The organism is Kribbella pittospori (assembly GCF_004331465.1).
GTDB classification, from domain to species: domain Bacteria; phylum Actinomycetota; class Actinomycetes; order Propionibacteriales; family Kribbellaceae; genus Kribbella; species Kribbella pittospori.
This window is the reverse complement of the sequence record NZ_SJKB01000023.1, coordinates 1-56,790: the sequence shown is the minus strand read 5'-3', so window position 1 is coordinate 56,790 and position 56,790 is coordinate 1. Positions and strand designations below refer to the sequence as shown.

The following is a 56,790-nucleotide window of genomic DNA, read 5'->3' as shown; positions in this document are numbered from 1 at the left end:
TGGCAGGACGTGGACCCGGTGAACTTCCTGCTCGACTTCTCTGACCGGATCTACCACGTCGACTGCAAGGACACGAAGGTTCGGGTGGGTGACGGGCGGCGCGGCCGGCTTTCCTCCCACTTGCCCTGGGCGAACCTGCGCCGTGGGTGGGACTTCGTGTCGATCGGCCACGGTGACGTGCCTTGGGAGGATTGCTTCCGGGCGTTAAACAGCATCGGGTACGACGGCCCGATCTCGGTGGAATGGGAGGACGCCGGAATGGATCGGCTGCTCGGCGCGGCCGAGGCGGTCCAGTTCGTACGCCGGCTGGCGTTCGACGCCCCGGTCGCGGCGTTCGACAGTGCGTTCGGGGGCGAATAAGTGGCCACCCCGCGCGTGAGGGTCAAGTAGTTCCCAAATACGAAGACGCAGTTCCCTGTCAGAACTACGAGCGGAGGTCGGCAGTGTTTCGTCCCCGAATCGGGATCATCGGGACCGGATGGTGGGCCACCCGGCACCACATCCCCAGCCTGCTGGCCAGCGGCCAGTGCGACGTCGCAGCGCTCGCGGATTCCGACCCGCAGCGCCTCGCCGTCGCCGCTCAGCACTTCGGACTCGCAAAGACGTACGCGACGGCCGACGAGATGTTCGCCGGCACGGAGCTCGACGGGGTCATCGTTGCCGTGCCGCATTGCGACCACTATCCCGTGGTCCGAACCGCCTTGGTGCACGACGTGCATGTGCTCGTCGAGAAGCCGATGACGTTGTTGTCCGTAGACGCATGGGATCTGGTACGCCTCGCCGGCGACCGAGGCCTGCACCTCCTGGTCGGATTCACCTATCAGTACACGAAGTCCGCGCGCCGATGCCGGGATGCTCTCCAGGACGGACAGATCGGCGACCTCATGCTTGTCTCGGGCTTTTATTCGTCGTCGGCCGGCATCCACTACCGCGGCGCTGCCGGTGCCGAGGGCGCGGATGCGAAGTACCCCCTGATGAAGCCGCAGGCCGCCACCTACCGGGACCCGGCCGTCGCGGGCGGCGGGCAAGGGCAGACACAACTCAGTCATACCGCGGCGATGGTCAGCTGGGCGACCGGTCAACGTCCTGCCGACGTGGCCGCGTACATGTCCGACTGCGACCTCCCGGTCGATCTTGTCGACGCGGTTTCGTTCCGGCTCGAATCGGGCGCAGTGGGCTCGGTGGCGTCGACCGGCTCCCTTCCCGAAGGGGAGGTCGGCCACCACGAGCTGCGGTATCACGGCACGGCTGGTCACGTGATCCAGAACCTGCGTCTCGGGCGGGTGGAAGTCCATCGGTACGGCGCAGGCGTTGAGGTGATCGACGCTGCCGACGAGGGGGCGTACCCCAGCCAAGAGCCCGCCCGCACCCTCGTCCGGCTCATCCTGGGTAGCGGAGACAATCCGGCCCCTGGCGCCGCGGCGGCGCACGCGACCGAGTTCGTCGAAGCCGCCTACCGCTCGCGTGACCTCGGTCGTCCAGTCGCGATTACCGAACTCGATGGACAGCCACAGACCACGCGTCAGCAGGATCGTTCCTGACGCCTGGACGACTGAGCCTTTCGGCATAGAACACATCAGGCTGGTGGGTCGACTCGCGGCGGCCATCCGTGGCGACGAGGGTGGCCACTACGGACGCGGCTGGCGCAGGGATCCTCGGCAGGGCCGCGAGCCATTAGATGATCGTGACGCCGGTGCTGATCGGCGTGCCAGGAGCCGCCCCGACGAGCGACGTGGTCGTCAGCAACGGAAGAAGCAGCAGTCCAGATACACGTTGCATTCTCGAAACGCGACATGGTCGAGGACCAGGGAATGATCAGTGCGAAGGGCAACTGCACGAACATTCCGAACAACACGAAACCGAGGCCGACGAACTCCGACACCGGGCCGTGCGTAGAACTCGATTGGCGATCATCGGCCAGGCCATGAAGGCCAGGAACAACCCGATCATCGAAGTGAGGAACAGCTAGTGTCCTGCTTCTGAGGTTCGTTGCATAAGTTGGTCGCGGGCGGTTTGCCCGGTGACGCGTTGGAGGTAGCGACTGAGGGAGTCGAGGATTTCCTCGGCGGTCTTCTTCCAGATGAACGGTTTCGGGTCGTCGTTCCAGGACTTCACCCAGGCGCGGGTGTCAGCTTCCAGTGCCTGAACGCTTTTGTAGGCTCCGCGGCGGATCTTCTGGTCGGTGAGGTAGGCGAACCAGCGCTCGACCTGGTTGAGCCACGACGATCCGGTCGGGGTGAAGTGCATGTGGAAGCGGGGGTGTTTGGCCAGCCAGGCCTTGATCGCCGGGGTTTTGTGGGTGCCGTAGTTGTCGGCCACGATGTAGACGTCCAGGCTCTCTGGCACCGTCTTGTCGATCGCGGTCAGGAACTTCTTGAACTCGGTCGCGCGGTGCTGGCGATGCCGTTCGGTGATCACGGTGCCGTCGGCAACGTTGAACGCCGCGAACAGCGACGTGATCCCGTTACGCCGGTAGTCGTGTGTGCGCCGCTGCGGCATGCCCAGCATCATCGGCAGTACCGGCTGCGACCGATCCAGCGCCTGGATCTGCGACTTCTCATCCACGCACAGCACCACCGCGCACTCCGGCGGATTGTGGTAGAGCCCGACGACATCGACGACCCGCTCCACGAACAACGGATCGGCCGACACCTTGAACCCGTCCACCCGGTGCGGCTTGAGACCGAAATCGCGCCAGATCCGCCCGATCGTCGACCGCGACAAACCAGTCCGCTTCGCCATTGACGACTGCGACCAATGCGTGGCATCGGCCGGCCTCGACTCCAGCGTCGCCACGATCACGTCCTCGACCTGATCCAGGCTCACCGACGACGGCCGCCCCGGCCGATCCTCATCCACCAGACCATCAAGACGCCGCTGCAGAAACCGGCGACGCCACTTACCGACCGTCGACTCCGAACACCCCAGCGCCGCCGCGACCTCCTTGCTCACTGCACCAGGCTCGGCACAGGCAAGAACGATCCGCGACCGCAACGCCAGCACCTGCGACGACTTCGCCCGCCGAGCCCAACGCCCCAACTGCGCACGCTCAGCATCGGTCAACCTCAACTCGGCCTTCGGCCGCCCAGTCCTAGGCATACACCAACCCTAGACTTATGTAGCGAACTTCAGAAGCAGGACACTAGTGGGTGCGCCCGTTAGTTCGTCGGTGGTTACGCGGCCAGCGGCGGTGGCGTGTGGGAGTCGTACTTGCCGAGCCGTGTGGGGAGGCCGTTGAGGTCGGTGCGGGTGAAGGTCCAGTCGAAGGGTTGGGCGGTGTGGGTGTAGCGGTCCTGGAAGGCCAGCAGCCGTTCGGTCACGGCGTCGAGTCGGTGAAGTTGTCGGGGGTGAGTGCTTTGCGTTGCACGACGGAGAAGTAGATCTCGACCTGGTTCAGCCAGGACGCGTGCACGGGCAGATGGATCATGTGCGCGTTGGGGTAGGCGTCGTTGAGTCGTTGCGCCGCGGCCCAGTTGCGGTGGGAGGCGCCGTTGTCGACGACCCAGAACTCCCGGCGGGCGCTGGCGTAGGGCTCGCCGGTCATGACCTCGTCCACCAGTCTGGTGAAGGGGGCAATGCCGGTGGTGGGCTCGCACCGGCCGATGACGTGGGCGCGGTGCACGTCGTAGGCGGCGAAGTAGGCCAGTGTGCCGTTGCGTGTGTACTCGGCTTCTACCCGCATCGACCGGTGTGCGGCCGGTTCGAGGCTGGGATGTTTGCGGTGCCGGGCCTGGACGCCGGGTTTCTCATCCGCGCTCAACACGAAATCGCCCTTGCCGAGTGGCTCACCGTCGAAGGTGCGAGCGTAGAGATCGAGCACCCGAGCGGCTTTGGACGCGAAATATCGGTCGCGGGGAAAGATCCAGGATCGGTGCTGCCAGGGTTTGATCGCGTCGTCGGCCAGCCACCGGCGCACCGTCGAGGCCGAGATCTGCCCGACCACACCGCGCGTCACTACTTCACGCGCCAGCTCGGGACAGCTCCACCGGGTCATCGCCACCCCTGCCGTGGTGGGCAGTTCACAGGCCAAGGCCTTGACCCCGGCAACCACCTCGGCGGTGAACTTGCACGGCCGCCCGCTGCGCGGCAGATCGATCAATCCTTCGATTCCGCTGCGGCAGAATCGCCTGCGCCACTTGCCGGCGGCGTCGGCATCGATCGCGAGGCGGCGCCCGATGGCGGCGTTGGACTCCCCGTCGGCGGCGGCCAGCACAATCCGGGCTCGGACTACTTGACGATGCTCTGCGCAGGCCCTGCGCGTGATCGCTTCCAGTTCCGACCGCTGCGCAACGGTCAAACACACGACATACGCACTGCGCATCGACACCGCGAACTTTCCTTGTCCCCTTGGCCATCACTGCGGACTGGGAACTCTGCCCGACGATCTCGGCGCAGTCGGGCAGCCACGCCGCTCGAGGTCATGACAGCTATGGCAGGCTGGGCGCCATGGCAACACCGCCGGAGTCGACCAAGACCTCGCTGCGTCAACGTCTGCACAGCCGCGCGGCCGAACGCTGGCCCCAACTGGCCGATCTACACATACGCCACCACGGAGCATTCGCCTACGTCGACGGCGAACTGCCCGACGGCGCCACAATGCCGCTACTCCGGCTCCGGTACAACGGTTCGGCCACCACCTGGGGATTCGCCATCTACCAGGCCAGCAACAACACCTACCAAGACTCCATCCTGCCCAGCGGACTCCCCGTCGGCACACCAACCGAAGCCCTCGACTGCGCCTGCGGCCTCTACCTCAACGACCCCACCGCCTGGCAACCACCGACGAACTAACGGGCGCACCCACTAGTGCCATCGGTGTTCCATAGGCGGTCCCACAACCCTTGGGGCACGCGACGCCGTTCCGAGAACGGCGCTGTTGCCTGTCCGCCCAAGAGCCACGATGACTTCCTCTCGCTGTCGGATGTTCCTGGCCTGCTGCCGACGGATCAGCAGCTCTGAACGGGGCCGCCGTTGATGATCACGGTATTGTTTCCGGTTCCGGTGCACCCGACGACTCCGTCGGGCACGTCGTCGTCGATGTCCATGTCGGTTCCGGTCCCGAGTCTCAGATCGCCGTCGCTGTACGTTCCTCGAATGGCATGGCCGGAACCTGCGCAGCGAACCGCATCGGCGCTGACAGTGCCGGTGAAGTCGCCATCCACGCTGCAGTTCTCGAGCAGGCCGCCGTCGTCGGTGAACGCGACGAACCGGGTCAGGGACGAACTGCCGGTGAAGCTCAGGACAGACACGGACATGTCGCGCGTCGCAGGCTGCGTCGAGCCCGGGTCGTCGACCAGGCCGTTCGCGAACGTGACGGCGGTCCCCAGCGCGCTGGGCTCACGCAAGTACTCCTCGCTGAGCACCGTCTCCAGACACCCCGTTGCGCCGCACGCGCAGGTGCGGCCCTTCTCGACCGCACGGAGGTGGCCAAGCTCGGTCACGCCGTACCGGCTGGGATGGAACGGTGCGCCTTCGAGCACGAACCCGGCACCGAGACCTGTACGCAGATAGACAAAAAGAGCGTAGTGGCTGCCTTGCGAGCCGCGCCATAGTGCGCTTCGTCGACAGCCATGGCTCGCACGTTGTGCTCAACTACCGTGGGCAGCCGCACGGCCGCCTCCAACCGATCGGCGAAGGCCACGTCTCGCCAGCCAAGTGATCGACAGCAGGTTCCTTCGAAGTGCCCGATCCACCGGTCCCGGCGCGGCCACACCTACACCGAGCCCCCGGTCGTTGTCGCCGATCAGCCGGCCCGCGTGGTCTGCGATGGCCCCCACAACCTGCTCTGCTGGCGTCGTCGCCAGGTCAAACGAGAAGCCGACCGAAGCACCCGGCCGGGCCAGCAGGTCGCACCATCCGAGTTGGACTGAGCCGGCGCCGACCTGCACACCCAGGACCTGGTACGCCGCAGGCACGAGCGCGACGGCTATGGCCGCTCGACCGATCCGCGCCATTCGCGCGCTGTCGATCTCGGCGAGGCTGTCCTCCGCGATCAGCTCGGCCACCACTTTCGCCACCGTCGTGGCGGACAGACCGATCAGTCGTGCCAGCTCTGCCCGGGGGGCAGGGGACCGGCATCTCGTATCAGCCGCAGAATCGCACCACGGTTGATGAGTCGAAGGTCCTGTGCGGTGGAAGCCCTATTGCTCATGTTGAGCAATAAAGTCCGACGGATTTCGGCGTCAACCTTTCGGCGACGGCACATTTGACGTTCGGTCGATCAGGACGAAGCGCGCGCGCCGGCCGTTGGCGGTATCGCCGCGGCGATACCGCCAACCCCTCGAGCATGACGGTGTCCATGGCCCGGTCGGGTTGCGCATCAGGTCGGACGAGATGACGCCTTCGTCCGGAAGCATCATCTTCTGCGTGCTGGCATACAGATCATTGCCCTAAGCAAACGCACTCGCGGGCAGGGCCGTGCCCGAAATGTCGGCACGCCGACACGATGTCGCCGGCCGCGAACGCACGCCAGGGTCGGCGGAGCCTCCGCCTTGATTCCTGCGATCGCGCTGAACAGGCCGCGCTCAAGTGCCACTGTCCGGTCACCCGGTCACTGAACCCAACGAGGGCCGAGCAGACACGATGGGCGACGCGTGGAAACGAGCCGCGCATTCAAGACCTCGCTCGGCGATCGATGGGCACCGGCTCCGCTACCGGAGGCCCGATCGAATGCCGCCGCATCCTACGCTTGCTTGTAGTCGGTGAGCGGGTCCCAGTCGTGGAAGGTGAATGCGGACATGTCATGGAGTCCACTCGTGGGCAGCTGCTTCGCGATGGCCGCGGCGAGTTTCTCGTCGTACTGCGCCGCCATGTCCCGGACGTTGCTGCCTTTGGTGATCGCTTCGAGGTAGCGCTGTGGCGGTATCGGGCGAGGGGCGTTGGTGACGAGGTCCTGGTAGAACTTCGCGGCTTTCTGGTCCTTCTTGTAGGGATCGGGGTGGACGCGGACGATCTGCGACGCGATCTCGCGGATCCGTTTGGTGTCCGCGTCGATCTCAATGCCTTCGTAGACCTTGTCCATGACCGAGATCTGCTTCTGCTTCTGGAAGGCTTCCCGTTGGTAGTCGACCGATCCCAGGAAGTCGAGCACCCGCCAAGCTGCCTCGGGGTTGCGGACCTCGGCGCTCATCATCCACCAGCCCAGGACGTCGTCCGCGGGAGCCCTTGAGCCGCGGCGACCAGAGTCCGGAACGGGTGGCGGGGCGATGCCCAGTTTGAGCTTCGGATTGGCCCGGCGCAGCTGCTTGACGTGGAAGAGGGGGCCCAGATACATGCCGAGCCGCCCGGCCGCCATCTGTTGGAAGACCTGGGTACTCCAGGTCTGCCAACCAGGCGCGAAGACGTTGTCGGAGTGCATGCCCTGCAACAGTTCGATGGTCTCGATGACAGACGGTTCGGACATCGCCGGCTTGCCGGTGAGCAGGCTGATCGGCGGTTGAGCGTCCTCCTTGTACGACTGCGGACCGGCCAGATTCTGGAGAACCAGAACAATCGGCAGGGATGTGCCGATCAGCGCCATGCCGTAGACCTTGCCGCCGCCGTCCCGGGTGATTTTCGAAGCCATCTCCCGCATCTGAGACCAGGTGCCAGGCGGCTCGCCGAACCCAAAGCGCTCCAGCACGTCGACGTTGTAGTAAAGCATGCGGACCGCCTGCACCGCAGGATCAACCTGCGGAACCGCGTAGGCTTCCTTGTCGATGAAGAGCGCGCTGTGCTTCGCGTCATAAACCCAGTCGGGAAAACGCGACTTGAAGTCATCGGTGACGAACTCGGTGATCGGCCGGATCCAGCCGCGCTGCTTTACACTCCGCAAGCCGACGCCCGAGGCGGTATTGCCGCGAAAGATGTCAGGAGCGTCGCGGCCACCGGTGAACGCGAGCTGCATGGCGTTGCCGTACTGCTCCGCCGACGGGAAGAACTGGGCCTCCACTGTCACATCAGGGTTGCGCTTCATGAAGCCGTCGATCTGCTGGCGCTGGAAGGTCGCGTCATCGGGCCCTTCCGGAATCGTCCAGAAGCGCACTGTTCCCTTGCCCTTGCCTGCGCCGCTTCCCGTCGGCGGCGTGTCCCCCGCCGAGCAGGCTGCCATCAGGCCGGGTAAGCCGACTGCGCCGGCCAGCAACCCACCGGCACGCAGGAACTCGCGCCTGCTGGGCCCTTTCGTCAACGGCCTGGTCACCGACGCGCCACCCTGCGCGGATACGTCACCCATGGATCCTCCAGCCTGGCTCGGCATTCGCCTGTTCACACTGGCGAAACGGTATCCTCATATCAGATTCATCGTGTGTATCGTGATCCGGCCGCGTCGCCCTTGTCAAGGCCCTGCCGTCGAACCTTGACAAGGTTCCAACTGCCACGCCACTGTATTTTCTTGTAGACGTCAGTTCTTTGTCGTGAAGCACCATGGCGTGTGTGCGCGTCCGACAGGAAGGAGCGCTGATGGCCGTGCGGTGGCTCGGCGCGGCCGCGGTCGTTGCCGATGACGACGGCTGGCAGCACTTCTATCGCGTCGATCCGGAAGATCGGCCCTTCTCGGCCGACGCTGATTTGTGGGCCAAGCTGAGAATGCCCGTCGGCATCCGGGCCGTGTTCCGGACCAGCGCCGGCTTGCTGGAGCTCGCGGTCCTGGCCGGCCAGGACTGTTCGCCGGTGGATGTCGTCGTCGACGGTACGCTCGCGCACAGGCTGCCGGTGTCCCCCGGCGAAAGCACTCTCCGTGCGCCCCTGCCGGGTCGACCTGTCCAGGTCGAAGTGTGGTTGCCGCAGTACGGCGCCTTCAGCATCCAGGAGCCGGTGTTGATCGGGGGTGACGCGACGCCCGCCGTCGAGACCGGGTTGACCTGGATCACCTACGGCAGTTCCATCAGCCAATGCCGTGGCGCCGCCGGACCGTCGGAGACCTGGCCGGCCCTCGTCGCGCGGCGGCGCGGGTGGCAGCTGACCTGCCTTGGCATAGCCGGTCAGTGTCACCTCGATCCCGTCATTGCCCGTACGATCCGGCATACACCGGCCGACTTGATCTCGCTGTGCCTCGGCATCAACATCTACACCGATGTCACGTTCAACCGCCGCAGCCTTCAGCCGCACGTGGCCGGATTCGTCCAAACCATTCGGGATCAGCAGACGGAGCCGCCGATCGCGGTCGTCACGGCGATCCGGTGCCCGAGGTTCGAAGGTGTCCGCAACGCCGCCGGTATGACACCTGACGATGTGCGCCACGAGGTCGCCGAGGCAGTAGCGGCACTGACCGCCGTCGGGGACAAAAATCTTCACCTGGTGGACGGCCTGACGCTGTTCGGCCCGGAGGAAGCCGAGCGATTCCTGCCGGACGGGCTACACCCGTCCGCGGACGGCTACCGCGTACTTGCGGAGCGGATGGCGACTGCGCTGTCCGGAGTGAGGTAATGGATCAGGCAGCGCGACCATCGCCGGAGTACCCGAGCTCGGTCGACATCCGGCTGGCGTGATTACTGAGCACCTCGATCATGGCTGACCGAAGCTGGTCGGTGATCCGCACGTCCGGCACGGATGAGCTGATCGCCGCGATGACCGCGCCGGAGGCATCCCTGATGGGAACCGCGACACAGAAGACGCCGGCCGTGTACTCGCCGTCGTCGGTGCCGTAACCCTGTTCGCGAATGTGATCAAGTCTGGCGCGCAGTTGTTCTTTGTCCACGATGGTGCTCTTGGTGAACCGTTGCAGCTTGACCTTCGCCAGCCGACGGTCCAGCTCGGCGGTGTCGAGCCCGGCGAGCAGGACCTTGCCGAGGCCGGTCGCGTAGGCAGGCAGCCGGCTTCCGATCTCGGACACCAGCTTGAGTGGATGCTTCGACTCGACCTTGGCGATATAGATGTTCTCCATGTCGTCGAGAATGGCGAGCTGCACCGTCTCGTTGATAGCGGTCTGAGCGCTGTGCAGGTAGGGCTGCGCGAGGCGGGCCAGATCACGACCTCGCACGTAGGCCTGGCCCGCTTCCCATAGGCGGAGCCCGATTCGATACTTGCGATCGACCTCATCGAAAGCGAGATATCCCGCCTCGACCATGGTCCGGAGCAGGTTGTATGTGCTGCTGCGCGGCCACTGCAGCCGCTCCTGGATGTCGACATAGGCGAGGCCGTCGACGTTCTTGGTGAGCAGGTCGACGATATTGAGTGTGCGAATTGCCGACTTCACCGGCAGGAAATCATCCGTCATCGAACCTCCACCACTTACCTTTCACCTTGCAGTTTCTACCTGAGAAGTGTACTCCCCATGAGAGAAACTACGGTGACCGGTGGGGTCCGTCAAGACCCACCCGGCCGAGCGAGCCGCCGAGGACCAGGGCTCGTTCGGCGTCGGTCCACCAAGGGGTGTGGTCGCGCACCATCGCCAGTGACTGCGCGTACGAGACGTGCTGCCTGGCGACCGGGAAGTCCGATCCCCAGGCCAGTCGGTGCGGACCGAAGGCATGGGCGATCGGCCGCAGCACGCGTTCACAGACGTCGGGATACGGAAATCCCCACGACGGCGTCGTCAGATAGTGGAAGCCGGATACCTTGACCATCACGTTCGGCCGGTCGGCGAGGGCCAGCAATCCTGCTCTCGCGGCGCCGAAGGCGGGGTCGTCCAACCGGAGATGTCCCAAGTGGTGCAGCAGGATCGGCAGCGTCGGGTTGCCTGCGGCCACGGCCCCGACAGCCGGGAACCAACTGGGAGAAACCGACAGCGAGGCGACGAGACCCAGGTCAGCAGCTGTGCCGAAGAACTCCGCGCCGTCGTCGCTGCCGAACCAACCGTCGTCCTCGTCGTGAACGTAATGCGTGAACGCGGTCAACTCGTAGCGCTCGGCCGCCCCGCGCAGCCGATCGGCGGCACCGGGTGTGTGGTGCTCTGGCAGCCACCGGCTGTCGACGTCCGCCATGACCACAAGACGGTCCGGATGACGACATGCCGCCGCCGCGACGTAGTCGTTGTTGTCGTCATTGGCGAGGCTCCCTGCACCGATCCGGGCGCAGACGACGGCGGCTCGATCGACCCCGGCCGCATCGAGTTCGTACAACAGCCCCCCGATCGAGCCCCGATGGTTCGGGTCGGGAACACGGGCGTCGTACGGCCAGCGCCGCCAGGCGTGGCAGTGGCTGTCGAAGATCACGGCGCCATCAGGTTTCGCAGCCGGCAGAGCGCGGTCATGCAGACGTCACTGAGGTGAACTGACGAACGCGTCGGTCTGGTCCATGGCGACCAGGATCTTCCCCGGCCCGTTCCGGCCGCCGGCCGCGTCGGCGAAGGTGGCGCCGGCCTCAGTCAGGCCGACGGTCTTCTCGACAAGCAGCTCGAGGTCGGCCGGAGCGGTGCTGACCCAGGCCGCGGTCTCCGCGAACTCGCGCGCGCTGTAAACGAAACTGCCGACGACGGACCGCTCGCCGGTGCTGATGGCGAAGGCGGGAATCTCCGGCGTCGGCTCGTTCATGCCCACGAGCACCACCCGGCTGCCGGTCGCGGTGGCGGCCAGGCAGGCGGCCAGCGACTGGGAGGAGCCCACGGCATCGATGGCCATGTCTGCCGGACGGCCCAGCGCGGCTGCCGTCGCGCTGGCAACGTCGTCGACCGTGGGGTCGATGGTCGCTGCCCCGAGAGCCGCCACCAACTGTCGGCGCTGGTGGTCGATCTCCGACACGACGACAGTTGCCCCCGCACGCCGCGCGGCCAGTGTGCAGGCCTGCCCGATCGGACCACCGCCGACGATCAGAACGCCGTCCGCGGCGGCAGATCCACCACGTGCTACCGCATGCTGGCCGACAGCCAGGGGCTCGACCAAGGCGCCGTACTGCACCGGAATCGCGTCGGAGAGGGGCACGACATTGCGAGTCGGCACCACGACGTAGTCGGCGAAGGCAGAACGGATGTCCGGTGTCACGCCGATGATCCTGCGCTCGGCACAATGCTGTTCGCGTCCGGCCTCGCAGGCCGCACACGCCATGCACGAGATGACCGGGTTGACGGTGACCAGTGAACCGTCACCGAAGTCTGACTCGGCGCCGACGACCCGGCCGACGGTCTCGTGGCCCATGATCTGCCCGGGTACGCGCCGCCCGTTCTCGCCGGTGAATCCGTGGACATCCGTCCCGCAGATCCCGGTGTAGAGAACACGGACGAGCGTCTCACCTTCACCGGGGACCGGATCCGGCTCGACGGTGACGACCAGCTCGAGAAAGTCGCGTAGGACGAGTGCTCGCATGTTTCCTCCCAGAGAGGTGCTCAGCGGCACCACCCGTGTGCCTGGATGCGACGCCCCGCCCACCGGCAGGCGTCGCTGTTCGCTCCACTATGACCGCCTTCCTTCCTTATTTCAAATATACGATCATGGGTTCATGTTTGAGAACTCCCAGCGGGTCGCCCATCACGGTGTGGGCAGGCTTGACAAGCGCACCGCGCACGGACCACGATGACGATCCAATATGAAGACGCAGCTTCATCATGGAGAACCATGCGGCGGTCGATGCGACAGTGATCAGGAGCAGTCGCCGCCCGCAGAGGAGGTCCTGTGACTGACGGAACCATGAACGCTGCCGTGAAGCGTGAACCGGACAGCCGGGGCCGTCAATGCTGATCGGCGCAGGTGTCTCGGTCCGTTCCCGGCAGGGCCCGACTCTTGCGCGGCGCATGTGGCGGCATCGGTGGCATTACCTGTTCGTGCTGCCGATGATCGTGCTGTACCTGCTGTTCACGGCCTGGCCGATGGTGGCCAGCTGGGTCTACTCGGTGTTCAACTGGTCCGGCTACGGGCCGATGACCGACTTCGTCGGCCTGGCGAACTTCCGGGACGCCTTCTCGGATCCCTTGTTCTGGAGGGCTTTTCGCAACACCGGGATCTTCGCGCTGTTCGCGATCTTCATCCAGATGCCGCTGTCGCTGCTGATCGCGATCGTACTGAACAACAGCGCGCTGCGGGGACGCAACATCTACCGGGTACTGCTGTTCCTGCCCGTTGTGACGACCACCGCCGTCGTCGGTGTCGTGTTCGCCGTTCTGCTCGACCCTTCCGGCGGGCCGATCAACGAGTTTCTGCTCAGCCACACGTTCCTGGATCGTCCGGTGAATTTCCTCGGTAGCGACCATCTGGCGCTGCCGACGGTGCTGGTGATCGACATGTGGAAGGGCATGGGCGTCACGATCGTGTACTGGCTGGCCGCCCTGCAGACGGTGCCGGCGGAGATGTACGAGGCGGCGCGGATCGACGGCGCCGGCCGGCGGCAGGTCTTCTTCCGCATCACGGTTCCGCTGCTGGCGCCGCTGGGACTGGTGATTCTGCTGCTGACGTTCGTCACCAGCCTCAACGCGTTCGACATCGTGAAGGTGATGACCGACGGTGGTCCGAACGGTTCGACCGAAATCATGCAGACCTATATCTACCGCTATGCCTTCCAGCCCGAAGGAACACCGCGGTTCGGGTTCGCCGCAGCAGTGGGAATCCTGTTCGGAGTTGCGGTGATGCTGATGAGTCTGATCCCGGTGTTGATGCGGCGATGGCAGCAGCACCGGTCGGAGGGAGCAGATCGATGACGCTCACTTACGCAGAGAAGACCGAACGCAGCGAACAGTCCGGGCCACGCAACGACGGCGGAAACAGCGTGGCCTGGCGCCGACTCCGAATCATCCGGCAGGTTCGCACCCACGTGATCCTGATCGTGATCTGCCTCGCCTGGATCTACCCGTTCATCTGGATGGTGTCGACGGCGTTCAAAGGCACCGGCGAACTGTTCACCAACAGTCTGGGCCTGCTGCCCAGCGAGCCGACCTTCGACAACTTCGCACGGGCGTGGACGTCGGCCAGCTTCGGCCGCTACACGATCAACTCGGTCGTCGTGTCGATCGGGGTTGCCCTGCTCATCCTGGGTGTCTCGTCGCTGGCCGGATACGCGCTGGGCCGCGGCAACATGCCGGGCAAGAAACTCATCGTCGGCGTCCTCGTCGTGACCATGTTCCTGCCCAAGGGCTACACCATCCTGCCGATCTTCGTACTGATCAACGCGATCGGGCTGAACAACACTCTCTTCGGTGTCATCCTCGCCGAGGCCGGACCCTCGCACGTCGTCGGGATCTTGTTGTTCATGGGCTACTTCGCGAAGGTTCCGAACGAACTCGAAGAGGCTGCCCTGGTCGACGGCGCCGGGTACTGGCGCGTCTATCTGCGGATCATGCTGCCGATTGCCAAGCCGGTGTCGGCGACCGTGTTCGTCTTCTCCTTCATCCAGGCCTGGCAGGCGTTCCTGATCCCGCTGGTGTTCACCCTCGGGGCCCCGGACCTGCGGACCACCGGGGTGGGCATGTACTCGTTCTTCGGCGAGTACGGCATCGACTGGACCGGCTTGGCCGCCGGCGCGGTCATCTCGGTGCTGCCGATCATCGTCGTCTTCCTTTTCCTGCAGCGCTATTTCATCGAAGGCATCGCCGGTGCGGTCAAGGGATGACCGCACCCGTACGCACTCTCCGGGAGGCTTAAGTGGTGGAGCATCAACCTCAGCTCGATGGGCCGGTCAACGTCGTTCTCGTGATCGCCGACCAGTTACGGCGGCAGGCACTGGGCGCCTACGGCGATCCGAACGTGTCCACACCGCACATCGACGCTCTGGCAGCGGAGGGTACGACGTTCGCCGCGGCGAGCTCAACCTATCCGGTGTGTGTTCCGTTCCGCTTCAGTCTCATCACCGGCCAGTACGCCCACACGCGGGCGATACCGGCAACCTTGGGCCGGGCTTCTGGAGGCCGTTCATGTGGGCCCGGATTGGGGCCGTGGACTGGCGGCGGCCGGGTGATCGCGATCGACGGTAAGACTGTTCGCGGGGCACGACGACGCGGCGGTCGCGCCGCACCTAGTCGCGGCTCTGGACCACACCGTCGGGGCCGGGCTGGGACAGGTCGCCGTAGCCTCCAAGAGCAACGAAACCGGCTCTTCACAATCGAGGGTGTAGTTGTGGTCTGAAGCCGCCGGTTTCGAGTAGGCATCTGGCGATGTAGTTGGTGAGGTTGCGGAACCCCAGCGCGGACCCGCGGAGGTGTTCGAGTCGGCCGTTGATGGCTTCGGTGGGTCCGTTGGATGTGCCGGGGCGGTCGAAGTAGGCGAGTACGTCGGCGGCACGCTTGGTCAGGGGCCGTCCGAGTGTGGTGATCTCGGTGAGCGCGGCGGGAACGGCGTGGCTGACCGAGGTGATCAGTTGCTGCATCAGTTCCCGGCCCTTGGTCCGGTCGGGTTCGCGGTAGGCGGCGATCATGCGATGGTAGATGCCCCAGGTGGCCGCGACCTCGACGTGGTCATCGGTCGCGAGATCGGCCAGTCGCCGGGCCTGGTTGCCGGTGAGCAGGCCCGGCACCGGTGTGCAGGGTCCGTCGAGCGTTGTAGAGCAGGTCTGCCTTGCTGCCCGCCGGTGTCCTGCGGCACTCATCGAGCGCGTCGCCGGCCAGGCGCACGACGTGGAAGGGGTCCATCACCGTCACGGCGTCGGGCAGTTCCTCGGTGGTGGCGGTCTTGAACCCGGTGAACCCGTCCATCGCGACGACCTCGACCCCGTCCCGCCAAGCCTGTGGGCGTTCGGTTAGCCACCTGCGCCTGACCGGCTGGGGCAACATAGCCGCCCTCCGACATCGCGTCAGAGACCAAACGGGCCCGTCAACCTGCTGCTGACCAGATGAAACGCGACGTTGCCGAAGCCGTGATCGCGTCACGATTACGATTTGATCGTTCATCTCGCAACGATGTCGATCAACGCCGTATCGAGCAGGCAACCCAACTGCAGCTACCACCACCGTTGGCAAGCTTACAACGTCGAGACAGGGTCTCGTACGGCTTTGGGACCCAATATGCACGGGATCTGTTCGATTGCCGGACTTATCTGAGTCGCGTAAAGCTCTGTGCGACGACTTGCCATCGTCAGCAAGTCACCGGATTGCCGTTGACGATCACGGTGCTGTCCGGGTCCGGACAGCCGATCACGTTCCCACCGAGGTCGACGTCGATGTCGAGGTCTGTTGCGTCACCGAGCTCGAGGTCGCCGGCAGAGTAGGTACCGCGGATGGTGTGGCCGGTTCCATCGCATCCGATGGCGTTGGCTAGCGGAGTCGCGACGAAGTTTCCGTTGAGATTGCATCGGATCAGGTGTCCGCCTGGATCGTCGTAGCGGGCGAATGATTGTAGCGAGGACCCTCCGGTGAAGGAAGTGATGGTGACGGTGTTGTCACGGGTCACGAACTGAGTATCGCCTGGTCCGTCATCGAGTGCATTAATAAAAGATACGACCGAGCCGGTCAACCCGGCGCAGTTAAGTGCGTCTATAGTGACATCGATTCCCGAGACTCTGGACATGCGCACAGCAAAAGTGTCGAAGTCGTATCCATCGGCGTTAATGGTGCCGATGTCGATCGTCAGATCGTGCATGCTCTCGTTGAGTGCAATTAGAGAGATGCGAACCGAGCGCGCAGTTTTCGTGTACGTCGCCTGATTGATGTGGAACTGTGATCCGACGCTGTTGCCCGCTATGTCAATGATCTTGCGATCGACAATGATAGAATCGACCGAAACGTCGCTGAAGCAAACACTGTTTGTGAAGAGTCCATTCTGTCCACGAAGCTCGCCCCAATGGATCGTCGATCCCAGGGTCGATCCTCGGGCGATCGCCGACGCGTTCACGGATTCGAGTCGGATCCCGTCCACCTGCGCGTCGTAGGCGCAGTAGAGGGTTCGGAGCCCATGGAAGTCAATGATCGAGTTGTCCGCATGGGCGATCATCGACACGTCCACCGCCCGTAGCCAGGGAAACTCGAAATCGATGCGCCCGCTGGTCGTGTTGATTGCGACGATCCGATTGAAGCTGCCATAGTGGGGGAAGATTATAACATCGTTGGGGGGATTGTTGTCGGGGCGGAGAAGCGTGGTATGCGCATCGGATCGGTTGAAGACGATGTCGCCGACGGCAAAGTTGCTGGTCTCGGCGGGTACGTCCAACGTCATATGGTATGCGCCTTCTACGACGGCACCTCCGGTGAAGTACGTAAGTTGGTCCCAGTACGCGGGATGGTAATTTCCCGGCAGTACCGTGATTCCAAACACGAGGTCGGGTGCAGTGTTGGTGACCCTTCCGGTCCCCGACCAACGCACGTGGCTAGGGAGGTACAACGGCTTCGTGGTGAAGTAGTCGTTGTTCATGATCAGTTGCTCGCCGGTGGCTGCCGAGGCGTCCAGGGCGGCTTGAAGGGCGTCGCTGTTGTCGGCTGCGGTGACGTCGGCGCCGAAGTCCTCGGGTATGAGGTACGTGCCCTTGCTCGAAGATCCAGGGCCCCGTAGCGGCCCTCGCATCTGTCCAGCGGCAGCGGGAACTGCGGGCGCGGCTAGCGCCCCACCGGCGAGCCCCATCGTCACGCCGCTGTAGTAGAGGAATCTGCGTCGACCGATCATCGCACGGGCGGTGTGATCGTTGCGTGGATGTGCAGTCATGAACTTCTTCCTTCTCTCCGTTGAGGACTGTGGCCCGAGTTCTCCTCGTTGGACATCACATGCGACATGTTGGGTCGGCCCAGCGGGACCCACAGCCGGTGATAGGCAACGCATGAACGCTCGAGGCGAGTTGGGCCGCCGGACAGAGTTCATGATGGAGAACTGACGTCTTCATCTTGAGCATCCAACGCTGGATGGTATCCCCAAGCTTTGTCAAGGGGCTGGACTCTGATGTGCGACGTCGACGGCATGACAGCCACTTGACGCACTGCGGGCGCAAGGCGTCAGTTCTCGCATGAAGAATCAGGTTCTTCATTCGAGCTCTATCGTGTTCGCATGATCGAAACCCGGGCGATGGGGGTGATCTGGCCTGCGATCGCCGACGGGGGCCCTCGGTTCCTTTCAGATCAGGTGCCCTCGAGGGTGACAGCTGAGACCGTCGTCGAGGCGCAGCGACGAATCCCGCCGCCGAGGACGCGGTTGAAGCAGGCGGTTGCTGGGTAACAGTGCAGACCCCAGTCTTGGGTTTCGGTCAATGTGTGCGGGCATTCGCCACTCGCCTGTCGGCTTCCTGTCCAAGATCGATCAGGATGCAGTCGCGATGTCGAGACCGAGTTTGGGTTGTCGTGGCATTCGGCGGCCGTTCGACAGGCTAGGGCCCCGGCGAACATCTGCCGATGCTGTTGGCTTACCTGCTGCGACTTCCCCTGCGACGGCGCGACTGGCGTGATCGAGCTGGACTGTCAGACGGTGGATCGACCGTCGGTGCCGATGATCGCGTCGCCGGGGCGATACGCAGGCGATCGCGGTTTCTATGGAGGAAGTTTCCTTCAGGCAAGAAGGCTAAGGACTGCGGAGTCCCACGGTGCCTGCGATGCAGAGCATGATCCCGTCACTTGACAAATCGCACTTGATGCGACATCGTGCACCTATTCTGGTACGTAGACCGCACTTCTCAAATGTGAACCATCCCTGGGAGCGGCGATTGGCTTCGAGTTCAGGCCGCATCACCTGCGAACTAGTCGATGGATCGCTACCCGGCACAGTGGAGCAGTGGATTGAATGAGCTGAGACCGAATATCGTCGTGATGCACTGCCATGACCTGGGTCGGTTCCTGGGCAGCTACGGCTACCCGACAGTCCGGACACCTCACCTCGACGCGTTCGCTGCTGACGGTGTCCGGTTCAGCCAGGCATTCGCTGCTGCCCCGCAGTGCAGCCCATCAAGAGCGGCTCTCTTCACAGGCCGATGGCCACATGCCAACGGCGTTCTGGGACTCACCCACGGCAGCTTCGCGTGGAACCTGCAGGCTGACGAAGAGCACCTGGGCAGCCGCTTGCAGGGGCGTGGCTACAGCACCGCGATGGTGGGGGTCCATCACGAGTCCCTAGCGCAGCCTGACAGCGCGCTGGCCACCCGCCTGGGGTTCGATCATGTCGACACTTCAGAGGTCCTGGCGGCACCGGTGGCCGATCGGGCCGTAGGTCAGCTCGACCTGCTCGCCAGTGGCGCGCGGCCCTTCTATCTTCAGGTCGGTTTCCTCGAGCCACATCGCATCCCGGGAAGTCGCGACCCGGACGGAACCATGGGCTTCATCGGCAACCACCTCGAGCCCGACGACGCGAACGGCGTCACCATACCGGCCTACCTCCGCGATACGCCTTCCTCGCGCGCCGAGCTCGCTGAACTCCAGGGTGCCGTGCGGCACATGGACATCGCAGCGGGCCGGGTTCTCGAGCATCTGGAGCGCCTCGGCGTAGCGGACAACACTCTCGTCATGTTCACCACCGACCACGGACTGGCACTGCCCCGTGCCAAGTGTTCGCTCTACGACCCAGGCCTCGAAGTCGCGCTGATCGTCCGGTATCCGCAGCGGGGATGGAGCGGTGGTCGGATCCAGGATGCGCTGGTTTCCAATGTCGACATCGTGCCGACGTTGCTCGACCTGCTCGACTCCCGGGACACGACTCTGCACGGCCGCAGCTTGCTCGGCCTGCTCGACGGCGCAGCGGATCCCGGCCGGCAGGAGATCTTCGGCGAGATCACCTACCACGACTACTACGATCCGCGGAGGTGTGTCCGCACCGGCGCTCACAAGCTGATCGCGAACTTCAGCTCCGCGTACGGCTTCATGGACCCTAGTGGATCGTGGAACCGGCGCTGTATCCCGAAGGTGCCGACCGCAGGGGCAACTGCGTACCATCCGCCGATCGAGTTGTATGACCTTCGTGACGACCCGTACGAGTTGACGAATGTGGCCGCTCAACCCGAGCACGCCGCGATCGTGGCGGACCTGGCCCGCAGGCTGCTGTCATGGATGCAGGAGACCCGAGATCCGCTGCTCAACGGTGCCGTCACCTCTCCGATGCATACCAGAACTGTTGGCATCCTCAACGCCCAGGGGCCCTCCCGAGCCTTTGATTGAGAGGAACGTTCATGGAGTGTCAGGTCCAACCATCAAGTCTGCCGAGTCGCGGTTCAGGGCCGCTCAGTCGGCGGGAACATGTACGAACCCACGGCTCAGCGCTACGCAGGTGTACTCATCGCCCCGCGGTATAGGAACCGGAGGAACGAGCCATGAAGATCACCGATGTAGCCGCAGTCAGTGTCGATCTGCCCGAGCGGCGGCCCACGACGTCGGCCCGCCGGGCCAGTTGGAACCACACCGCGCCTCGCGGCCTTCCGCTCAACAAGTACGACGAGTTTCCGCCCGGACTACCTCGGGCTACGCCGGGATTCGTAGGTGACGCGGTCTGGGTCAAAGTGACGGTCGAGAACGGAACCTGGGGCCTCGGACGATGCAGTTTCGGCCGTCCGGTTGCTGCGCTTGTCGACGACCACCTTGGTCCGCTGATGCTCGGGCAGGACTGCTTCGCGACTGAGAAGCTCAACGACATGATGTGGCAGTCGTCGCGCCGCCATGGCACCGCCGGACTGTCGGCGGTTGCCCAGACCGGGGTCGACCTTGCGCTCTGGGACCTCAAGGGAAAGCTGTTGCAGCAACCGGTGTGGCGGCTGCTCGGCGGTCCCGCGCGTGACCGGATTCCCTGCTATGTCACCGGCGACGATCTGGACTGGGCCCTCGAACTGGGCTTCACATCCTTCAAGATCACCAATCCGGTCCACTACCGGCAGGGACGCAAGGGCCTGGACATCATCGAGCAGAAGATCGCCGCGGCACGTGCGGAGATCGGCCCGGACTATGACCTCATGTACAACCCGGTCATGTCGTTCGACGTTGAGTTCACCGTCCGCCTTGCCGAGCGGGTGCGATCCTACGACCTTCGCTGGATCGAAGAGCCGGTCGGCCCGGAAGACATCGACAGTCTGCTCGCGATCAAGCGCGCTGTTCCTTGGCTCACCCTTGCGACCGGGGAGGACCACCACACTCGGCATTCGTTCGCGCGGCTGATCAACCATCGCTGTGTCGACATCGTCCAGCCTGACCTGCAATGGTGCGGCGGCCTGACCGAGGCACTGAAGATCTACGCGCTGGCCGAGACGGCATCCGTCAAAGTCATGCCCCACGGTGCCATGAACACCCCCTATGGGCAGCACTTCGTGTACGCCCTGCCGGAGTGCGACCTGGGGGAGTTCCATCTCAGCTCGCCGGTCGGCGTCCCGCTCGAGGAGGTCGTGCCGATTCCGGGCATGGCGGTACCGCGTGACGGCTACATCGTCCCGTCCGATGCTCCCGGGTTCGGTATCGAGATTCCCGAAGCGGCGCTCGTGCCCTGGACGCCCACGAAGCCGGGCGATGCTGGGGGAGCCGGGTTCTGGTGAGCCACCGCGCCGGGGTGCGGTACACATTCAGTCTTGGAGTATGAAATGGATCATCAAGTACTGCCGCGTGGTCCTGTCGCCATGCTTGTGACGCCTTTCCTGGACAGCGGGGCCCTGGACCTTCCAGGGCTTGTCGATCAGACCGAGTTCGCCATCCGGCTCGGTGCGACGGGCCTGGCGCTGTTCGGGCTTGCAGGCGAGGGTTTCAAGCTGTCGGAGGCGGAGCGCGAATCGCTACTGGAGACGGTGGTCGCTGTCAACGCCGGCCGGCTGCCCGTGATCACCGCGGTGGACCACGCCGGTTCGCTCGCGGCTGCCGCACGCGCCGAGCGCGCGATGGCGCTGGGCAGCGCGGCCGTCATGGCCATGCCCCCGATGGTCTCGCCGGAGCCATCACCCGACGCGATCCTTCATCATTTCCGCGCGCTTGAAGCCGCTACTGCTGCGCCCATCGTCGTACAGGACGCTCCGGCGGCCAGTAACGTGCGCCTGCCGGTCGATCTTCTCCGCCGGCTCACCGACGAGGTTCCGGCGATCGCGGGAATCAAGGTGGAGGCTCCGCCGACCCCGCCGAAAGTTGTTGCCCTGCGCAAGCAGCTGGATCGCGAGCTGATCCTGTACGGCGGCCGGGGAGGCATCGCGCATCTCACCGAGCTCTTGGCCGGGGCCGACGGCACCATGGTCGGGCCGGCGTACATCGACGTGTTCACGGCGATCTGGCGTGCGTTCGCGACTGGTGACACGGCGTCCGCGCGCAGGCACTTCACCACGCTCCTGCCCGCGATTGCGTTTGCTGAGGGCAACGACCTGTACGCCAGGACGCAGAAGATGATGCTACGGGACGAAGGCGTCATCTCGTCCGACCTGATGCGCAACCCGACCGGAGCCATGGACACCGTCATGCGCGAGGAGTGGAGCCGGATCGCCGCGGCGATACCGCGACCGACCAGCACCCCGCGGGCGCCGTCATATCGGTCGTCCTGATCATCGGAGAGATTCTGTTCCTGCAGTGCTGTTTCATCGAAGGGATTGCCGGTGCCATCGAGGGATGAGAGGTCCGACGTGGAAGAGTGTCCGGACGCCGCGACCAATGTGGTGGTCGTCATCGCAGATCAGCTGCGGCGTGACGCGTTGGCGATCTACGGCGACCCGAACGTCTCGACGCCGAACCTCGACGCGCTGGCGTCCGCGGGTGCGCGGTTCACGAATGCGTGCTCGACGTACCCGGTCTGTGTCCCTTTCCGATTCAGCCTCGTGACGGGTGAGTACGCGCACACGCGCGGCGTCCCTGCGATCGAGTGGCGGATGTCGCCGGCCGAACGGACGCTCGCGGACGAGTTCAACGATGCCGGTTACGACACGGCCTTCTTCGGGAAATGGCATCTGTACGGCGGCAACGGCGGAGTGCTGCCGAGCTATCCGAACGATCGGGCACGCCGGACCCATATACCGCGTGCGTACCAAGGGCGCTGGCAGCACTTCGCCGGATTCGAGCTCTGCAACGACCCGTTCAACACCACCTACTTCGTCAACGACGATCCGACACCGCGAGCGATCGAGGGGTACCAGACCGATGGGCTCTTCGATCTCGCCATCGACTACATCGGGCAACGGGCCACCACAGAACGCCCCTTCTGCTGCGTGATCTCCGTTGAACCGCCGCACCCCCCGCTCACCGCGCCGGACAAGTACCTTTCCAGATGGTCGGACCGCCCGCTGCGGCTGCGTCCGAACTTCGCGGACGTTCCGTCCTACCGCCCGCGCCGGCCGGGCTCAACGGGCCTCCTCGACGACCTGCGCGGCTACTACGCAGCCATCGAGAACCTGGACGACAACATCGGCCGGCTGCGCGACACGCTGTCCGCTGAGGGCCTCTGGCAACGAACAGTTGTCCTGTTCACTTCAGACCACGGCGAGTTCCTAGGCAGCCACGGCCTGACCGCGAAATGTGATCCCCGAGAGGAATCCAGCGGCATTCCCCTGATTGTTGCCGGTGGCGGCTTGCCCGCCAATCGTCACATCGAGGATCCGGTCTGCACCGAGGATCTGTTTCCCACCATCCTCGGCCTCGCGCGGCTGTCACCAAGGGATCCGCGACCGGGGGAGGATCTGGCCGCCCTGATCCGTGGAGACGTTCCGAACCTGGCCAGGCCAGGCGTCATGCTCGAACACGTCGCCGAGTACCGGCCCCGAGCACCCTTCCATGACCAGTCGTGGCGTGCGTTCCGCACGACCGATTTCATCTACGCGGTTCTCGGCGGCGCGGACGGCGGCCGCCCCTGGTTGTTCTACGACCTCGAGAAGGATCCGGGCCAGCAGACGAACCTTGTCAACGACGCCGATCGGATTCCGGACATGGCCAGGCTCCACAACCTCCTGCGCCAACGCATGCAAGCGACCGATGACCACTACTTTCTCGCGCCTGCCCACGGGGAGCCGGGATTGAACGACTGGAGGCCTTGATGACCCGCGTCACCGTCTGGAACGAGTACGTTCACGAGCAACTGGACGAACAGGTGAAGCGCCACTACCCGGACGGGATACACAGCACCGTGGCCCAGGCCGTCACGCGCCTGCTCGGTGACGGCGTGGAGGTGCGAACCGCAACCCTGGACCAGCCACAACACGGCCTCACCTCCGACGTGCTCGACACCACCGATGTGCTGGTCTGGTGGGGCCACATCCGCCATGCCGACGTCGCCGACGAAGTGGTTGACCTCGTGCAGGAACACGTACTCGGTGGGATGGGGCTCGTCGCGCTTCACTCCAGCCACTACTCGAAGATCTTCCGACGGCTCATGGGGACAACCTGCTCCCTGATGTTCCGGAACCTGGAGGCCGGTGAGCGCGAGACCGTCTGGACGATCGCACCCGACCACCCGATCGCGCACAACGTCCCGCATCCGATCGTGGTGGACGCCCAGGAGATGTACGGCGAGTTCTTCGACATCCCCGTCCCGGACGAGCTGGTCTTCGTCAGCAGCTTCGCCGGTGGCGAGGTGTTCCGGAGTGGATGCACGTTCCGGCGCGGCAAGGGCCGGATCTTCTACTTCAGCCCGGGTGATCAGGCCTTCCCCGTCTATCACAACCCCCATATCCAGCAGGTGATCGCGAATGCGGTGCGGTGGGCGGCACCTGCCGAGACGCAGGAGCGGGTCCGATGGGATCGACGGCGGAAGGACGAGATCAACTGGTTCACAAACAACGACCAGCAAGGAGTCCACGCATGACGAGTCAGGCTGTCGGAGATCGGCCTCTCCGCGTCGGGGTTGTGGGTCTCGGCTGGGCCGGGCAGTCGCACATGACAGCGTACGAGTCGCATCCGGGTATCGAGCTCGTGGCGATCGCCGGCCGTGAGCCGGATCTCCGGGCAGAACTGGGTGGTCGGTTCAACATCGAGGCCGCCTACGAGTCTGCGGACTCGCTGCTCGAGCACCCCAAGCTCGACGCCGTCAGCGTCGCCACACCGACATTTCTCCACGCACCCATCTCCATTGCCGCTCTGCAGGCCGGCCTGCACGTGCTGTGCGAGAAGCCGCTTGGCCGGACGGCGCAGGAGGCGGCATCGGTCGTTCAAGCGGCGGCGCGGAACGACCGGGTGCTCGACGTCGCATTCAACAAGCGCGGCCGGCCCGCCGTCATCGCACTACAGCGGCTGATCGCGCAAGGGCGCCTCGGACGCATCTACTACGGCCGGGCGCACTGGCTTCGGCGCGCCGTCGTACCACCGGACGGCAGCTGGTTCCTCAACCAAGAGGCCGCTGGCGGTGGTGCGCTGGTGGACACCGGGGTCCATGTTCTTGACCTGGCCCTGCATGTCCTGGGAGAGCCGCGCGTCTCCAGCGTTTCCGCGGTGACCTTCGCCGAGCTCGGGCCGCGTGGCCTAGGGCGCAGGCCGGTGACCCTGGACCTCCCGCGCAAGCAGATGATGGGGACAGGCTTCGAGGTCGAGGATTTCGCCGCCGGCCTGCTGCGCTTCGACGACGGTGGCGCGCTCCAGTTGGAGTGCAGCTGGGCCGCATACCAAGACTCGGCCGATTCGTTCGGCCTCGAGCTCTTCGGCACGGAGGCCGGAGCCAGACTTGAGATTGGCACCGCCGACCCGTCGGCGGACACCCTGAGCGTCTTCGGTGAGGTCGCCGGAGTCCCTGCGAAGGCAGACGTCCCGCGTCCGCCAGCCTCCACCGTAGCGACCGGAAGTCACGCGGACATCGTGTCAACCTTCGTCGCGCATGTGACGCAAGGCCGGCCGGCGGATCTCGACCTGCACGACGTTCTCTCCAGGTCGAGCATCATCGACGCCTGTTATCTGTCCGGTAGATCGGGACAGCAGGAGCGCGTCGTTCCTGGCTCCGAGCTCTTGTCCGCCGGCTGATGGTGCGATGGCTTGGCGCGGCAGCGGTCGTCACGGACCAGAGTGGATGGCTGAACTTCTACCGGATCGATCCTGCGGACCAACCGTTTGCTGACGACCCGGATCTGTGGGCCAAGCTCAGGATGCCGGCGGGGATCCGTACGGCGTTCCGGACCGATGCCCCGAAGCTGACGCTCGTCACGTATGCCGGCGCGGACTGCGCACCTGTCGACGTGATCGTCGACGGTGCGCTCGCTCACCGTCTGCCCGTACCGCCGGGCGAGAGCACTCTTCATGCACCGTTGCCGGGCCGACCTGCGAAGGTCGAGGTGTGGCTACCGCAGTACGGCGACTTCAAGATCCGTGAGCCGCTGCTGGTCGGAGGAGATGCGGTGCCGGCCGACGACAACGGCTTGCGGTGGATCGCCTACGGCAGCTCGATCACCCAGTGCCGGACAGCCGCCGGTCCCTCCGAAACCTGGCCCGCCCTGGTCGCACGGCAACACGGCTGGCAGCTCACCTGCCTGGGCCTGGGCGCCCAGTGCCACCTCGACCCCGTCATCGCCCGCACCATCCGGCGTACGCCGGCAGAGCTGATCTCGCTGTGTCTCGGCATCAACATCTATGGCAAAGCCACCTTCAACCGCCGGAGTCTCCGGCCACACGTAGCTGGTTTCATTCACACCATCCGCGATCAGCAGCCCGAAACACCGATCGTGGTCACCACGGCGATCCGAAGCCCGAAGGTCGACGGCAACCGCAACGCAGCCGGGATGACCCTGGCCGAGATACGCGGCGAGGTGGCGGAGGCGGTACACGCCCTCGCCTGCGTCGGCGACGACAACCTTCACCTGGTGGACGGGCTGCTGCTGCTCAGCACGGATGAAGCCGAGCAACTCCTGCCGGACGGAGTACACCCGTCACCCGACGGCTACCACCTCCTCGCCGACCGGCTGGCGCCGATCCTCCTCGACGCGATCGACTAGGAACCTTCTGAACAAAGCCTGGCCCCTTGGAGGTCCGAAGAGGCGGGCTTGAAACCCAGCAGTAGCCGAGCGGCGGAGCGCCGGGACGCGGTCAGCTCTCGGCTGACCGGCGGAGTAGTCGCTGCAACAGCCCGCGAGGACGGACGGCCTAACGGTGCTTGGGCCGGTACGCGTCTTGCGCTTCCCTGGCGCTGACGTCCGACGCTGGGGGCCTTCATCCGGACTGAGGCGGCCGCTGCCGCCGGGGATAGTCGGGTCCGGCGGAGGGATGCGGCCGGGCGGCTGTCTCCGGGAAACTGTCTTCGTTTCCCGGAGGGCCGCGACAGCCCGTACTGCGGCCGCGGTGTCCACCAGTTGCCCTGCTGTTGGGCTGAGTGCCCCAGTACCGCCCTACGGATCGCCAGCTCGTCGTACCGGCTGCCCCCAAGCGGCGGTGGGCCTTGCTTAGCACGCCGGCGTATCGGCCAGCGCGGTAATTAGCATCGGCGTGCTTTGCAGCTGACATAACGACGGCTATCGGCGCGGCTTCACCCGCCATGGCGGCAGTTCGCTCGCGTGCGTGCCCTGGAGTTGAGAATCGATCGATTCTCGACACCACCAACCCGGCGAGCTCTGCCTGGTCCGTGTCTTGGCAAGTCTGCCTGGCCGGCGTCTTGGCACGGCCGCCCTCGATGAGGCGTCGACCGCGGTTGCCGAGAGCAATGACATCGCACGGAAAGCTTGACTGCAGTCGCACGAGACCAAAGACCGGCCATCTCGTCGAGCTGGTGATCGGCGACAACGGTACGTGTTCGCCATCCGCCAGGAAGTCCGAATTCCGCCGATCCGAGGGAGGTCGCACGGCCAGTCCTCGAACTGGCCTGCCTACCGCTCCAGCGGCCTTCGCGGCTAGGTTTGGCACCTCGCCCACCTCCGAGCCGGTGGCCGCCGTCATCGCTTGACCTGGGCAACTACTCCGCTGCACGGCCGCTCGGCCATCTGCTCCATAGCTTGTCGTTTAATCCCTGATCTGAGGGTTGTCGCCGGGTAGCGGCGTGTCGCCATGATGTGGCACGGCCACCGCTTGTTCATCTTCGGGTTCCTTCCGCAGAACGTGAAGACAAAGGCGGTGGCCGTGGGTGTCAGGGTGCAGCATTCGGCTGATTTGGGCGAGCGGGTGTGCTCGGCGAGTCCGGGGTGACCTTGCCGGGTTTCGCTGTGCGTCCTATGACTGTCTGGCCTCGCGGGCTGATGCGTTGTTCGAGCTGACCGATGCGATGTTGTGTGCCGATGGGCCGATGGGCCGATGGGCCGATGACTGAGGTCAGCTGCGGTCCGTGAGCTGCTGGGTGAAAAGGCTGGACGGTTGCAGGTGGGTGCCCGGGGATACGATGACACCGTTCTGATGGTCGGGGGTCGGGTCTAGTTGGGTGCCGGTCGGGCCGAAGGCCCAGTTGTGCGCGGTGGGTGGGTTCTCGATCCTCCATCTTCCGGCCTCGGTGTTCCAATATGTGCAGTTGGCGCCTGACCAGCCTTGGCCGGATCCCATCCAGGCACGGTCCTGGATGGAGATCGCTCCGTTGGTGGTCAGGCGATCGAAGAGCACTCCCACCGCCCATCGCTGGTGTGTCGAGGCGTCCATGTCGTTCGTCCCTTCGCTCTGCGCGGAGCATCCGGTGAAAACGTTCGGGCCGGCTACGCTGCCGTTGGGGGTGCCGAACGAGTGCACGCCGTTTCCGAGGACCGTGCAGTTGCGGAGCAAGCTGAGCTGGCCGGAAACACCGAACGCGTAGGGAGCGGCGGAGACGGTGGTGATCGCGTCGTAACAGTTGAAGGTGTCGACGGTGATCCGAGTGGCCTCCTTGTCGATGAGCAGGCCCTTCTGCAGGCCGGTTGTGAGAACGTCGGTCAGCCAGCAGTCGAAGGATGCTCCGACGGTGACCCCGAACGCGACGACCGACCCCCCAGGCACCGGTCCGTTGATCTTGAGGTTCTCGATCCCGGAGTTGGTGATCCGTTCCGGCTGGGTGTAGCGCCAAATGGAAGCATTGGTGTATTCGGCTTCGAGTGCATTGCACAGCGGTGCGTCGATGGTCACCTCCGAGCCGGAGATGGCGGTGATCCTTCGCTTGAACCGGAGTCCGACGAACTGAGAATCGGTGGACGCGGGCCATTGAGTGGACGGCGTTCCGTCGGGCCGCGGCGGAATCTCGTCCATATCGATCGCACTTACCCACTCCGCGGTCTGCGGCCGCTCGACGATGATGTCCTGGCCGACCGACAGACCCGACGTGCTGCTCACGTTGAAGGTTCGCGCGCCGACCGGAACATAGTCGTCGGTCACCGAGGTCTGGGTGCCGACCATGGTGGCCGCGGCTGTGGAGGTGCCGAGCTGGATCGCTGGGCTCGCAGTGGACTCGATTCGTGTCCCCGAGTCGGATGCCCCGGTGCCGCGGAGCACCACGTTGGAGTTGGCGATCCTCAAGGGCGAGGAGATGCGGTAGGTGCCGGTGCTGAGCAAGACCGCGCCGGGGGTCGTCCTTCCGGCCAGCGAATCGAGCGCGGCTTGGATCCGGACCGTATCGTCACCGGAGCTGTTGGCCGCCAAGGTGACCACGACCGGCGCGGTGGGAATGGTGGCGGTCGACAATCCGTACCCGACCCAGGAGTAGTCGGGCACCCGGTTCCCATCAGAGTCCGTCCCGTAGCTGAGTCGACCGTTGGACAAGGAGATCCAGGTCGCAGGATCGGCGGCCAGCACTGGTTTCCTAGGGACGGCCAACGCTGGTCTACTGGGGATGAGCATTGCTGCGCCCCCGGCGGCCGCGGCGCCGGCCAGAAACCTTCTTCGGTTCAAAGTCATTGTGGATCCTCTCGTCGTTGACGGCGGTCCGGTCGGCTGAAAGGGACCAGAACGCCTCACCACTATTTGTTCTGATGCGAAGGCGCAGTTACTTGGCCGACATTGCTGCCTCGAGTTCTGTGCGGATCCGGTCACCGCCTCCGGAGCGCCAGCTGGCCACCGACTTGGCCCAGTCGCTGATCTTCTTGCGGCCCTGAATGATGTCGTTGAAGTCGCTGTCCATGCGCTTGTTCAGCTCGCCTCCCTTTGCAGAAGCGGTCTCCGAGTACTGGTACAGGGCCGGATTCTGGATCGCGTTCGTGTTGGCCATCTTCTTCATGTGGGCGTGGGTCTTCTCCGTGACCTGTGAGTCGTTCGGGTAGTAGGCAACGCCCGGAGCAGCGACCAGGGGAGTCAAGAGCAGCTGCTCTCGGAGGCCGCGAGCAGTCTGCACGGGATCTGAGCCGTTGAGCGTGTAGTCCGGGCCTGACTGGCCGTAGATCGCAGCGAGGTACTCCGCGCTGCCGAACGGTGCCGCCAGGTAGTTCCAGACCTTGAGGATGGTTTCGACGCGGTCCTCGTTGCCCTTCGAGATCCCTCCGACCGAGTACGCCGGCTCGGCCAGGTGGAACGTGCCCTGCCCGCCCGAGTATCCCGGCAGTGGCAGGGCGTCGAGGTCGAAGCTGGTGCCAGGCTTGTGCTCGCGATGGAAGCGAGACCACGCCTGGTAGTTGCCGCCGCAGATCAGCGTCCGCCCACCGATGAAGAACTGGCGAGTCTGCTCGCTGTTCAGTGCGAACGCGTCGGGATGAACGACGCCGGCCTTCCATAGCTTGATGCAGGCGTTGAGGACTTCTTCTTGTTCGGGCACCTCGTAGGCGTTGGTGAGCTTGCCGCCGTCCAGTCGCCACACGTTCGGCATCTTCAGCATCTGACGGATGTAGCCGATCGGAGGGGTGGCGAGGGCCCAGACCGAATTCTTCGAGTCGGTCAGTTCTTTGCACAGCGAGAACAGGTCGTCGAAGCTGGCGATCTGGCCGGCGTCCAGGCCCTTGGCCTTGATCAGATCACTCCGGTTGAACAGCACGCTGGATTGCCACATGCCTCGCGTGGTGGGGATGCCGTAGATGGCGTTGTTGAACACCCCAGCCGGCCACGCCTCCGACGGGATGTTCGCCAGGTTCGGGTACTTCTTGACCGCGTCACCGGACAGGTACTTGGTCAGGTCGACGAACTTGGCCTTCATCAGTTCTGGAAGACGCGCGACTTTGCCGACCTGCATGACCGCCGGGAGATCGTTTCCGGCGATCGTGGTCGCGAACCGCGCCACGTAGTCCGGCGATGGGACCTGTTGGATCTGGAGTTCGCTGCCGAGTTGCTCGTTCAAGTAGCTCCAGGCCGCGTTCTCCGACGCAGCCGGCCACGCAGGGTAGAAGATCGCCAACATCGCAGTGATCGGCGCTCCGTCACCAGGCCGGCCGTCGACAGATTTCGGTGGGTTCTGCGGGTAGTGCAGGAAACCATCCGCCGACCCCTTCTCGCCCTTGAGGTCAGGCCGGGCGCCCTCGAAGGGCACGTACGCCGGCAGTGGAACACGCTCAGAAGCCGGCACCACGCCGCGGGAATCTCCGCTGCTTGAGCATCCGGCAAGAAGCCCGCCACCAGCGGTCAGCGCCGCACCGGACAGACCGAGCCTGAGCAGGGACCGGCGGCTGAGATGGGAGGAGACGATGTCGTCGTACATGGATCAGTCCATCCTTCCGAGGAGACAGCGACGCTGCCTGCTTGTGAAGATCTGCCGCCACACTGGGACAGGTCAACCGGCCGGCCCGTTCCCTCTTCGTCGAGGTCCTGGGATCCGACATGCCGTGCATTTGACGGTCTCTATCGAGCTGAAACTAGACCGTAGAGTGGGCGTCAGCCATATCCAAGACTGCCGTCCACCTGCACTTTTCTGCGGAGGAAGCGATGCCCGGAGCAACTAAACCGGAAGCCGTAGCGCTCCGTCGTTTCGATGTCACCGGGCTTCGACAGCACTTCATGTATGCGACCGATGTCTATCGCAGCTGGGTCCTGCTCGCCCCGGTCACAGGCCGGTTCGCGTACACCCTCCGACCGAGTGGTCCAGGGCGCGCAGCGAACGGCGAGCGTACGCACTCCAGCGGGGAGTGCATCAGCGGCGAGCTCATTTTGTGCCCGCCGAACACCACGATGGACCGGGAGCTACTTGAGCCGTCGCGGTTCTGGTTCGCTGAGTTCGATCTCGTCGATCCAGAACTCGAGCCGTGGTGGCCGGCCGGCAAGATCTCGGTCTCTGATCGCCGAAGGCTGCGCGCGAACTTCCGCATCCTCGACGACAGCCGGGAACTACGCAACGCCCGGCGGCGTCACGTGCAGACCCATGTTTTGGTTGACGTCCTGGTCCTCATCGGTTGGGAGCACCAACCGTCAGCCCGGCCAGCCGACTCTGCCGCCGTCCGCGGTGCCGCCCACCTCGAAGAGCTCGTTCCACGCCGCAACGCTTCCATCCAGACCGTCGCGGACGCCCTCAGTATGAGCCCGACTCAGTTCACACGACGATTCCGCAAAGCCTACGGTGTGCCCCCGGTTCGCTACCTTACCGAGCTACGGCTCGCCCGGGCCCAGCGACTCCTGCTCGATACCGACCGGTCCGTGGCGTCGATCGCCGACGACTGCGGATACAGCAGTCCGTTCTACTTCTCCCGAGTCTTCCGCCAGGTCACGGGACACACGCCCACCAGCTATCGCGAATCACGACGGGTCTGACTGACGATATAGCTGGCGCTCCGGAGGGGTGACCGTATCCGCACAGAACTCGAGGCAGCACTGTCGGCCAAGTGACTACAGCTTCGCGTCAGAACAGCTAGTGGTGAGGCATTCTAGCGGTCGGATGTGGACCGAAATGAGCGCAGAAAAGTGCAGGTGAACGAGTGTCGCGGCTATGGTCGCGCGACCGCCGCGAACCTAGCGTGGTGGGTGTCACCAAGTCCGGCAGAGCGTGTGTTTCTGGCCGGCGCGAAGGAGAAAAGACCATGTCAACAATCGCAGTCATGGATGACGTGCAGATCGCCGACTACCACTCGAAGGGCTACATGGTCCTGCGCGGCGTTCTCGACGAAGCCGAAATCGCCGTACTCAAAGCCGAGGTCGAAAGACTGCAGGCGACCCCGTACCTGGTTGACCGGAGCAACATTCGGTCGGCGCACCGCCAGGTGAACGGTGAGCGGCGTCTGGAGAAGCTGGACCCGGTGCACGACGTATCGCCGGCGCTGTCCGCGCTGGTTCGCGACGAACGAATCCTCAGTCCGCTCCGTGACATGTACCTCGACGAGCCGAAGCTGTTCAAGGACAAGCTGATCTTCAAGCTTCCGGGGCAGAGTGGCTACGGAATGCACCAAGACGCCGGGTTCTGGCAGGGATTCCCCTTCGAGTCCCTGATCTCGGTCATGGTCGCCATCGACAGCGCGACGGCCGAGAACGGTGGACTGGAGGTGTTCCCGGGCCAGCATCACCAGCTCCTGACGACACCTGGCGAGCTGCGCAACATGAACGCCGATGAGATCGCCAAGGTCGACACCAGCGGCGGTGAGCTGGTCGAGACCCAGCCCGGCGACATGATCTTTTTCGGATCGCTCGTGCCGCACCGCAGCGGCCCGAACACGGCCAACGTCAGCCGCACGCAGCTGTACCTCACCTACGGCCCGGCCGCAGCCGGCGATCTCTACACCGCCCACTACCAGCACTACCGCCGGTACGCCTTCGGCTCCCGGCTCGCCGAAGACCCCACCCTGCACTTCGCCTGAACCGCATGCTGCGCCAGCGCGCCGCGGAGAGTCGCCGGCGTGTCGAGGCACCTCGCTGACGGCAGTAGCTATCAACGGCGCGCGGCTCAGCAGCTTCGAACTCAGGCCGCTGAGCAGACGGTGGCCGTCGCGGGTACCACGGTGCCGGCCATCGTCGGGAGCCCCAATGATTCCCTCGCGACCACTGGAGTCCACGCGAATCGACGCATCGCGACTACACCCTCATCCTCGAGCAGCAACCAACCTGACAAGGGGGCCCGAGCCTGAAATCTCTGACCCGCCATGCGCAAGCGATCGACCCGAGAGTCGAACTCCGGGTGGCTAAGGCCCAACCTCAGCCACCCGGACCCGACCAGTTTGCGCTGGAGACATGTCTGGGGCCCGGCACCCGGCGACGACGGGATCGCACAGGTGAAGGGGTCCGGCACCAGGAAGGACAGTTGACAAGCCTCGCCGCACGGACCGGAATCCTGGAGAACCAGCATGAGACCCATCGAGGGACCGCCACACCCGCCTCGATGCGACATCATCCACGTTCCCCACTATCGACGCGGCGCCGCAGCGGCTCGGAGCATGGACGCTGCGAGGGAGACGCTCACAAACACCAGGGAGGTGGCATGAGTTCGCACAACGCCGGCGCTGTAGTCGGTGCCAGCAACACACAGTCAGCCGATGCCGAGCCGCAGGCAGGCGACCAGTCGTCTGATCCAGGCCGCAAGGAACGGCGAACTCGGCCTGATCCGGCCAAGCCGAAGGTCTCATTCTTCGGCCGGATGCGGCGGGACAAGGCATTGTTGCTGTTCGCCGCGCCGGGAGTCTTCCTCGTCGTGTTGTTCCATTACGTTCCGCTGCTCGGCAACGTGATCGCATTCAAGGACTACCAGCCCTATCTGGGGATCTGGGAAGCGCCGTGGGTGGGGTTGGAGAACTTCAGGGTTGTCTTCAATGGTGACCCGTACTTCCTGAACGCGTTGAAGAACACTCTGGTCATCTCCCTGTTGCAGATCCTGGTCGTGTTCCCTGTGCCGATCGCGTTGGCGCTGCTGCTGAACTCGCTACTGGGGGAGCGGATCAAGCGCGTGGTGCAGTCGATCTTGTACCTTCCGCACTTCATGTCATGGGTCATCGTGGTCGCGATCTTCCAGCACATGCTGGGCAACGCCGGCCTCTACAACACGTGGGCCCGCGCGCACGATCTCCCGCTGCTCAGCATCATCGGGAACCCCGACCTGTTCATCCCGCTGATCACTTCACAGGTCATCTGGAAGGACGCGGGCTGGGGCACGATCATCTTCTTGGCGGCGATCTCGCGCGTCGATCTCGAGCTCTACGAAGCTGTCGCGGTCGACGGTGGCGGCCGCTTGCGGCAGCTCTGGCACATCACGTTGCCGGCGATTCGTGGCGTGATCATTCTGCTGCTGATCCTGCGGCTCGGCGATGCGCTGACCGTCGGGTTCGAGCAAATCTTCCTCCAGCAAGGGCCGGTAGGGCTCGAAGCCTCAGAAGTACTCGATACCTACGTCTACAACCGAGGCATCGTCGGCGGCGACTGGGGCGCGTCGGCCGCGGTCGGCTTGGTGAAGGGCCTTGTTGGCACCGCTTTGGTGCTCGGCGCCAACAAGGTGGCCCACCTCTTCGGTGAACGCGGCATCTACTCGACCAAGGACTGATCACGATGAGCACAACAACCTCGACGCCGCGCAAGAAACGGGGTGGCTCGCCGGCCAAGACGATCCCCGGGATGAGCCACAGCCAGCGGGTGCAGGCGATCAACGGGGTGAACCTGCCAAGCATCCCGACCCGGGCGCTGAAGGGCATCGTGCTGCTGGTCGCTTGCCTGCTGGTGATCGTTCCGTTCATCGCGGTCATCTCGACCAGCCTGGCCGACCAGGGCCAGATCAACGCGACGGGCGGCTACGTGTTGTTCCCCGAGCATCCGACCCTGGCTGCCTACGAGGCGATCTTCCGCGGCGGCGTGGTCACCCGGGCAACCATCGTGTCCATCCTGATCACCTTCGTCGGCACGGCGTTGTCGGTCACAGTAGTGACGATGCTGGCCTACGCGCTGTCGCGGCCCGGCAGCTTCGCGCACCGCCCGATCCTGTTGATGGTGCTGTTCACCATGCTGTTCTCAGCCGGCATGATCCCGAACTATCTCGTGGTCAAGCAACTGGGTCTGCTCGATTCGTACTGGGCGCTCATCTTGCCGACGATGGTGTCGGGGTTCCAGGTGATCTTGATGCGCGGGTTCTTCCTGGAGGTACCGCAGGCGCTGATCGAGGCCGCCCGGATCGACGGCGCCGGCGAACTGCGGATCCTCACCTCCATCATGGTGCCGCTGTCGAAAGCCGCGCTCGCGGTGATCGCACTGTTCAACGCGGTGACCTACTGGAACGCGTTCTTCAACGCCGTCCTCTACATCAACTCGACCGAGAAGTGGCCCCTGCAGCTCGTCCTTCGCACCTATGTCGTGGACAACACCTCGGTCGGGGTCGACCTGCCCAGCGACCGCGTCCCGCCGCAGCAGTCGCTGCAGATGGCGATCCTCGTCGTCAGCCTGGTGCCGATTTGCCTGGTCTACCCGTTCCTGCAAAAGCACTTCGCCAAGGGCGTCATCATCGGCGCGGTCAAGGGCTGATCGAGACGGCCGCATCCCGGAAACGGCCAATCAAGAACGACTGAGAAAGGTTCACCGTGTCATCGGAACAGGTAAGAGTCGGCATCATCGGCCTCGGCCGCAGCGGCTGGGACATCCACGCCGCCGGACTCCGCGACCTGCCAGATCAGTTCCGGGTCGTCGCCGTCGCCGACCCGCTGACCGAACGGCGTCAGGAGGCGGCCAACGAGCTCGGCGCGACAGCGTACGTCGACCCGCAGCACCTCATCGCCGACGACAAGGTCGAACTCGTCGTGGTCGCGACACCGTCGAACACCCACGTCCCACTCGGTCTTGTGGCTCTGCATGCAGGCAAACACGTCGTACTCGAGAAACCGATGGCCGAGACCGTCGCCGAGATCGACTTGCTGACCGCAGTCGCCGACGAGGTCGACCGAGTAGTCACCTGCTTCCAGAACAACCGGTTCGAACCATCGTTCCTGAAGGTCAGGCAGATCATCGACTCCGGCCGGATCGGCGAGGTGGTGCTGGTGCGGCGCGCGATCCACCGGTTCGGCCGGCGCTCCGACTGGCAGACGCTGCGCTCACACGGTGGCGGAGAACTTTCCAACAACGTGTCGCACTATCTCGACCAACTGCTGCTGCTGATCGGTGACAGCCCAACGACGGTGTTCGCAGACCTGCGGCGCACCGTGTCAGCCGGCGACGCCGAGGACCACGTCAAGCTCGCCCTGAGGCCGGAGAAGGGGCCCTTAGCCGAGATCGAGTTCAGCGCAACGGTCGCCTTCCCGCAACCCCAATGGTTCGTCGTCGGCACCGCCGGCGGCATCGTCGCCTCTGCCTCCGAGCTTCAAGTGCGCTGGTTTGACCCGACCTCGCTGCCCGCATTGGAAGCCAGCCCGGAAGCCGCGGCGGGTCGGCTTTACAGCCACCACGAGAAGATCGACTGGGCCGAGGAGACGATCCAGATCCCACCGCCGGTTGAACGGACGCAGAACTACTACCGCACGCTCCACGCCACCTTGCGTGACCGCGCCGAAGCCTTCGTTACCCCTTCCAGTGTCCGCCGCCAGATCGCCATGGTCACCGAGGCCCGCAGGCAGACCGGATTCTTCTGACCGGGCTAGCGCAGCCGATCCACAGAACGGTAGCCAGCCACTCGGCCGCCGGATAGCCCTGGATCTTCAGCGCAGATCTCCGGCCTGTGTTCCCACTTCTGAGGAGAAGAATGCTCGACGCAACCAATTTATCCCTCCAGCTCTACACCGTTCGGGCGGCGATGAAAGACGATCTCGACCGCACGCTCGAGCGGATCGCCGAGCTCGGCTACCAGCTCGTCGAACCGTATTCGTTTGTTACGTTCGCCGGTCTCGCTGACAGCTTGACCAGGCACGGGCTGTCCGCTCCGACCGCTCACATGGGCCTGCTCGGTGCCGATCTCGGCCCGATCTTCGAGGCCGCCGCCCGGATCGGCATCGAGACGGTGATCGCACCGAGTTCGGACCGCGGCAGCTGGAGCTCGGCCGCCTACGTCACGAGCGTCGCTGACGAGCTCAACGCCGCGGCCGAGAAGGCGGCCGGCTACGGTCTCACCGTCGGCTACCACAATCACTGGTGGGAGCTGGAGGAGCGCCTCGGCGGCAAGCACGGTCTTGAGGTCCTGGTGGAGAATCTCGCGCCCGAGGTGGTGCTCGAGGTGGACACGTACTGGGCCCATGTTGGCGGCGCGGATGTGCCGGCGCTGCTGGGCCGTCTCGGCGACCGGGTCGCCGCGCTGCACATCAAGGACGGCGACGGATCGCGCGACAACACCAACCAGGTCGCGGTCGGTTCAGGTGTCATCCCGGTCTGGGACTTCATCAAGGCATCGCCGTCGATGAAGTACGGCGTGGTCGAGCTCGACGACACCTCCGGGGACGTGTTCGAGGCCGTCGGCGACAGCCTCAGCTACCTGCTGGCCGGAAAGGATGCCTGACATGGCGGTGACCGGAGCTGTCGGCGTCGGCATTATCGGCGCCGGTGTCATCAGCGACATCTACCTGGAAAACCTGAACGCGTTCGCTGACACCGAAGTGGTGGCGATCGGAGACATCGTCCCCGACGCGGCGAAGGCTCGCGCCGACAAGCACGGCGTCGCTGTTTTTGGTGACGTTGACGCTGTGCTCGGCGATCCCGGTGTCGAGATCGTGGTAAACCTGACCACCCCGGCCGCGCACGCCGCGGTCGCCACCGCCGCCGTCCGGGCCGGCAAACACGTCTGGAACGAGAAACCGCTGACCCTGGACCGCGACAGCGCAGCCGAGCTGCTGGCGAAAGCCGAGATGGTTGGCCTGCGAGTCGGGTGTGCGCCCGACACCTTCCTCGGCGAAGGCCTGCAGACGGCCCGGCGGATCATCGAGCGCGGCGACATCGGTACGCCGTTGACCGCGCTGACACTGTTCCAGTCACCCGGCCCTGACTCCTGGCACCCCAACCCCGACTTCTTGTTCCAAGACGGTGCCGGCCCGTTGTTCGACATGGGCCCGTACTACCTGACCACCCTGGTCCAGACCTTCGGTCCGGTCGCCAAGGTCGCGGCCATCGGATCGATCGGCCGCGCCAAGCGGGTTGTCGGCTCCGGACCCAGAGCCGGCGAGGTGTTCGACGTCACAGTCCCAAGCCACGTCTCTGCGATCGCGCAATTCGAGAGCGGACAGTCCTCGCAGAGCATCTTCAGCTTCGACTCGCCGCTCGGCCGATCCGGCTGGATGGAGATCGACGGCACCGAGGCGACCCTCGCCCTGCCGGATCCGAACCGGTTCGACGGCGAAATCCGGTTCAAACCGAAGGGCAAGAACGAACCGTGGAGCACAGTTGCGACCACGCAGGCCAAGTCCAGACGGGGCACCGGCGTGCTAGACCTGGCCCGCGCCATCCGCACCGGACGCCCGCACCGCGCAAGCGGGGCGCTGGCCTACCACGTGCTCGACGTCATGGTCTCGATCAGCGAGTCAATCGAACGGGCCGAATTCGTCGACGTCGCCAGCACAGTAGCCATCGGCGAACTACTGCCTGAGGACTGGGACCCCATCACGTCCACCATCGCGTGACCCACCTTCGCATGACGCACGTTCCGTTGTCCTCAAACGACCGCAGAGCACAGGAGCGAACGATGAACAAGTTGGCCGTGGCGATGACGCCCAACCGCGCCGACGACGTGATCAGCGTCGAGACGCGGGCATTGCTGGAACAGAGTTTCGACATGTGCTGGGCTGGCGACGACCTGACTTCATCGGCGATCGCCGAACTCGCCCGTGGCAGCGACGTCTTGCTGACCAGCTGGGGAACGCCGCAGCTCGGCAAGGAGATCTGGGCCGACGGCAACGGGCCCAAGGTCGTGGCGCACGCGGCCGGCTCAGTCAAGCGACTCATCGACCCAGTGATCTTCGATCACGGCGTCGCCGTGTTCTCCGGCGCAGGACGGATCGCGTGGTCGGTCGGGGAGTACTGCCTCGCGGCGCTGCTGACCCTGTCTCGCAAACTCCCGCGGTTCGACGCAATGGTCAAGATGGGCGGCTGGAAGCAGACCGGCTTCCGCGGCAACGATCTGGCCGGCAGCAAGATCGGACTACTCGGCGCGAGCAGCACCGCCCGCGCGCTCATCACCTTGCTGAAGCCGTTCGGTTGCGACATCGTCGTCTACGACCCCTACCTCGACAACGGCCTCGCCGCCGAGCTCGGCGTCCGCTCTGTTTCTCTGGCCGAGGCCCTGAGTTGCCCGTTCGTCTCGGTGCACGTCCCGGACGTCCCAGCAACCAAAGGCATGGTCACCCGCGATCTGATCGAACGCATCCCCGACGGCGCAATCGTCGTGAACTCCGCCCGCGGACCCGCGATCGATCAAAAGGCACTCCTCGAACATGCACTGACTGGCCGCATCTACGCCGCTCTCGACGTCTACGACCCCGAACCGCCAGCATTCGGTCTCGACGTCCTCGAAGCACCCAACCTCCTGCTCACGCCACACATCGCCGCCGACACAACAGAATGCCACCTCGCCCTCACCGGCTACGTCATCACCGACGTCCTGAAGTGGCTCGAGGACGGCACCAAGGGCCGCAGCTTCGTCGACCCGGCCGTCTGGTCGATCGCGGCCTGAAAGGACAACGCTCATGTCGGGCATCTCGAAGGTCGAGGTCTTCCCGGTCGCGGTCCCGTTCGCGCGCCGGTTCGTCCTCGCCGGCGGAGCGGTCGGCTCCCCAGACGCCGCACCGGCCCGATCTGCCTGACCGCCGAATACCCCGACGCATCCGTCACCATGACCGACCGCGTCCGACGAGACATCACCACCGCACGCCGAGCAGCCGGCGAACCAGGAGAGAGAAACCCATGGCCATGTTCGATCTTCCCCTCGACAAGCTCCGCGAGTACCGGCCCGAGGTGGCCGCGCCCGCCGACCTGGTCGATTTCTGGCGCCGCTCCCTGGAGAAGGCGCGGACCGACGACCTCAGCGCGACGTTCACCGAGGTGGACAACAAGCTCGCGGTGATCGACACCTACGACGTGACGTACGCCGGTTTCGGCGGCGCGCCGATCAAGGGCTGGCTGCACGTGCCGGCCCGGGCGACCGGACCACTGCCGACAGTGGTCCAGTACTTCGGTTACTCCGGTGGCCGCGGGTTCCCGCATGCCACCAACTTGTGGGCGCAGGCCGGCTACGCCCACTTCGTGATGGACACCCGAGGCCAGGGCTACAGCGCCGGCGGCGGCAGCGGTACGGCGGACGACAGCCCGTATGCCGGGCTGAACCACGCGCCGGGGTTCATGACCGCGGGCATCGGCGACCCGGAGACGTACTACTACCACCGGGTCTTCGTTGATGCGGTGCGCGGGCTGGAGGCAGCCCGGACCTCGGAGTTCGTAGACCCGGACCGGATCGCGGTGACCGGCGGCAGTCAGGGCGGCGGGATCGCGATCGCGGCCGCCGGGCTGGCCGGTCTGGCCGGGATCGAGTTGCTCGGCTGTGCTCCCGACGTACCGTTCCTGTGTCACTTCGAGCGTGCGCTGCAGATCACCGGCAGGGATCCGTACGGCGAGATCACCCGATACCTGAAGGGTTTCCGCGACCAGGTCGAGACGGCGTACCGGACGCTGAGCTACTTCGACGGCGTGAACCTCGGCCGGCTGGCCACAGCGCCAACCCTGTTCTCGGTCGCGCTGATGGACTCAGTTTGCCCGCCGTCGACGGTATTCGCGGCCTACAACGCCTACGGCACCGCCTCTGCCAGGGAGCCGGCCAAGGAGATCCAGATCTACTCCCACAACGAACACGAGGGTGGCCAGACCTACCAGCAGGCCGCGCAGCTCGACTGGTTCGCGAGCATCCTCCAGACCCGGGACTGACGATCGTCGGCGTCGACCTCGCGGTCGCCGTGGGAGTAGACGCCCATCCTCGTCTCGGTCAGCCGACGCCAGTCCGCTGGTCGTCCTGGTTCCGGGTTGTCATCGCGGCGCTTACGCCGGAACAGGTCGACCTTCCCGACGATCCTTTCGAGCGTCCGACCCAGCTGCTGAAGCAACCGGAGACCGTCGGCGCGCTGGTCGCTGGCCTTCAGCACCACCGACAGGATCGCCACCACGCACAGCGCGATGGTGATCAGGACCGCGACGGCCACCGGGCCGATCACAGTCATGAGTACCGGGCTATCGGCCGAGGGCGGTGGCGGTCTGGGCGATCCGTTTGCGGGCGTCCTCTCGCATCTCGACCAGGTCCTGGCCGGTCGTCAGGGCAGCTTCGACCAGTAGGTGTCGGTGAGGTCGACTTGCTCGACGTTCTTCTCGAGTGCGGGGGGTGGATCATGGTGCCGTTGCCGGCGTAGATGCCGACGTGGGTCGACGCCGCCGCCGTGGATCGAGAAGGCGATTATGTCGCCATCGCGGCGAGCCTGGGTTCGACGGGTCGGCCGGCGGTGGCTTGGGCGCTGCTGATGCGGAGGATCTGGAGTGTGCGGCCGGAGGCGATCCAGATGGCGTCGCGGCCGAGTGCGGCTCACGTACCCGGCATGAACTGCGACAACCCTTGCGCGCCCACCGGTGCCTTGGCGTTCGGGTTCCAGCCGGACTCTTGCTCGATGGGCCGCGATCAGCGGAGCGGATACCCCTGGGCACACCTTGCCTGCAGCAACAACGAGTTCCTGGTATGCGGCGGGGACGGTGCCGATCTTCACCGCAGCGTCGATCAGCGAATCCAGGAACCCATTGGGCCATGGTTTGGCGCGGCCCTGTGCGTCGCTGGAGGAGTTGTCGATCGCCGTGTCGTACCGGTAGGTCACGGCGGCGACCGTACTCGCGTCGAATCCGTTGACCTGCGATGGCCGCGGCGGGCCGCCGGCCGGTGTCTTGGTCGCATTGCCGGGCGGGATCGGCTGCGGCGTCACCGGTATGGTCGTGCCGGGTGTCCCGGGGCGTCGTTTTCCTGCGGCCCGCCGGGCCGAATGGTTGGGTTGCTGGTCCGCGGGGTCGTTGCTGCTGCAAACGGCGGCGAACAGTACGGCGCTGGCCGCGGCCACCGCCGTGGCGCCGCGGGTATTCACAGGAACCTCCGGACAGTCCACGGTAGCTTGGACCGGTAGGCGTCGGTGAGGTCGACCTGTTCGAAGTTCTCGGCTGGCCGAGATAGGGGCCAGGTACGACCCCGGAACCCTCTTCCACCTGAACACAACATCGCGCCCCGGAGGAACTGACCGGGCGTACCTGGTTGTCACTGGCAACAGCCGGGAGCTTCAGACGATCGAGTTTCGCGAGCGACGTGCGACCTTCGTCTACCGAGGTCCCCGGGACAAAGGACGGCCCGATTTCCCCAGCCTCTCTGCTCCGTCACTGCTCCGTGGGACGCTGACAAATGGTGATCAGCGTCGGGTGGCGATGAGCACAAAACCGCAGGTCAGAGGGCAAATCGGCGGGGTGGGCCGATCGGCCCTTGCATGCACCACCAAGATCCTCGACATCTTCGAAGGCACAACAGATCCAGCAACCAATCGTCGCCCGGCGCCTCCTTGGCGAGGCTTCGGCCGAGCTGAAGTAGCCAGCAGGTAAGGGATCGCGGTCTGCTCAGCGCGTGCCTCAGAGTAGGCTTGGACCTTCGTCGGTCGGCTCATCTCCCCGCTCGATCTCGCCTCTCCTCCGTGGCGGCTCCGCCAGCCGGAGCGCAGGACGCTCCAGTCGGCGATCCACGGCCTGACGAGCACGGTCGTGGGACGGCGAAGCAGGTGGTGTACAGCTGGAGCGTGAAGCCTGGACCGTGGTGTCGTAGGCGTGGTACGTGCCAACGCACCGCCACCGGCGCGAGGGAGCACAGCAGATCGCTACTCTCCTCGTCGCGGCCGGCGTCCTGACTCCTCGGCTCACCACAGACTGAGCCGCCAACGTGATCACCGTCTACAGCGACCCGGCCTCTACCGTCATCTCGTCGGTGACCGCCACTGGACGCCCGAGGAGTTCCGCGATTGGCTCGCCCAGGCTCTCCACCACGAACCACTCACCTGACGGGCAACTGTTCCGCCTCCGCCTGCTCTGCGTGGGCTGCAGATCCATGAGTCAGCCGCCGCCTCCCGCGGCCTAACAGGTCAGTATCCGGCGGGAAGAGGCGCGAGTGAATCCCGAACAACGCATCGAGTACAGCGTCGTCGCCCAGCGCACCGAAGGGCGCTGGGCCACGCTCCAGAATCCGCAGCAGCACTACTAGGCGCCGAGTTGTCTCACACATCGCCGGTTCCTCCCATTGATGTATCGGTCGACGGCAGCGGAACGTTTCAAGCCCGCGCAATGGGCAACCGCGAAGAGTCGAGGTTCCCGACGCCCTCGAGCATCTGCCTACGGCACCGGCAGTGGCGGACGGCGCCGGGGTGGTGGGAACCCTGCTGTGACTGCTGACAATGCATTGGAACACCCAGCGCGCGACGCGGTCGACCCGGACTCGCAGCACCGCGAGCTGCTCGTCGGCCACCACCGTTCGCGGCCCGGCCATCCGGGTTCCTCACAGCGCGACCGTGTGGGCGTCAGTCGCGTCGGTCTTGCGGCCCTGATTGGTGGCGAGCACCCGAGCCCGGGCAGACAGCTTCGGCGGCACTTCCACGCTCCTCGCCGAGATGACGGCTGACGGTGACCTGTACGTGACGCCTTGAATCCGCCGACGTTCGGAGGCCTTCAGGACGGTTCGGTGTGCAGCTCCCAGGGTGGCTGTGACAGGGGATGTCCGGTCTCGATGAAGGACTTGAGGTTGGACAAAACGGCTGCCCAACCGGCGGCCGACGCTTCGTACTCCGCCTGGTCGAGCAGGTTCTCATGGGTGACGGTGAGTCGAACGATACTGTCGTACGATTCGACGTCGAACGTGACCTGAGAAGGACCGGTGATCGGTTGCTCGCCCGGACTCGCGAAGGTCATCACCAGCCTGTTGGGCGGACTCGCCTCCAGGACGGTACCAACCACGTCAGCGATGCCCGAGCCGTCCGTGCGCTGGTGCTCCAGCGAGAGCCGACCTGCCAGTCCGAGACGTTACGGTGTCCCCAGTACGCACCGCTCAGGTCCGCGTCTGTCAACGCGTTCCACACGTGTTCCGGCCTGCTCCGGATGTAGGTGACGTACACGAATGTCGGCCTGTCGGCCATGCCGTCCTCCTCTGCTCGCCGCTTCACGACCACCGATGTCCCACGCACCGCGGGGTCGTCGGTCAGGACGCGAAGCCGTGGACGTTCGAACTTGTCGATCCACCGCTCCTGTATCTCGTGGAGTGGAACGGGATTGAGATAGTGCAACTTCTCCCGGCCTTGCCGGACCGTGCTGATCAGATTGGCTGTCTCCAAGATCGCGAGATGCTGGGTCGCCGACTGGCGCGCCATGTCCAGGCGCCCACACAGTTCGCCCAAGGTCTGACCGTGGCGCTCATGCAGCATGTCGAGAATCTGACGCCTCGTCGAGTCGGCGAGCGCCTTTGAAGACCTTCTCCATCAGCAGGGACACCTGACAATATGCCTGCATATGTCAAGGCAAGGCGCGTGCTCCGGAGGATCGCAGTTGTGGCTGAGACCTGCCGTGTATTCGGGATCGGCTTCGGCGCGGAACTTCGCGATTGACCGGCAGAGGCTCGCTACTGCAGGGAATTGACAGACGTGCCCGCGTCCGCCGGAACGGTTTCCATCACGAGAAGGGCGCCGTTGCCGTCCCCGTGGGTGTTGCTCAGGGCGCTGCAGACCAGCCGTAGAGTGATGGTTCGGCCGCGGCGGTTGACCGCCTCGAGCCGGAGCTCACCGACGTAGGTCGGATCGCTGAGCGCGTTCAGGGCGACCGGCTTGACCTCGGTCATCGGCAGTCCGATGTCGAGGTCGAGCAGGTGCCGTCCCTCGGCTTCGGCGGTGTGCACGCCCCAGAGTTCCTCGGCGCCGGCGTTCCAGGCGATGACCTGCATGGCCTGGTCGATGACGACGACGCCGGCCTTGATGCCGGTCAGGATGGACTGCAGGAAGTCGTTGACGCGGTTCAGTTCGGTGCTGCGGTCGCCGAGGGCGTCGTTGATCACTTTGAGTTCGTCGTTCGTGGACTGGAGTTCTTCGTTGATCGTTTCGAGTTCTTCGTTGGTGGATTGGAGTTCTTCGTTGGTGGTCTCCAGCTCCTCGACGGTCGACTGGAGTTCTTCGTTGGTGGTTTCGAGTTCTTCGTTGGTGGACTGGAGTTCCTCGTTGGTCGCCTCCAGTTGGCGGTTCGTCCGCTCCAGCTCGCGCCGCAGTGTCCGTGCGATCGTGACGTCGTCGAACACGAACGAGACGCCCAGGAGGTCCTCTCCGTCGAGCAACGGGTTGACCTGCACTTCGAACCACTGGACCACGCCGTTGGGCCGTTGCCACTCGACGTCAGTGATCCTGGCGGGCTCGTGCCGGCTTTTGACCTCGGCCAGCTGGGTGCGCAGCTCGGCGGGACGGTAGGAGATCTCCAGGTCTCGCAGGGGGCTTCCGATGTCGTTGGGGTGCAGGCCGAAGGTCTCGCGCGCCTGGTCGTTGAATACCGCCAGGTCATCGTTCACGGTGACCACGAACTGGGCGACCGGGCTGGCGGAAAAGCCCCGTGACCGTAGCTCGCCGAGGACATCGGCTGCCGACGGGCCGCCGCCGGCGGAGGATCGGACGGGTCGGGGTGTGGCGGGTGGCGTGGCCTGCGCCCGGCGGAAGATCCGGCGCTTGAGGTCGAGCGGTTCGAAGATGTCGCCGTGGCTGAGCAGCATCTCGGCCTTGCCCAGGAACAGCACGCCGTCGGGGACGACGGCGAAGTGGAATCGGCCGAGGATGCGGGCTTGCGCCTCGGCGTTGAAGTACATGAGCGTGTTCCGGCAGATCAGCAGGTCGATCCGCGAGATCGGGGCATCCTGGACCAGGTCGTTACGGCCGAAGATGATGGTACGGCGCAGGTCGTGGCGGAAGGCGTGCCTATGGTCGCGGCGCTCGAAGTACCTGTCTCGTAGGCCGTCCGGGACTCCGCGCATCGCGGCGTCGTCGAACGTGGCGTGCCGGGCCTGGGCCAGGGCATCGTGGTCCACGTCGGTCGCGTAGATCTTGACCTGGTCGAGGTACCGCTCGGCGCCGAGCGCTTCGGCCAGCAGCATCGCGATGCTGTAGGCCTCCTGGCCGGAGGAGCAGCCGGCGCTCCACACTCGGATCGGATCGCCCGGTTCCTTGTCCGCGACGAGCTTCGGGATCACGACGGACCCGATCTGGTCCCACGCCTCGGGGTCGCGGAAGAATCCGGTGACGTTGATCAGGATTGTGTTGAACAGCGCCGTGAACTCATCGACATCGATCTGCAACCGGTCGATGTACTCCCCGTACGAGCCGATCTCGAGCTGGTCCAGCCGATGCTGGATCCGTCGCAACAGGCTGGTCCGCTTGTAGCCTCTGAAGTCGAACCCGCGAGACTCGCGGAGGTGGTCGAGCAGGTCTTCGACGTCACCGCTCGGACCGGTATCGGGCGTGTCCACGGTGCTCAACCTAGCGGCCCGGCCCGGCCCGCGCCGTGCTGTGCTCCGGCGGACAATCGCAGCACCGCCCAGACAATCTTGCCGCCGTCGCTTGTCGGAGCCCAGCCCCACGTCGTACTGAGAGACTCGATGATGCGCAGGCCGAAGCCGCCGGACCTGACCTCATCGCCGGTCGGCGGTGCCGCCGACCACGCCGGCTGCAGGGCGCTGCCGTCGGTGACGGCGACCGTGAGCAGGCCGCGGCGGAATTCGAGCCGGAGTACGGCGTCGGTACCCGCGTGCAGTACGACGTTCGCCACCAGCTCGGACACCACCGCGGCAGCGTCCTCGGCGAGCTCGATGCAGTTCCACACCTCGCAGGCCGCGACGACGACCCGCCTCGCCGCCAATGCGCTGTGTGGCGTCGCCGCGAGCCGCAGCCGGGTGATCCGCCGGGTCGGCGGCCGGCGGATCGAGGCGACCGCTGTGACAAGGTCGGGATAGACCGGCAGGAATCGGGCGATCGCCTTCGTATGCAGGTCCAACCGGGACCCGTGGTCCGGCCGCGCGACCAAGATCAGCGGTACGCCGGACCATTCCGCGGTGCGCCGGGCGACCACGGTGAACACGGTGAGCGTGTACGCCTTGCGCAATTCCAGCAGGGTCAGGTCCGCAATTACCGCCGCGGGCTGGTCGGCGAGGCACTTGAGTAGGGCGTCGCGCAGTCGTGGTGCCGTGGCGACGTCCAGGATGCCGGTGAGACCGACGATCGTCGCGCCGGACTGCGACGCGATGGCGATGGCCAGATGCGGCCTGCTCATCGTTCGCCGGTCTTCGCGTCGCCCGTGCCGGCGGTTTGGGTGGTGCTTTGGCTGGTGTGATGGGTGTCTTGAGTGGTGAGCCGGTCTCGCAGTACGCCAGCTGCGTGGCTGGTCTCCTCGGCCGTCTGCTCGTAAGTCGTGGCCAGGTGCTCACTGCCGCGGTTGTGTGCGCTGACCGCCATCTGCGCGGCGAGTCTCGCCTTCTCCTCCAGCGTGCGCAGCGCGGTCCACAGCGCGGTCTGCATCCGGTCGTCGGCGGTGGACAGCAACGCGTCCGCGGTCCACGCGTGGCCGACCGGGCAGCGGAACCGGTCCTGGCCGGGCTCGAGCGCGAGCAGGGATCCCTGGCACTCCGGGCAGGTCAGCCCGGCGTAGCGGCCGATCCGGTCCATGTCGAACGCGGTCACCAGCCTGTTGCCGGCCACGGCGTCCTCGTAGCGCAGCAGCGGCGTCGGATCCGGCGCGATGTCCGACCTGAGCGGCTTGCGCACCACCGCATCGAGCTGCGCACCCATCTCCCGGGCAGCCAGCACATGGTCGGCGCGGACGGTCCGCAGCGCGCTCTCCGGCATCCCGGCGTAGCCGGCGTCGGCGGGGTCGTGCACCATTGCCAGCCCGCCGCGGGACTTGATCGCTACCAGGCCCGCCGTGCCGTCGTCGAGGACGCCGGACAGCACGACCCCGATCACCCGCGGGCCGCGTGCGAGTGCCGCGGAGCGGAACAGTGCGTCGACCGCCGGCCGGTGGCCGTTCTCGGTAGGGCCGCGGGACAGCGCAGACCAGTCCCCTTCCACCAGCAGATGATTGTCCGGCGGGGCGACATACACGTGACCCAGCTCAATCCGGTTGCCGTGCCCCGCGGTCCTGACCGGCAGCGCGCCGGCTCGGTCCAGGATCTCAGCGAGTGCGCTGGTGCCGCCGGCCGGCAGATGCAGGACGACGAGGACAGCGGCAGGCAGCCCGACCGGGAGACCCGACATCAGGTCACGCAACGCTTCCACGCCGCCGGCCGACGCACCGACGACGATGAGATCACGATGGTGCTGTCGCTCTGCGGTGGACCTTTGTTCGGTTTCAGCTGTCAGTGGAATCACCGCTGGATGGGATGCCGTCGGCCAGCGCGGCGGCGATCGTCGGGTAGCTGCGGAAATGTGCATCGATGCCGGCGATTTCCATCGGCCGCAGCACCGACCGACCCGCCCCGACCAAGCCGAGCTCGATGTTCTGCGTGGCGGCATGCTCGGCCGCAGCGACCAGAACACGCAACCCCGACGAACTGCAGAACGTCACACCGGACAGATCAAGCAGGACAGTCCGTGCCGTCGGGCCGATCTTCTCGCGAACCGCCTCGAACGCCATCTCGTAACTGCCCAGATCTAGGTCCCCGCTGAGCCGCAGCACATACACACCCCGGCCGATCGCCTCACGTTCGGCGTCGAATGGCGTCGCGGCAAACCAGCCCTGCCCTTGCTGCGGGGGCGTCGCATTCATGCGGCACCTCCCAGAGACATACCGACTCTCGTCACACTAAGCCCACCACGGCGCTACCTCAAGACCAATCGTCCGAGTTGGAGGATTGGCTGCCGGCCCCTACCCGGTGAGAGCGCGCCGTGGTGCCGGTGCACGGGTGGAGCAAGGCCCGCGCCTGGCGCGAGGTTCGTTATGCAATTGCGCCGATGTGGTCGTGGCCATCATGAGTCGGCGGCTTCAGAAGGTCCTTGGCACCGCTGTTGCTTGCACCTGGCAACTGACGAAGGCTCTGCTCGACATGACTCAGCACCTGGGCCCGGGCCGTTATGGCCGCAGCCTCGATCGTGTGCGCCCTCACGCCCACCATCGCTGTGATGACTATGCGCTCGATCTGTTCAGGGCTCTGCCGGTGGGTGGGCGATGAGTACGCCGGGGACCTGGTAGTCGCGGTGCGGGGCCTAGCAGGTTCGGCGTCAATGCCGCCGTGTCGCTGGCCTGCGCCGCAGGGTCACCAGGCGCGCGGCATGCTGATGGCCACGGCTGCCGCACGGTCGCATCTCAGGAGCGGTGAGGTGCGGTTACGAGCCGGGATCGGCGGGGTACAGGCCGCGGCAGGCTGGCTATTTGGGCTCGAGACCGGTGGTCGGCTCAGGTCGCACGCGTTGAGCCAAACAGCGCGGGCGACCGTCCCGGACGGGCCGGTCGCGGTCCAGAGCTGGCCGATGCACTCTGTCTGCGAGGAGAAACAGATCTGCTGGCTGATCTCTCTGCTCTTGCATCGAAGGCGTCCTGGGAACACAAAGGGCGCACGCACCGAGGCGCCGGCGCCGTAGGTCGCCATCATTGCTGAGTCACGCAGTGGGAAGTCGTGGTCGGCCAGTACTCCAGCCGCAGTTCGTGATCTGGGGCGTGGCGGTAGCGATGATCCCCGGCTGGGTGGGCCTCTGCCCGCAGACTCACCTGCTGGTCGTCCGTGACTGGGTCCGCGCGCAGGCCGGTGAGCGCGAGGATGAGGTCATGCTCCGGCGGCGAGACCAACCGAGTCGTCGCAGACAATCGGCCAGACCTCTCGGTCGCGGTCGTCCAGCAGCGGCTTGGCTGGCTCGGCCGGACGAGCCTGCGGCACCGCCGGGCGCTTCCCCGGTGTGCGGACGGGTGATACCGATGGGGCATGAACCACTCTGAGAACAAGGCGGTCGTACAGGAGCTGGACGATCTCGGCAACGGCGCAGGTGACGTGTCCCGCCTCGACGCGCTCTGCACCCCGGACCTCGTCAACCATGCGCTCGCCCCACACATGCCGCCCGGGATCGAGGGCACCAGGCAGTTCTTGACCTCGGCACGCCGTAACCGGTACCCCGGTCGTTGGGTGGAGTCGTTCGTCGTCGCCGAGGAGGACTTGGTCGTGCAGTTTGGCTCGCGCGAGCTGCACTGGCCCGGCGGCGGGTTCCGCGGCTTCGACCTGCGCGAGGGTGTCTGCACCAGGGACGTCGCGCTCGCGTACCGGCTGCGTGAGGGCCGGATCGCTGAGCGCTGGGCGATCCGGGACGACCTCGCGATGATCCTCCAGCTCGGTGGACTCGGTCAGTAGCCGCGCGACAGCGGCGATCGCCGAGTATGCCGGCGATCTTTCCCCGGACGGCATGCAGAACCTGTTGTCTCGTGCGGTGTGGGATGCCGACGCGGTGCGTGACGACCTGCGCGGTTAGCACGCGACTGCCACCACCGCCGTCAGACGGTCCAGCTCGCCTGATCACGAACTACGGCTGGAGCGCTAAGGCACGCCGATCAGTGTGTCGGAGATGAGGACGAGTGCTCCGCCGAGTCCGCTGCGACCGCCGTACCCAGAGGGACGTGGCGCCGACGATCCCGATGCCGACCAACCAGCGGGCGGCTGTCAAACGTTGACTCCTGATCAGGACCGGTGAGGGCCACGATGTCGAACACTACGCTCGCCAGCCAGACGCCGATCGGCACCCTCACCACGATCGGATGGAACGGATGCCCGTACGGCCCGGCGACAACGTTCTTCGGGTGCTTGGCCGGTGCCGGCGCCCCGGGTCGCGAGGTGCTCGTCCTAGTCCTGCAACGTAGGTTCCCCGGTGGCCCGTCGGCTCGCGGCTTCGCTCTACACCTTCTGCTGCAGCTTGTCCTTGCTCAGCTCCGACGTCCCGGAGATGTCCGCGTTGCTCGCCTGCTGGGCGAGTGGGTCGCGCGTCATGTCGCCAGGCTGCTCGCCGAGGTATTGCTTGCGGCTGACAACGAACGCTTCGCGGAGCTCTTCCTTCTCGCCGGCCTCGGCGGCGGCGACCGGGTAGACCTCGGCCTCCTCGGCGCGGCTGTGGGCGGTCAGCACCGGCAGCAGGTTCGGGCGCTTCTCCGGGTTGTCCTTGAGGTGTCGAACAAGCGTTCGGCCTCACGGTGGTCCTGCGTGATCAGATCACCAACGTCGCCGGGCATCTCACTGTCCTTCCGAGTGGTGGTGGATCCAGCGGATACCCACGACTACGCGGTCAAGACCCGGATCGCACTAGGGTCGGCGCCAGGTGTCTTCAGTGAGGTGGCTGCCGGCCATGGGGCCCATCTGGAGCATGCCGCCGTCGGCAACGATGCTGGCGCCGGTGATGTACGAGGCCTTGGGTGAGGCGAGGAAGGCGATCGTCGCGGCGATCTCCCTGGCGTGACCTGGTCGGCCCAGCGGGACGCCCGGACGGTGCTGCCGGCGCGGATCCTCGTCGGTCTGGTCGGTCATCGGGGTGGCGATTTCGCCCGGGGCGACCGAGTTGGCGGTGATGCCGTGTTCGCCGAGTTCGAGGGCCAGCGTTTTCATCAGCAAGCCGAGCCCGCCTTTGGCCGCGTCGTACGGCGCCGCACCGACTCGTGGCTGATGCTCGTGGACGCTGGTGACGGCGATCAATCGTCCACCGCGACCGGCGGCGATCATCCGTCGCGCCGCCCGCTGCAGGCAGAGGAACGCGCCGTCGAGGTCGACGCTGATGACTTTGCGCCAATCGTCGTACGTGAGATCGACGGCGATCTCGCTGGTGCCGGTTCCGCTGTTGGCGACCAGGACGTCGACACCGCCCAGGTCGTCCGCCAGTTCGTCGATGACCTGGGCAGCATCCGGGAGCACCTCGAGATCGAGGTGAGCCACCGTCGCGCGCTTGCCGAGGTCGCGGATCTCCGATGCGGTTTCTTCGGCGCCACCGTGATCTGTGTGCCAGGTGACACCGACGTCGAAGCCGTCCTTGGCCAGTTCCACCGCTGTGGCCCGGCCGATGCCGGAGTCGGAACCTGTAACGATCGCTTGAGGCATGCACCGCCGGTGCCCGCCCTTCCTGCCTGGAAACCGGGGGCGAGTTGCCGGCCGACAGCAAAGGGGCAGGTACGCCTCGGCGCGCGGTCTAGGAGGCCGCAGCTGAGCGATCGCTTCAGGGTGCGGAGTGCGGGTTCTTCAGCGTGACGATCAGCATCCTCATGTCTCGCAGGGCTTACAGCTTGGTTCGTACGCCGGGTTCGGTGGGGACCTTGCTGATCTGTTCGAGCAGGCTGCCGTGAATGGCTACCTCCCCCTCGCCGCGCCGGCCGAGGGGGAGGAGTGTCCGGCCGACAGCATCCTCGAGGCCGGCACCGAAGGCCGTGTAGAGCGCCAGTACGACGAGTGCTACACCAAGAACTCCGCTGAGACGTTCCCAGCCGGTGCTGCCGGACAGTTCGTAGCCTCCGGCAACGGCAAAGCGGATGGCGGCGAGACCGAACACGGTGGCGAGAACCAGTTTGCTGGTCGAGGCCGTGATGCTGACGAGCACCATCGTCGTGGCGCTGAACAGCAGGAACAGACCAAGTGTCTTGCTCACGGCGCCGGGCTTCGAACTGTGCAGGACCGAGCCGATCACCAACCAGGTCAGCGAGAGCACGGCCATCGCGGTGCCCACCGTACCGTCGCGACTGAGGAACGCGAACACCGAGGCAAGCAATTGCGCGACGAAGGCGAATCCGATCAGCACCAGCGCGACGGTTTTACCCTCGAGGGCGGGGATCCAGCCGAGCTGGAGTCCGGCCAGCGTCCAGCTCGCGGCGCCGAGACCGTACAGGCCAATCGAGGTCGGTGCCCCGATCGGCCGCAACGAGATCACCACCCGCTCACGGAGGTCGGAGGACTGGGCAGGCTTTGCGGACTTGGACGTGCTCGGATCGCTCATCGCCGCGCCTGCGATCGAGCGGAGGTGCGGTGTCCGCGACTCAGGCGAACGATGCGATAGGTCAGGACAGTGGCGGCGATCCAGGGCCAGGCGACGATCACCAGATCAAACGGCTGGTGGACCACGTCCGCGCGTTTCTGACCCAAGCGGGATCGCAGACCGTGGTGTTTGAGCTCGGCGAGGATGCCGGTCTCGGTGAGTGGGTTGTCAGGATGGCGGGAGGCGAAGGACCGCAGCGTGCTTCCGACGGTGTCGACCCGGTCGGCCGCCAGCAGAAGCAACCAGTGGGTCGCGCGCCCCTCGCTGTACCGCCGGTAGGCGTGCTGGCGGATGCGGCCGGACATGCCGCGTGGCGGGCACGACGTACCGAACACTGGCGTGAGGAACTCGTGCTCGTTCGATCGCTCCCGTGGCCATTCCTCGACCTGGCGGTCCGGGAAGTCCCACACGGCGCCGTACGGATGCGGGTCGTACTTCTCCTTCGGTACAGCCGGCCGGTCGTTCGGATCCAGGTCGGCGCCCCACCCGGGGATGCGGGCGCGTAGCTGATCGCTCGTCTCCGCGATCGGCGGTTTCTGCGGGGTATAGGTCATGGTGATACTCCGGTCTCAGGCGGCGTCGGGTACAACGAGCGGCTTGATGCAGCCGTCGAGCTTGGCCGAGAAGATGTGGTAGCCCTCGGCGATGTGTTCCAGCGGGATGCGATGGGTCACGAGCTCGCTGGGCTTGAGGTAACCGTTGCGGATGTGTTCGAACAGGCGTGGCCATTGCCGCTTCACCGGGCACTGGTTCATCCGCAGCGTCAGGCCTTTGTTCAGCGCGTCGCCGAATTTCACCGCACTGAACATCGGTCCGTAGGCGCCCATCACGGACACGGTGCCGCCCTTGCGGACCGAGTCGATCGCCCAGTTCAACGCGATCGGGGAGCCGCCCTGCAGTTTCAGTTTCGCCGAGGTGACGTGCTGCAGCAGGTTGCCGTCGGCCTCCGCGCCGACCGCGTCGATCGCGACGTCGGCGCCGAGGTGGTCGGTGAGTTTCTTCAGTAGTACGACGACATCCTCGTGCTCGGTGAAGTTGTAGGTCTCGGCTTGCGCGAATGACCGCGCCTTCGCGAGGCGATACTCGAGATGGTCGATGACGACGACCCGGCCGGCGCCCATCAGCCAGGCGGACTTGGCGGCGGACAATCCCACCGGGCCGGCTCCGAATACCACCACGACGTCGCCTTCGGAGATGTCGCCGAGCTGGGCGCCGAAGTAGCCGGTGGAGACCGCGTCGGTCAGCAGTACGGCGTCCTCGTCGGCCATCCAATCCGGGATGAGACTTGGTCCCACATCGGCGAACGGCACCCGAACGTACTCGGCCTGGCCGCCGTCGTACCCGCCGCAGGTGTGTGAGTATCCGTAGATCCCGCCGACCGCAGTCGCGTTCGGATTGACGTTGTGACAGTTGGCGTACAGGCCGCGGGCGCAGAAGAAGCAGGTTCCGCAGAAGATGTTGAACGGAACCATCACTCGGTCGCCGACGTTCAGCGTGCGAACCGATGGACCCACCTCGTCCACCACCCCGATGAACTCGTGGCCGAACGTCATTCCGACCCGGGTGTCCGGCATCATGCCGTGGTAGAGATGCAGGTCGGAGCCGCAGATCGCGGCCTGGGTGACTTTGACGATCGCGTCGTTCGGATGCTCGATCCTCGGCCGAGGCTTCTCCTCGGCCCGGACCCGGTACGGGCCTCGGTAGACCATCGCGCGCATCGGTAACTCCTCCCTGACGAAAGGCGGCAGGTGCCCCGGGCGGGGCCCGGTGAAACTCCGGGGGACGACGTGCGCGGAGGAATGGAGTCGGGTCGGTGGGAACCCGACTGTTCTGGCCACCTTTGCTGGGAGCGAGCGCCATGAGCAGCTGCGATGACCCCGCCGCCCGTCCGCGGACCGACCTGACCGATCGGGTCGTTCTTGTCACCGGGGGATCGGCCGGGGTCGGCTATGCGACGGCTCGGCGCCTGGCGGAGCGCGGGGCGAATGTCGTCATCACCGCCCGGGAAACTCCGCGGCTGGATTCTGCCTGCACGTCCTTGGCCGCTGCGGGCCAGCGCCCGGTCGGCTCGATCGCGGCCGATTCTCGGGTCGCCTGAAAAACGCGAGCGCATCGTCCGGGAGGTGATCGAGCGTTATGGGCGACTCGACGCACTGGTGAACAACGCCGCGGTCGGCCGAGTCGGCAGGTTGACCGATCTCGACGCCGAGGGAGTCTGTGAGGTCATGACGACGAACTTTGTGGCCGTCGCCGACCTCACCCGGCTGGCTCTCCCGCACGTACGGCGTACGCAGGGCGACATCGTCATGGTCGCCTCGGCGTTGGCATGGTTCCCGGCCCCGCCGCTGTCGCTCTATTCGGCAACCAGGGCCAGCGTGCACGGACTTGTCGCCGCACTGCGCCGCCAAGAGACGCGAGATGTCCGGGTGCACGAGATCCTTCCCGGTTTCGTCGCCACGGAATGGCTTGCCTACGCGTCGGGTTGGCGGCCGACTGATGCTCGGCCGCACGCGGCGACGGCGATCGGCACCGCTCCGAGCCGGGTTGCCGCAATGGTCGAGCGTTGCTGACCAGCCGGTCGGCGCGCACTCTGCCGGTACCTCGGGCGATCGGCCTGACCCGGCTCGCGACTCTGCCACCGGGCCGGCAGTCGCCGGTCTTCTCGGTCCCCTCGTAGCGCCCCGCTTGGTCGCGTGGGCCCGCAGATACGGAGAAGCCCTGGCGGCCCGCGGGGACCGCCATCGAGGCGATGACTGTCCCTTGCGGGCCAGGGCGGAGGTGTCATTCCTTCTTGGCGGGTACCACGCGACTGAATTCAGCCGGGGCCGTCGTGCGGTCTGCCCGGGTGACTGGTATTTGCTGAGTTCGGGTACTTGTACTCGGCCGTCCAGCAGCGGCGGCGTTTGGGATTGGCGCTCACGGAGGGTGGCCATGATCACCGTTGGTGGCGTAGACACGTATTACGACTATGACGAGCAGCAGTGGAAGTACCGCCGACTGGGCGGCGGCCCGATCCGCGTCAAGTCTCCACGTTTGGAGTTGTCCAGCACGAGCGCGGAGAAGGGGACCGAGGAGCGTCAGTCCGACTCCCCAGCTGCTCGCGAACCGGCGTCGCACCCGTAACCTGCCAGGCTGAACCGGGCCGTCCACAGCCTTGGTGCTCAAGACCCCTATGTCGAGCGGTCGGTGAGTTTGTCGCGGAGGCGGTCGACCAGTCCTACGCCCGGGCCGACGAGTTTGTGAAAGAGTTCGGCGTTCGGTACGGCGGGATGCGGTCTGGTGGGGGCGAGCTTCTTCGCGTGCTCGACCTTCTCCTTCAGCTCGACCAGGGTGGCGGCGGGGAGGTGGGCTCGCAACTGCGGGAACTGCTCGGTCTCCTCGTCCTGAATGTGGTCGACGAGTACCTGTTGCAGTTGCCGG

Annotated in this window: 52 protein-coding genes and 5 pseudogenes (1 of these 57 only partly in view); 28 read left to right on the top strand and 29 right to left on the bottom strand. The window is 65.5% G+C overall.

What is annotated here, in order from left to right:
• Both E0H73_RS40990 and E0H73_RS40985 read left to right on the top strand, forming a co-directional pair.
• Positions 1-360: the 3' end of a sugar phosphate isomerase/epimerase family protein gene (locus tag E0H73_RS40990; protein ID WP_131365911.1), read on the top strand. The gene continues 645 nt to the left of window position 1, outside the view; the window shows 360 of its 1,005 coding nt (coding positions 646-1,005); its start codon lies off the left edge, out of view; its stop codon occupies positions 358-360.
• A gap of 83 nt (positions 361-443) precedes the next feature.
• On the top strand, positions 444-1,541 hold the full coding sequence (locus E0H73_RS40985; protein ID WP_165556058.1) for a Gfo/Idh/MocA family protein: 1,098 nt from the start codon (positions 444-446) through the stop codon (positions 1,539-1,541).
• Between the two features lie 424 nt (positions 1,542-1,965).
• On the opposite strand, the gene E0H73_RS40980 is transcribed toward E0H73_RS40985, so the two are convergent.
• The 3 genes from E0H73_RS40980 to E0H73_RS40975 form a co-directional block, all read right to left on the bottom strand.
• Complete coding sequence (locus tag E0H73_RS40980) at positions 1,966-3,099, bottom strand: IS630 family transposase (protein ID WP_131365907.1); 1,134 nt, start codon at positions 3,097-3,099, stop codon at positions 1,966-1,968.
• A gap of 74 nt (positions 3,100-3,173) precedes the next feature.
• Positions 3,174-3,320 (bottom strand): hypothetical protein, encoded by a 147-nt coding sequence (locus tag E0H73_RS46770; protein WP_202867830.1) that lies wholly within the window; start codon positions 3,318-3,320, stop codon positions 3,174-3,176.
• A complete protein-coding gene (locus tag E0H73_RS40975; RefSeq protein ID WP_272949194.1) occupies positions 3,317-4,321 on the bottom strand; it encodes an IS630 family transposase in 1,005 nt (334 codons plus the stop codon). Before E0H73_RS40975 ends, E0H73_RS46770 begins: the two co-directional genes overlap by 4 nt.
• Positions 4,322-4,446: 125 nt before the next feature.
• Between E0H73_RS40975 and E0H73_RS40970 the strand changes: the two genes are divergently transcribed.
• Positions 4,447-4,791, top strand: a complete 345-nt coding sequence (locus E0H73_RS40970; protein WP_131365906.1) for a hypothetical protein — start codon at positions 4,447-4,449, stop codon at positions 4,789-4,791.
• A gap of 155 nt (positions 4,792-4,946) precedes the next feature.
• Here E0H73_RS40970 and E0H73_RS40965 read toward each other — a convergent pair.
• The 3 genes and pseudogenes from E0H73_RS40965 to E0H73_RS40955 all read right to left on the bottom strand — a co-directional run.
• A pseudogene (locus E0H73_RS40965) lies at positions 4,947-5,537 on the bottom strand (ROK family protein); the annotation flags it as partial.
• 51 nt (positions 5,538-5,588) lie between these two features.
• On the bottom strand, positions 5,589-6,017 hold the full coding sequence (locus E0H73_RS40960) for a hypothetical protein (protein ID WP_131365903.1): 429 nt from the start codon (positions 6,015-6,017) through the stop codon (positions 5,589-5,591).
• A 665-nt stretch (positions 6,018-6,682) separates the two neighbouring features.
• Positions 6,683-8,212, bottom strand: a complete 1,530-nt coding sequence (locus E0H73_RS40955; RefSeq protein WP_165556057.1) for an ABC transporter substrate-binding protein — start codon at positions 8,210-8,212, stop codon at positions 6,683-6,685.
• Positions 8,213-8,439: 227 nt separating this feature from the next.
• Between E0H73_RS40955 and E0H73_RS40950 the strand changes: the two genes are divergently transcribed.
• Positions 8,440-9,405, top strand: coding sequence for a GDSL-type esterase/lipase family protein (locus E0H73_RS40950; protein ID WP_131365900.1), 966 nt, complete (start codon positions 8,440-8,442; stop codon positions 9,403-9,405).
• Positions 9,406-9,409: 4 nt separating this feature from the next.
• On the opposite strand, the gene E0H73_RS40945 is transcribed toward E0H73_RS40950, so the two are convergent.
• The 3 genes from E0H73_RS40945 to E0H73_RS40935 form a co-directional block, all read right to left on the bottom strand.
• Complete coding sequence (locus E0H73_RS40945; protein WP_131365899.1) at positions 9,410-10,195, bottom strand: IclR family transcriptional regulator; 786 nt, start codon at positions 10,193-10,195, stop codon at positions 9,410-9,412.
• A gap of 67 nt (positions 10,196-10,262) precedes the next feature.
• The gene (locus tag E0H73_RS40940) at positions 10,263-11,132 is read right to left on the bottom strand and encodes an amidohydrolase family protein (protein WP_165556055.1); all 870 of its coding nucleotides are present in this window, start codon (positions 11,130-11,132) and stop codon (positions 10,263-10,265) included.
• Positions 11,133-11,177: 45 nt separating this feature from the next.
• Positions 11,178-12,218, bottom strand: coding sequence for a zinc-dependent alcohol dehydrogenase (locus E0H73_RS40935; RefSeq protein WP_131365895.1), 1,041 nt, complete (start codon positions 12,216-12,218; stop codon positions 11,178-11,180).
• Between the two features lie 425 nt (positions 12,219-12,643).
• On the opposite strand from E0H73_RS40935, the gene E0H73_RS40930 reads away from it, so the two are divergent.
• From E0H73_RS40930 to E0H73_RS48530, 3 genes are read left to right on the top strand one after another with little or no spacing between them, the layout of a single operon-like run.
• Positions 12,644-13,543: a carbohydrate ABC transporter permease gene (locus E0H73_RS40930; RefSeq protein ID WP_238164601.1), complete on the top strand. Its 900-nt coding sequence runs from the start codon at positions 12,644-12,646 to the stop codon at positions 13,541-13,543.
• Positions 13,540-14,451 (top strand): carbohydrate ABC transporter permease, encoded by a 912-nt coding sequence (locus tag E0H73_RS40925; RefSeq protein ID WP_131365891.1) that lies wholly within the window; start codon positions 13,540-13,542, stop codon positions 14,449-14,451. Before E0H73_RS40930 ends, E0H73_RS40925 begins: the two co-directional genes overlap by 4 nt.
• A 32-nt stretch (positions 14,452-14,483) precedes the next feature.
• On the top strand, positions 14,484-14,963 hold the full coding sequence (locus tag E0H73_RS48530) for a sulfatase-like hydrolase/transferase (protein WP_420323454.1): 480 nt from the start codon (positions 14,484-14,486) through the stop codon (positions 14,961-14,963).
• On the opposite strand, the pseudogene E0H73_RS40910 reads toward E0H73_RS48530, so the two are convergent.
• Both E0H73_RS40910 and E0H73_RS40905 read right to left on the bottom strand, forming a co-directional pair.
• A pseudogene (locus E0H73_RS40910) lies at positions 14,935-15,586 on the bottom strand (ISL3 family transposase); the annotation flags it as partial. The gene E0H73_RS48530 and the pseudogene E0H73_RS40910 sit on opposite strands and share 29 nt — an antisense overlap.
• A 322-nt stretch (positions 15,587-15,908) precedes the next feature.
• Positions 15,909-17,468 carry a hypothetical protein gene (locus tag E0H73_RS40905; RefSeq protein WP_131365889.1) on the bottom strand — a complete coding sequence of 520 codons (1,560 nt, stop codon included), beginning with the start codon at positions 17,466-17,468 and terminating at the stop codon, positions 15,909-15,911.
• Between the two features lie 1,058 nt (positions 17,469-18,526).
• Between E0H73_RS40905 and E0H73_RS40900 the strand changes: the two genes are divergently transcribed.
• The 7 genes from E0H73_RS40900 to E0H73_RS40870 all read left to right on the top strand — a co-directional run bounded on the left by E0H73_RS40900 (position 18,527) and on the right by E0H73_RS40870 (position 26,592).
• Positions 18,527-19,894: a sulfatase family protein gene (locus tag E0H73_RS40900; protein ID WP_131365887.1), complete on the top strand. Its 1,368-nt coding sequence runs from the start codon at positions 18,527-18,529 to the stop codon at positions 19,892-19,894.
• A gap of 152 nt (positions 19,895-20,046) precedes the next feature.
• On the top strand, positions 20,047-21,252 hold the full coding sequence (locus tag E0H73_RS40895) for an enolase C-terminal domain-like protein (RefSeq protein WP_131365885.1): 1,206 nt from the start codon (positions 20,047-20,049) through the stop codon (positions 21,250-21,252).
• Between the two features lie 81 nt (positions 21,253-21,333).
• Positions 21,334-22,236: a dihydrodipicolinate synthase family protein gene (locus tag E0H73_RS40890; protein WP_165556051.1), complete on the top strand. Its 903-nt coding sequence runs from the start codon at positions 21,334-21,336 to the stop codon at positions 22,234-22,236.
• A gap of 51 nt (positions 22,237-22,287) precedes the next feature.
• On the top strand, positions 22,288-23,715 hold the full coding sequence (locus tag E0H73_RS40885) for a sulfatase-like hydrolase/transferase (RefSeq protein ID WP_165556050.1): 1,428 nt from the start codon (positions 22,288-22,290) through the stop codon (positions 23,713-23,715).
• Positions 23,715-24,482, top strand: a complete 768-nt coding sequence (locus E0H73_RS40880) for a ThuA domain-containing protein (RefSeq protein WP_131365879.1) — start codon at positions 23,715-23,717, stop codon at positions 24,480-24,482. Before E0H73_RS40885 ends, E0H73_RS40880 begins: the two co-directional genes overlap by 1 nt.
• Positions 24,479-25,627, top strand: a complete 1,149-nt coding sequence (locus E0H73_RS40875; protein ID WP_131365877.1) for a Gfo/Idh/MocA family protein — start codon at positions 24,479-24,481, stop codon at positions 25,625-25,627. The genes E0H73_RS40880 and E0H73_RS40875 overlap by 4 nt, the downstream gene beginning before the upstream one ends.
• A complete protein-coding gene (locus tag E0H73_RS40870; RefSeq protein ID WP_131365875.1) occupies positions 25,627-26,592 on the top strand; it encodes an SGNH/GDSL hydrolase family protein in 966 nt (321 codons plus the stop codon). Before E0H73_RS40875 ends, E0H73_RS40870 begins: the two co-directional genes overlap by 1 nt.
• Positions 26,593-27,895: 1,303 nt before the next feature.
• Here E0H73_RS40870 and E0H73_RS40860 read toward each other — a convergent pair.
• Positions 27,896-29,434, bottom strand: coding sequence for a glycosyl hydrolase family 28-related protein (locus E0H73_RS40860; protein WP_131365871.1), 1,539 nt, complete (start codon positions 29,432-29,434; stop codon positions 27,896-27,898).
• Between the two features lie 88 nt (positions 29,435-29,522).
• Positions 29,523-31,157 (bottom strand): extracellular solute-binding protein, encoded by a 1,635-nt coding sequence (locus E0H73_RS40855; protein ID WP_131365869.1) that lies wholly within the window; start codon positions 31,155-31,157, stop codon positions 29,523-29,525.
• A 224-nt stretch (positions 31,158-31,381) separates the two neighbouring features.
• Here E0H73_RS40855 and E0H73_RS40850 point away from each other — a divergent pair, with 224 nt between their 5' ends.
• The 9 genes from E0H73_RS40850 to E0H73_RS40810 all read left to right on the top strand — a co-directional run bounded on the left by E0H73_RS40850 (position 31,382) and on the right by E0H73_RS40810 (position 41,236).
• Positions 31,382-32,200: a helix-turn-helix transcriptional regulator gene (locus E0H73_RS40850; RefSeq protein ID WP_131365866.1), complete on the top strand. Its 819-nt coding sequence runs from the start codon at positions 31,382-31,384 to the stop codon at positions 32,198-32,200.
• A 284-nt stretch (positions 32,201-32,484) separates the two neighbouring features.
• On the top strand, positions 32,485-33,237 hold the full coding sequence (locus E0H73_RS40845; protein ID WP_238164600.1) for a phytanoyl-CoA dioxygenase family protein: 753 nt from the start codon (positions 32,485-32,487) through the stop codon (positions 33,235-33,237).
• Between the two features lie 617 nt (positions 33,238-33,854).
• Complete coding sequence (locus tag E0H73_RS40840) at positions 33,855-34,907, top strand: ABC transporter permease (RefSeq protein WP_131365862.1); 1,053 nt, start codon at positions 33,855-33,857, stop codon at positions 34,905-34,907.
• 5 nt (positions 34,908-34,912) lie between these two features.
• Positions 34,913-35,875 carry a carbohydrate ABC transporter permease gene (locus E0H73_RS40835; RefSeq protein ID WP_165556048.1) on the top strand — a complete coding sequence of 321 codons (963 nt, stop codon included), beginning with the start codon at positions 34,913-34,915 and terminating at the stop codon, positions 35,873-35,875.
• A gap of 56 nt (positions 35,876-35,931) precedes the next feature.
• A complete protein-coding gene (locus E0H73_RS40830) occupies positions 35,932-36,972 on the top strand; it encodes a Gfo/Idh/MocA family protein (RefSeq protein ID WP_131365860.1) in 1,041 nt (346 codons plus the stop codon).
• Positions 36,973-37,082: 110 nt separating this feature from the next.
• Positions 37,083-37,829: a sugar phosphate isomerase/epimerase family protein gene (locus E0H73_RS40825; RefSeq protein WP_131365858.1), complete on the top strand. Its 747-nt coding sequence runs from the start codon at positions 37,083-37,085 to the stop codon at positions 37,827-37,829.
• A gap of 1 nt (position 37,830) precedes the next feature.
• The gene (locus E0H73_RS40820) at positions 37,831-38,943 is read left to right on the top strand and encodes a Gfo/Idh/MocA family protein (protein WP_131365856.1); all 1,113 of its coding nucleotides are present in this window, start codon (positions 37,831-37,833) and stop codon (positions 38,941-38,943) included.
• A 62-nt stretch (positions 38,944-39,005) separates the two neighbouring features.
• Positions 39,006-39,992, top strand: a complete 987-nt coding sequence (locus tag E0H73_RS40815) for a hydroxyacid dehydrogenase (RefSeq protein ID WP_131365854.1) — start codon at positions 39,006-39,008, stop codon at positions 39,990-39,992.
• 230 nt (positions 39,993-40,222) lie between these two features.
• The gene (locus E0H73_RS40810; protein WP_131365852.1) at positions 40,223-41,236 is read left to right on the top strand and encodes an acetylxylan esterase; all 1,014 of its coding nucleotides are present in this window, start codon (positions 40,223-40,225) and stop codon (positions 41,234-41,236) included.
• On the opposite strand, the gene E0H73_RS40805 is transcribed toward E0H73_RS40810, so the two are convergent.
• The 9 genes and pseudogenes from E0H73_RS40805 to E0H73_RS40765 all read right to left on the bottom strand — a co-directional run bounded on the left by E0H73_RS40805 (position 41,179) and on the right by E0H73_RS40765 (position 50,185).
• Positions 41,179-41,526, bottom strand: coding sequence for a hypothetical protein (locus E0H73_RS40805; RefSeq protein WP_131365850.1), 348 nt, complete (start codon positions 41,524-41,526; stop codon positions 41,179-41,181). The two genes, E0H73_RS40810 and E0H73_RS40805, sit on opposite strands and share 58 nt — an antisense overlap.
• Positions 41,527-41,616: 90 nt before the next feature.
• Positions 41,617-42,426 (bottom strand): hypothetical protein, encoded by an 810-nt coding sequence (locus E0H73_RS48675; RefSeq protein ID WP_475009311.1) that lies wholly within the window; start codon positions 42,424-42,426, stop codon positions 41,617-41,619.
• 1,612 nt (positions 42,427-44,038) lie between these two features.
• On the bottom strand, positions 44,039-44,323 hold the full coding sequence (locus E0H73_RS46760; RefSeq protein ID WP_202867828.1) for an SRPBCC domain-containing protein: 285 nt from the start codon (positions 44,321-44,323) through the stop codon (positions 44,039-44,041).
• Positions 44,278-44,814, bottom strand: a pseudogene (locus tag E0H73_RS40790) (ArsR/SmtB family transcription factor); the annotation flags it as partial. The pseudogene E0H73_RS40790 and the gene E0H73_RS46760, both read right to left, overlap by 46 nt.
• Positions 44,815-44,981: 167 nt before the next feature.
• Positions 44,982-46,859 (bottom strand): CheR family methyltransferase, encoded by a 1,878-nt coding sequence (locus E0H73_RS40785; RefSeq protein ID WP_131365848.1) that lies wholly within the window; start codon positions 46,857-46,859, stop codon positions 44,982-44,984.
• Between the two features lie 5 nt (positions 46,860-46,864).
• The gene (locus E0H73_RS40780; protein WP_131365846.1) at positions 46,865-47,659 is read right to left on the bottom strand and encodes an ATP-binding protein; all 795 of its coding nucleotides are present in this window, start codon (positions 47,657-47,659) and stop codon (positions 46,865-46,867) included.
• Positions 47,656-48,816 carry a chemotaxis protein CheB gene (locus E0H73_RS40775; RefSeq protein WP_131365844.1) on the bottom strand — a complete coding sequence of 387 codons (1,161 nt, stop codon included), beginning with the start codon at positions 48,814-48,816 and terminating at the stop codon, positions 47,656-47,658. Before E0H73_RS40775 ends, E0H73_RS40780 begins: the two co-directional genes overlap by 4 nt.
• Entirely contained in the window at positions 48,734-49,150 is a 417-nt protein-coding gene (locus E0H73_RS40770; protein WP_131365842.1) for an STAS domain-containing protein, read from the bottom strand. The genes E0H73_RS40775 and E0H73_RS40770 overlap by 83 nt, the downstream gene beginning before the upstream one ends.
• An 819-nt stretch (positions 49,151-49,969) precedes the next feature.
• The gene (locus E0H73_RS40765) at positions 49,970-50,185 is read right to left on the bottom strand and encodes a hypothetical protein (RefSeq protein ID WP_131365840.1); all 216 of its coding nucleotides are present in this window, start codon (positions 50,183-50,185) and stop codon (positions 49,970-49,972) included.
• 115 nt (positions 50,186-50,300) lie between these two features.
• Between E0H73_RS40765 and E0H73_RS40760 the strand changes: the two genes are divergently transcribed.
• Both E0H73_RS40760 and E0H73_RS48155 read left to right on the top strand, forming a co-directional pair.
• Entirely contained in the window at positions 50,301-50,720 is a 420-nt protein-coding gene (locus tag E0H73_RS40760) for an ester cyclase (protein WP_131365838.1), read from the top strand.
• Positions 50,704-50,838 (top strand): hypothetical protein, encoded by a 135-nt coding sequence (locus E0H73_RS48155; protein ID WP_272949195.1) that lies wholly within the window; start codon positions 50,704-50,706, stop codon positions 50,836-50,838. Before E0H73_RS40760 ends, E0H73_RS48155 begins: the two co-directional genes overlap by 17 nt.
• Positions 50,839-50,917: 79 nt before the next feature.
• Here the strand turns inward: E0H73_RS48155 and E0H73_RS48525 are convergent.
• The 6 genes and pseudogenes from E0H73_RS48525 to E0H73_RS40735 all read right to left on the bottom strand — a co-directional run.
• Positions 50,918-51,124: pseudogene (locus E0H73_RS48525) on the bottom strand (hypothetical protein); the annotation flags it as partial.
• A gap of 133 nt (positions 51,125-51,257) precedes the next feature.
• Positions 51,258-51,485, bottom strand: coding sequence for a hypothetical protein (locus tag E0H73_RS40755; RefSeq protein ID WP_238164598.1), 228 nt, complete (start codon positions 51,483-51,485; stop codon positions 51,258-51,260).
• A 174-nt stretch (positions 51,486-51,659) separates the two neighbouring features.
• On the bottom strand, positions 51,660-52,445 hold the full coding sequence (locus tag E0H73_RS40750) for an SDR family oxidoreductase (RefSeq protein WP_131365836.1): 786 nt from the start codon (positions 52,443-52,445) through the stop codon (positions 51,660-51,662).
• Positions 52,446-52,620: 175 nt separating this feature from the next.
• Positions 52,621-53,331 carry an acetate uptake transporter family protein gene (locus tag E0H73_RS40745; protein WP_131365835.1) on the bottom strand — a complete coding sequence of 237 codons (711 nt, stop codon included), beginning with the start codon at positions 53,329-53,331 and terminating at the stop codon, positions 52,621-52,623.
• Positions 53,328-53,924 carry a hypothetical protein gene (locus tag E0H73_RS40740; RefSeq protein ID WP_131365834.1) on the bottom strand — a complete coding sequence of 199 codons (597 nt, stop codon included), beginning with the start codon at positions 53,922-53,924 and terminating at the stop codon, positions 53,328-53,330. The genes E0H73_RS40745 and E0H73_RS40740 overlap by 4 nt, the downstream gene beginning before the upstream one ends.
• A gap of 15 nt (positions 53,925-53,939) precedes the next feature.
• Positions 53,940-55,088, bottom strand: a complete 1,149-nt coding sequence (locus E0H73_RS40735; RefSeq protein WP_131365832.1) for a zinc-dependent alcohol dehydrogenase — start codon at positions 55,086-55,088, stop codon at positions 53,940-53,942.
• 140 nt (positions 55,089-55,228) lie between these two features.
• Between E0H73_RS40735 and E0H73_RS48150 the strand changes: the two genes are divergently transcribed.
• The 3 genes from E0H73_RS48150 to E0H73_RS40720 all read left to right on the top strand — a co-directional run bounded on the left by E0H73_RS48150 (position 55,229) and on the right by E0H73_RS40720 (position 56,493).
• Positions 55,229-55,468 (top strand): SDR family NAD(P)-dependent oxidoreductase, encoded by a 240-nt coding sequence (locus E0H73_RS48150; protein WP_131365830.1) that lies wholly within the window; start codon positions 55,229-55,231, stop codon positions 55,466-55,468.
• A gap of 25 nt (positions 55,469-55,493) precedes the next feature.
• On the top strand, positions 55,494-55,940 hold the full coding sequence (locus E0H73_RS48145; RefSeq protein WP_165556046.1) for an SDR family oxidoreductase: 447 nt from the start codon (positions 55,494-55,496) through the stop codon (positions 55,938-55,940).
• A 361-nt stretch (positions 55,941-56,301) separates the two neighbouring features.
• Positions 56,302-56,493 (top strand): hypothetical protein, encoded by a 192-nt coding sequence (locus tag E0H73_RS40720; protein WP_131365826.1) that lies wholly within the window; start codon positions 56,302-56,304, stop codon positions 56,491-56,493.
• A gap of 47 nt (positions 56,494-56,540) precedes the next feature.
• On the opposite strand, the pseudogene E0H73_RS40715 reads toward E0H73_RS40720, so the two are convergent.
• A pseudogene (locus tag E0H73_RS40715) lies at positions 56,541-56,790 on the bottom strand (hemerythrin domain-containing protein); the annotation flags it as partial.

What these genes read in the sequence shown, in the direction of transcription:
- E0H73_RS40980 (WP_131365907.1), bottom strand. Translation starts at nt 3,099, where the DNA reads ATGCCTAGGACTGGGCGGCCGAAGGCCGAGTTGAGGTTGACCGATGCT.
- E0H73_RS40975 (WP_272949194.1), bottom strand. Translation starts at nt 4,321, where the DNA reads ATGCGCAGTGCGTATGTCGTGTGTTTGACCGTTGCGCAGCGGTCGGAA.
- E0H73_RS40970 (WP_131365906.1), top strand. Translation starts at nt 4,447, where the DNA reads ATGGCAACACCGCCGGAGTCGACCAAGACCTCGCTGCGTCAACGTCTG.
- E0H73_RS40955 (WP_165556057.1), bottom strand. Translation starts at nt 8,212, where the DNA reads ATGGGTGACGTATCCGCGCAGGGTGGCGCGTCGGTGACCAGGCCGTTG.
- E0H73_RS40950 (WP_131365900.1), top strand. Translation starts at nt 8,440, where the DNA reads ATGGCCGTGCGGTGGCTCGGCGCGGCCGCGGTCGTTGCCGATGACGAC.
- E0H73_RS40945 (WP_131365899.1), bottom strand. Translation starts at nt 10,195, where the DNA reads ATGACGGATGATTTCCTGCCGGTGAAGTCGGCAATTCGCACACTCAAT.
- E0H73_RS40935 (WP_131365895.1), bottom strand. Translation starts at nt 12,218, where the DNA reads ATGCGAGCACTCGTCCTACGCGACTTTCTCGAGCTGGTCGTCACCGTC.
- E0H73_RS40930 (WP_238164601.1), top strand. Translation starts at nt 12,644, where the DNA reads ATGTGGCGGCATCGGTGGCATTACCTGTTCGTGCTGCCGATGATCGTG.
- E0H73_RS40925 (WP_131365891.1), top strand. Translation starts at nt 13,540, where the DNA reads ATGACGCTCACTTACGCAGAGAAGACCGAACGCAGCGAACAGTCCGGG.
- E0H73_RS40905 (WP_131365889.1), bottom strand. Translation starts at nt 17,468, where the DNA reads ATGACTGCACATCCACGCAACGATCACACCGCCCGTGCGATGATCGGT.
- E0H73_RS40895 (WP_131365885.1), top strand. Translation starts at nt 20,047, where the DNA reads ATGAAGATCACCGATGTAGCCGCAGTCAGTGTCGATCTGCCCGAGCGG.
- E0H73_RS40890 (WP_165556051.1), top strand. Translation starts at nt 21,334, where the DNA reads ATGCTTGTGACGCCTTTCCTGGACAGCGGGGCCCTGGACCTTCCAGGG.
- E0H73_RS40880 (WP_131365879.1), top strand. Translation starts at nt 23,715, where the DNA reads ATGACCCGCGTCACCGTCTGGAACGAGTACGTTCACGAGCAACTGGAC.
- E0H73_RS40875 (WP_131365877.1), top strand. Translation starts at nt 24,479, where the DNA reads ATGACGAGTCAGGCTGTCGGAGATCGGCCTCTCCGCGTCGGGGTTGTG.
- E0H73_RS40870 (WP_131365875.1), top strand. Translation starts at nt 25,627, where the DNA reads ATGGTGCGATGGCTTGGCGCGGCAGCGGTCGTCACGGACCAGAGTGGA.
- E0H73_RS40860 (WP_131365871.1), bottom strand. Translation starts at nt 29,434, where the DNA reads ATGACTTTGAACCGAAGAAGGTTTCTGGCCGGCGCCGCGGCCGCCGGG.
- E0H73_RS40855 (WP_131365869.1), bottom strand. Translation starts at nt 31,157, where the DNA reads ATGTACGACGACATCGTCTCCTCCCATCTCAGCCGCCGGTCCCTGCTC.
- E0H73_RS40850 (WP_131365866.1), top strand. Translation starts at nt 31,382, where the DNA reads ATGCCCGGAGCAACTAAACCGGAAGCCGTAGCGCTCCGTCGTTTCGAT.
- E0H73_RS40845 (WP_238164600.1), top strand. Translation starts at nt 32,485, where the DNA reads ATGGATGACGTGCAGATCGCCGACTACCACTCGAAGGGCTACATGGTC.
- E0H73_RS40840 (WP_131365862.1), top strand. Translation starts at nt 33,855, where the DNA reads ATGAGTTCGCACAACGCCGGCGCTGTAGTCGGTGCCAGCAACACACAG.
- E0H73_RS40835 (WP_165556048.1), top strand. Translation starts at nt 34,913, where the DNA reads ATGAGCACAACAACCTCGACGCCGCGCAAGAAACGGGGTGGCTCGCCG.
- E0H73_RS40825 (WP_131365858.1), top strand. Translation starts at nt 37,083, where the DNA reads ATGCTCGACGCAACCAATTTATCCCTCCAGCTCTACACCGTTCGGGCG.
- E0H73_RS40820 (WP_131365856.1), top strand. Translation starts at nt 37,831, where the DNA reads ATGGCGGTGACCGGAGCTGTCGGCGTCGGCATTATCGGCGCCGGTGTC.
- E0H73_RS40815 (WP_131365854.1), top strand. Translation starts at nt 39,006, where the DNA reads ATGAACAAGTTGGCCGTGGCGATGACGCCCAACCGCGCCGACGACGTG.
- E0H73_RS40810 (WP_131365852.1), top strand. Translation starts at nt 40,223, where the DNA reads ATGGCCATGTTCGATCTTCCCCTCGACAAGCTCCGCGAGTACCGGCCC.
- E0H73_RS40805 (WP_131365850.1), bottom strand. Translation starts at nt 41,526, where the DNA reads ATGACTGTGATCGGCCCGGTGGCCGTCGCGGTCCTGATCACCATCGCG.
- E0H73_RS40780 (WP_131365846.1), bottom strand. Translation starts at nt 47,659, where the DNA reads ATGAGCAGGCCGCATCTGGCCATCGCCATCGCGTCGCAGTCCGGCGCG.
- E0H73_RS40775 (WP_131365844.1), bottom strand. Translation starts at nt 48,816, where the DNA reads ATGCACATTTCCGCAGCTACCCGACGATCGCCGCCGCGCTGGCCGACG.
- E0H73_RS40770 (WP_131365842.1), bottom strand. Translation starts at nt 49,150, where the DNA reads ATGAATGCGACGCCCCCGCAGCAAGGGCAGGGCTGGTTTGCCGCGACG.
- E0H73_RS40760 (WP_131365838.1), top strand. Translation starts at nt 50,301, where the DNA reads ATGAACCACTCTGAGAACAAGGCGGTCGTACAGGAGCTGGACGATCTC.
- E0H73_RS40750 (WP_131365836.1), bottom strand. Translation starts at nt 52,445, where the DNA reads ATGCCTCAAGCGATCGTTACAGGTTCCGACTCCGGCATCGGCCGGGCC.
- E0H73_RS40745 (WP_131365835.1), bottom strand. Translation starts at nt 53,331, where the DNA reads ATGAGCGATCCGAGCACGTCCAAGTCCGCAAAGCCTGCCCAGTCCTCC.
- E0H73_RS40740 (WP_131365834.1), bottom strand. Translation starts at nt 53,924, where the DNA reads ATGACCTATACCCCGCAGAAACCGCCGATCGCGGAGACGAGCGATCAG.
- E0H73_RS40735 (WP_131365832.1), bottom strand. Translation starts at nt 55,088, where the DNA reads ATGCGCGCGATGGTCTACCGAGGCCCGTACCGGGTCCGGGCCGAGGAG.
- E0H73_RS48150 (WP_131365830.1), top strand. Translation starts at nt 55,229, where the DNA reads ATGAGCAGCTGCGATGACCCCGCCGCCCGTCCGCGGACCGACCTGACC.
- E0H73_RS40720 (WP_131365826.1), top strand. Translation starts at nt 56,302, where the DNA reads ATGATCACCGTTGGTGGCGTAGACACGTATTACGACTATGACGAGCAG.